This is a genomic window from Streptomyces sp. NPDC051105 (assembly GCF_040682795.1).
GTDB lineage: Bacteria > Actinomycetota > Actinomycetes > Streptomycetales > Streptomycetaceae > Streptomyces.
Map to the genome: position 1 here is coordinate 1 of NZ_JBFBBR010000021.1, position 57097 is coordinate 57097.

Consider the following 57097-nt stretch of genomic DNA (forward strand, 5'->3'; position numbering starts at 1 on the left):
GAGGCGTCGATGTCCTCGCCGTCCTCGCTGCTGCACTGGACGCGCCGGATGATCGAGATCCGCAAGCAGAATCCTGCCTTCGGACTGGGGTCCTATACCGAACTCCAGTCGTCGAACCCGGCGGTGATCGCGTTCCTGCGGGAGTACGAGGACGACCTGGTCCTGTGCGTGCACAACTTCTCCCGGTTCGCCCAGCCCACCGAGCTGGACCTGCGGCGGTTCAACGGCCGGCATCCGGTGGAGCTGTTCGGCGGGGTGCGGTTCCCGGCCGTCGGTGAGCTGCCGTACCTGCTGACTCTGGCAGGGCACGGCTTCTACTGGTTCCGATTGCGCGCGGACGGGTAACCGGAACCCGGCATAGTCCACCCCGGGCGGCGGCGGTTTCCTCCGGCCCGCCCGGGGCACGCATCACTAACGCCCCCGACGACCGGGGAAAGGACGTACCCGCCATGGCGGAAACGGTCACCCCCTCCACGCCCCCTCTCCTCGCCTCGCTCGACCCCCTCCTGCGCGCATGGCTGCCCCGGCAGCGCTGGTTCGCGGGCAAGGGCACCCCGGTCACCGGCTTCGCCACGGTGGCCGAGACCGAACTCCTGCCGTCGGACAGCAGGCTGGGCCTGCACCATCTGCTGGTCCGCGCCGAACAGCCGCCCGCCCCCGCCGAGGCCGGCGACTGCTACCAACTGCTCATAGGCACCCGCGAGGCGCTGCCGCCCCGGCTGGCGCCCGCGCTGATCGGCCACCTCACCGACGGCCCGCTGGCCGGACACACGGTGTACGACGCCCTGTACGATCCCCGGCCCGCCGAGGTCCTCCTGGAGGCCCTGCGCACCCGGGCCCGTATCGGCGGGCTGTTCTTCGAACGCGACCCCGGTCCGGAGATACGCGACGGGCTGGTGGCCCGGCTCCTGACCGCCGAGCAGTCCAACTCCTCGGTCGTCTACGGAGATACGTTCATCCTGAAGCTCCTGCGGCGCGTCGTGCCCGGCGTCAACCCCGACCTGGAGATACCCCTGGCGCTGGCCCGCGAGGGCTGCGCCCGGGTGCCCGCCCCGACGGCATGGCTGCGAGCGGAACTGGCCGGGGAGTCGTACGTCCTGGCCGTCCTCCAGCCCTTCGTCCGCGGCGCGACCGACGGCTGGGAGCTGGCCCTGCGCGAGCTGGCCAAGGGCGAGGACTTCGCGGCGGACGCACGGGCGCTGGGGCGGGCCACCGCCGAGGTGCACACCGCGCTGGCCCGGGCGCTGCCGACCGTCACCCTCGGGCACAGCCAGCTGGAGTCGATGGTCGCGGGCATGACCGAGCGGCTGGCGGCGGCCGTCCAGGCGGTGCCGGCGCTGCGCGCGTACGAGGACGGGCTGCGCTCGGCCTACGAGGCGCTGGCCGGCCTGGCCGCCGAGGGCCGCACCTGGACCGCCCAGCGGGTGCACGGCGATCTGCACCTGGGGCAGTGCCTGCGCTCGCCGTCCGGGGAGTGGTCCCTGATCGACTTCGAGGGCGAGCCGGCCCGCCCGCTGGCCGAGCGCCGGATGCCGCAGCCACCGGTGCGCGACATCGCCGGCATGCTGCGCTCCTTCGACTACGCGGCCCACTCGGTGACCCCGGCGGCCCGCGCCTGGGCACGGCTGTGCCGGGCCGCCTACTGCTCCGGGTACGCCGAGATCACCGGCGTCGACCCGCGCACCGACCCCGTGCTGCTGCGGGCCTACGAGACCGACAAGGCCGTCTACGAGGTCGTCTACGAGGCCCGGCACCGCCCCGACTGGCTGCCCGTGCCCCTGTCGGCCGTCCACCGCCTCGCCACCTCCGACTCGACCTGACATCCCCGGGAGACGCGTCCGTGACCTCCAAGAAGTCCGTATCCCTAGCCGCCGACGACCGTGCGCGGCTGCTGCACGGCACGCACCACGACCCGCACTCCGTCCTGGGCGCGCATCCGGTTCCGGACGGCGGGGTCGCCGTGCGGGTGTTCCGCCCGTACGCCCGCGCGGTGACGGTGGTCGCCGGCCAGGATCTGCGGGCCGGACTGCACGACGACGGCGACGGCTTCTTCTCCGTCCTGCTCCCCCTCTCCGAAGTGCCGGTCTACCGGCTGCTGGTGGAGTACGACGGGACGGTCCAGGAGACCGAGGACGCGTACCGCTTCCTGCCCACCCTGGGCGATCTGGACCTGCATCTGCTCGGCGAGGGCCGGCACGAGCGGCTGTGGGAGGCGCTCGGCGCGCACCCCATGACCCACCAGGGCGTGCCCGGCACCCGTTTCTCGGTGTGGGCGCCGAACGCGCGGGGCGTCCGGCTGGCCGGGGGTTTCAACTTCTGGGACGGCACCGGGCATCCGATGCGCTCGCTCGGCTCCACCGGGATCTGGGAGCTGTTCGTGCCGGGCATCGGCGCGGGCGAGCTGTACAAGTTCGACATCACCCGCCCGGACGGTTCGCACACCCTGCGCGCCGACCCGCTGGCCCGGCGTACCGAGGTCCCGCCCAGCACGTCGTCGATCGTCCACGCGTCCGGCCACGAGTGGGCCGACGAGGAGTGGATGGCCCACCGGGCCGACACACCCGTGCACGAAGCCCCCTTCTCGGTCTACGAGGTGCACCTGCCGTCCTGGCGCCCCGGCCTGACCTACCGCGATCTGGCCGAGCAACTGCCCCGCTACGTCAGCGACCTGGGCTTCACGCATGTCGAGCTGATGCCGGTCGCCGAGCACCCCTTCGGCGGCTCCTGGGGCTATCAGGTCACCGGCTTCTACGCGCCGACGGCCCGCCTCGGCACCCCCGACGACTTCAAGTACCTGGTCGACGCGCTGCACCGGGCCGGCATCGGGGTGCTGATGGACTGGGTGCCGGCGCACTTCCCGCGGGACGACTGGGCGCTGGCGGAGTTCGACGGGCGGCCGCTGTACGAGCACTCGGACCCGCTCCGGGCCGCCCACCCCGACTGGGGCACCTTGGAGTTCGACTTCGGGCGCCGGGAGGTGCGCAACTTCCTGGTGGCGAACGCGCTGTACTGGTGCGAGGAGTTCCACATAGACGGGCTCCGGGTGGACGCGGTCGCCTCGATGCTCTACCTCGACTACTCGCGCGAGCCGGGCCAGTGGACGCCGAACGAGCACGGCGGCCGGGAGAACCTGGACGCGGTGGCGTTCCTGCAGGAGATGAACGCGACGGTCTACCGGCGGGTGCCGGGCGTGGTGACGATCGCCGAGGAGTCGACGGCCTGGGAGGGCGTGACCCGCCCCACCGACACCGGGGGTCTCGGGTTCGGCCTGAAGTGGAACATGGGCTGGATGCACGACTCGCTGGAGTACATGTCCCACGAGCCGGTGCACCGCAAGTACCACCACCACGAGATGACCTTCTCGATGGTCTACGCGTACAGCGAGAACTACGTCCTGCCGATCTCCCACGACGAGGTCGTGCACGGCAAGCGCTCGCTGGTCTCCAAGATGCCCGGCGACTGGTGGCAGCAGCGCGCCAACCTGCGCGCCTACCTGGCCTTCATGTGGGCCCATCCAGGCAAGCAACTCCTGTTCATGGGGCAGGAGTTCGCCCAGGGCGCGGAGTGGTCGGAGGCGAACGGCCCGGACTGGTGGCTGCTGGATCCGGCCTACGGCGCCGAGGCCGACCACCGGGGCGTCCGCGACCTGGTCCGCGACCTCAACACCATCTACCGCGCCACCCCGGCCCTCTGGCAGCGGGACATCTCCCTCGCCGGCTTCCAGTGGATCGCGGGCGACGCGGCCGAGGACAACGTCTTCGCGTTCCTGAGGTACGACGCCGAGGGCACCCCGCTGCTCGCGGTCTGCCACCTCGCCCCCGTGGTCCGCACCGACTACCGCCTGGGCGTCCCGGACGAGATCCCCGCCTGGCACGAGACCCTCAACACGGACGCGGCCCCGTACGGCGGCAGCGGTGTCACCAACCCCGACCCGGTCAAGCCGGAGCCGCAGGGCAGCCATGGCCGCCCCACGAGCATCCGCCTGACCCTGCCGCCGCTGGCTACGGTGTGGCTGCGGCCTGCCTGAGCCCGTCCGGGAGCGGGCCGGTGTGCAGCACGCCCAGGCGCTGGGTGGCCCGGGTCAACGCCACGTACAGGTCGCTGGTGCCGTAGCGGCCCGGTTCGACCACCAGGACCGAGTCGAACTCCAGGCCCTTGGCCTGGCGCGGGTCCAGGAGTACGACCGTCCGGGTCAGGTCGGGTTCGGCGCCGGCCGTGACGCCGTCCAGGCGGCCGGCGAGGGCTCGGTGGAGGTCGCGTGGGGCGATCACCGCCAGGCGGCCCTCGGTGGGGGTGAGTTCGGCCACCGCCTTCTCCACGGCGCCGGGGAGGTCGTCGTGGGCCTGCCGGATCCACGGGCGTACGCCCGTCGAGCGGACCGAGCTCGGGGGCTCGAAGTCCGGGTCCTCGGCGCGGACCACGGCCGCGGCGAGGTCCATGATCTCGGACGGGGTGCGGTAGTTGACGCCGAGACGGGTGTGGTCCCAGCGGTCCTCGACATACGGCTCGAGGATCTTCGACCAGGAGCCCACGCCCGCCGCCTCCGCGGTCTGGGCCGGGTCGCCGACCAGGGTCATGGAGCGGGTCGGGCTGCGCCGCATCAGCAGCCGCCAGGCCATCGGCGACAGCTCCTGCGCCTCGTCGACGATGATGTGCCCGAAGGCCCAGGTGCGGTCGGCGGCGGCCCGCTCGGCCGCGCTGCGGAAGTCCTCCTCCTCGTGGCGCTCGGCGAAGCGTTCGGCGTCGATGATGTCGTGCGCGGACAGGACCTCCGAGGCTTCGGGATCACTGTCCTCCTTGTCGTCGAACTCGTAGGTCCGGGAGGCGTAGGAGACGTCGAGGACGCCCTGCGCATAAGCGATCTGGGTCTCGCGCTCGCGTTCGGCGCGGGCCCGGGCGACGCGCTCGTCGACGCCCAGCAGCTCGGCCGCCTCGTCGAGGAGGGGGACGTCCGAGACCGTCCAGGACCGGGTGACCGGGCGGCGGACCGCGGCCGCGTCCTCGGCTCCGAGATATCCCTCGGGGGCGGCCAGGAAGTCGGCGACCAGGCGCTGCGGGGTCAGCCGTGGCCACAGCTGGTCGACGGCGGACCAGACCTCGGGGTTCTCCGCGAGTTCGTCGCGGATCTGGGTGATGTCGGAGGCGTCCAGCAGGCTGCTGCCGTCGAAGGGGTCGGTGCCGACCCGTTCGGCGTACAGCTCGGTGAGGGTGTTGAGAAGGTGACCCTCGAAGTGCTCGCGGGCCACGTTGTGCGGGAGATCGGCGGCACGGGTGCGTTCGCGGGCCATGTTGACCAGGCCGTCGTCGAGCATCAGCACCTCGCGGTCGTGCTCGACGGTGATGACCGGGTCGGGCAGCGCCTGCCGGTCGCGTACGACGGCGGCCAGCACGTCGGCCATGTCGGCGCGGCCCTTCACGGCGGCCGCCTCCGGGGTGTCGGCCGCCGTGGCCTTCACCCCGGGGTACAGCTCGCCGACCGTCGCCAGCAGGACGCCGGTCTCGCCGAGCGAGGGCAGCACCTCGCCGATGTAACCGAGGAAGGCGGGGTTGGGGCCGACGATGAGCACGGCCCGCTTGGAGAGCAGTTCCCGGTATTCGTAGAGGAGATAGGCGGCCCGGTGCAGCGCGACCGCGGTCTTGCCCGTCCCGGGGCCGCCCTCGACGACCAGGACCCCCCGATGCGGGGCCCGGATGATCTCGTCCTGCTCGGCCTGGATGGTCTGCACGATGTCGCTCATCCGGCCGGTGCGGGCCGAGCTGAGGGCGGCGAGCAGCACCGCGTCGCCGGACGGGTCCTCGTGGCCGGTGCGCTCCTGGTCGCCGAGGTCGAGGATCTCGTCGTGCAGGGAGGCGACTCTGCGGCCGTCGGTGGCGATGTGCCGGCGGCGGCGCAGGCCCATCGGGGTGTGGCCGGTGGCCAGGTAGAAGGGGCGGGCGACCGCGGCGCGCCAGTCGATGAGGACCGGGGTGCGCTCGGCGTCGTTCAGGCGCAGTCCGATCCGGCCGATGTGGTGCTTCGTGCCGGAGACCAGGTCGATCCGGCCGAAGCAGAGGGAGCCGTCCACGGCGTTCAGGGCGGCGAGCAGCCCGGATCGCTCGGCGACCAGGATGTCCCGCTCCAGTCGGGCCTGCATCGGCTTGTCGCCGAGGGCGAGGGCGTCCGCGACCGAGTCCTCGGTGTCGCCGCGCAGCGCGTCCACCCGTGCGTACAGTCCGTCGATGAATTCCTGCTCATGCCGCAATTCATCGTCCGGAAATTCGGTGTTTGACAATTCCGCTCCCGCCCGGATATACTGTGCCCACTGAACTTCTTCGTGACCGAATCGATTTCGCAGTCGACCTGAAGTCACGAACTCTTGAATATACGCAAAAGAATCCCCCGAGCGCAATTGCTCGGGGGATTCTTCGTGTCGCCGGCCGGTTCAGAGCAGCACGTCGGACAGCTCCTCCAGGAGCCGCCGCTTGGGCCGGGCGCCCACCATCGACTTCACCGGCTCACCGTCCCGGAACACCATGAACGTCGGCATCGACAGCACCTTGTAGGCGTTCGTCGTCTCCGGATTGTGGTCCACGTCCAGCTGGACCACCTTCAGCCGCTCACCCTCCTCCGCCGCCAGTGCCGTGAGCACCGGCGCCATCTGCCGGCACGGCGGGCACCAGTCGGCGGTGAACTCCACCAGCACCGGCCCGTCCGCCCCGATCACCTCCGCCGCGAAGTCCGCGTCCGTCACCTCGGCCACACCCGGCGCCTTGGTCATCCGCCATCCCCTCCCAGCTCGCACACCGGTTCCGGACCACCCGGAACCTCCGCCTCGGCGGCCAACTCGTCCCGTGCCCGCACCGCCCGCTTCAGCTGCGCCCCGACCTCGGCCCGCACGGCCTGCAACTCGCCGATGAGCGAGTCCAGCTCCGCCAGCTTGCGCCGGTAGACCGCGAGCGACGCCGGGCAGGTGTCGCCCTCCGGGTGCCCGGCCCGCAGGCACTCCACGAACGGCCGGGTCTCCTCCAGCTCGAACCCGAAGTCCTGGAGCGTCCGGATCTGCGTGAGCAGCTTCAGATCGCTCTCGTCGTAGGTCCGGTGGCCGTTGTCGGAACGCCGCGCGGGCAGCAGCCCGCGCGCCTCGTAGTACCGCAGGGTGCGCGTGGTGGTACCGGCCCGTGCGGCCAGCTCGCCGATTCGCATGTCTACGACGGTAGGACTTGACGCCGACGTCAAGGCAAGCTCGGCTGCACCCCGGCGGACTCCTCGACCTCCAGCAGGGAGGCGCTGTGCCGCTCCTCCTCGAAGGCCCGGCGCCCGCCGCGCAGCCCGAACAGCCGCTTGGCAAGGGCGATGTAGAGCACCGCGAGAATGTTGAGGACCAGAGTGGCGATCTTCAGATAACTGACCTTCTCGGTGAGTTCGTAGATCTCCAGCGGCAGAAAGGCGGCGGTGGCGATGACCGTCAGGTACTCCGCCCACCGCTTGGCGTACCAGAGCCCGACGGCCTCGACGAGTTCGATCAGCGCGTACGCCAGCAGCAGCACGGCCACCAGCAGCAGCGTGGAGTGCTTGTAACCGAAGGCCTTCTGTATGGAGCCGACGACCGGTGAGTGGTCGAGGTCGTAGTGGAAGTGCTTGAAGACCGGCCGGAAGGTGTCCAGGTACTCGTTGAAGAGCCGGCGCACCGCGTCCTGGCTGTTGCTGAACTTCCACACCGCGACCGCGACCAGCACGATGAACACCCCGCGCACGGCCCGCTCGATCGCCAGGAACCGCAGGATGAACAGGTCCCGCAGCACCTTCCCGCGGGGCACCAGGGGGGCGTCCGACGCCGGGCCCGAGCCGTGCGGCTCCCCGAGCGCGAAGTCGCCGCACCGCAGACAGCGCCAGGCCTCCCCGACCGCGGTCTGGGCGTGCAGCCGTACCCGCAGCCGCGGGTCGTCGGGGGCATAGGTCACATGCCCCTTGCGCGCGCAGTGCCGACGGTCCCAGTCGATCTTCATCCCCCGTGCCTCCATGCCAGGAATGCCAACGTGCCGATCCGGTTGGCCCGGAGCGGCACGTTAGTGGATACGGCCGGCAAGTGGCGGTGAGGGGTCAGCGCACCCCGCTGTCCGCCGGCTCCCGCTCCTCGGCCGGATCCTCGGCCACGGCCTTCTTGTGCCCCGGCAGCAACACCGCGACCGCCACGGTTCCGATGCCCAGGATCACCGCGCCGACCAGGCTGGTGTGGGCCACCGCGGCCGCGAAGGAGGAGCTGACGGCGTCAGCCATCTGCCGGGCGCCCTCGGCGAGTTGCTGCGCCTGTGCCTTCAACTGGGCCGCCTGCTGCGGGTCGGTGGCCCGGGCCGCCTGGGCGGCCGTCTGCCTGGCCTTCTCGCCGATGCCCTGGGCGACCGCGTAACCGGCGCCGACCGAGTCCTGGGCGGTGGCGAGGGCGCTCGCGGGCAGCTTGCCGCCCCTGGTGGCGTCCGTGAGGTGGTTGCCGTAGGACGTGGCGAGCAGCGAGCCGAGGATGGCGATGCCGAGGGAGCCGCCCAGCTCCAGCGAGGTGTCGTTGACGGCGCCGCCGACGCCCAGCTCGGACTCCGGGAAGGCGCCCATGATGGCGTCCGTGCAGGGCGAGAGCGCCAGGCCGATGGCCAGGCCGAGGATGATCAGGGGGGCCACGAAGTCCCCGTACCCCGAGGAGGCGTCCACCCGGGTGAGCAGGGCGAGCGCGGTGGTGCCGCCGACCATCCCCGCGGTGACCGTCCACTTCATGCCGACGCGCGGGGTGAGCCAGCCGGTCAGGGCCGAGCCGGCGAAGACCGCACCGGCCAGCGGGAGCATGCGGACGCCGGTGCCGAGGGCGTCGTAGCCAAGGACGAACTGGAGGTGCTGGGTGAGGTAGTAGAAGGCGCCGAAGACGGCCAGGAAGAACAGGGCGACGGCGAGGTTGGAGCCGGCGAAGCGGCGGTGGGCGAAGCGGCGGACGTCCAGGACCGGGTGCGGGTGGCGCAGCTCCCACAGGACGAAGGCGACGAGGCCGGCGCCCGCGACCACGGCCGCCGTGACCGCCTTGACGCCCCAGCCGAAGTGCGGCCCCTCGATGATCATGTAGACCAGCGAGCCGATCCAGAGCACCGAGAGCAGTCCGCCGACGTAGTCGATGCGGTGGTGGTGACCGGCCCTGGACGGCGGTACGAGGACGAGGGCGCCGACGATCGCGGCGGCCGCGATCGGCACGTTGATGAGGAAGGTCGAGGACCAGCCGTGGTCGCGCAGCAGGGCGCCGGCGACCACCGGTCCGGCGGCGATGGCGAGCCCGGCCGTGGCGGTCCACAGGGTGATGGCCTTCGACCGCTCGTGGCGCGGGAAGGTGGCGGCGAGCAGCGAGAGGGTGGCCGGCATGATCAGCGCGGCGCCGGTGCCCATCACGGCACGGGCCGCGATCACGGTCGTGGCGCTGTCGGCGAGATACCCGAAGACGGCCCCGCCCCCGAACACGACCAGGCCCAGGATCAGCGCCCCGCGGCGGCTGTACTTGTCGCCGATCGCGCCGAGCAGCAGCATCAGGGCGGCGTACGGGACGGTGTAGCCGTCGATGACCCACTGCAGGTCGGCGCTGCTGAGCCCCAGGTCGGTGGTCATGTCGGGCGCGGCCACCGTGAGGGCGGTGTTGGCCATCACGATGATCAGCAGGCTCAGGCAGAGCACCAGCAGCGCCCACCAGCGGCGCGGATACGGCCGCTCCGTCGTCTCGACCGGTTCCTTCATGACGAGTCGCATGGCAGGGATCGCCTTCCTCACGCTTCGGATGCCGTCTGTACGACCGAACTTGCACGGTGGCGTGCAATTGCACAACAATGTGCAATGTAGAGGCTCTGCACACCACTGTGCAAATGAAGGAGGTGAAGCCCTTGCGGAGAGACGGTGCGCCCCGCCGCGGGGCAGGCAGAATGACAGTCATGACCACGGGTAGCCCCTCCCGCGCCGACGTGAACCGGCGCCGCATCCTCGACGTCGCCCTCGCCGAGCTGCTGCGCGACCCCGACGCCTCGATGGACCAGATCGCGCGCGCGGCAGGGGTCGTACGACGGACCGTGTACGGCCATTTCCCGAGCCGGGAGGCGCTGATCGGCACACTGGTCGACGGCGCGGTGGAGGCACTGATGGCAGCCGACGCGGGGGCCCGCCGGGAGACGGCGAACCCGGCGGAGGCGGTGGCCCGGTCGGTGCTCGCCCTCTGGGAGATCGCCGACCGCTACCGGCTGCTGGTCGGCCTCGCCCAGCGCACGGTCACCATGCGGGGCATCCGCGACCGTCTGGCCCCCCTGCGCGAGGAGAAGGTGGAGCTGCTGCAGCGCGGCCTCGACGAGGGCGACTTCAGCTCACCGCTGCCGGCGCCGGCCCTGGCGTACGTCCATGAGCAGCTGCTGTTCGCGGTGATGGAGGCGGTCAACGACGGCCTACTCGACGCGAAGGAGGCGGGCCGCTCCGCCGCGGTCAGCGCACTGACGGCAGCGGGCGTGCCCGCCTCCAGGGCCACCACGCTGGTGGCCGAGTTGAGCGAGTAGCCCGGGTACGGCTCCGGACGGCTGAGCGGGGGGGGGGGGGAGTTGTCAGCCGCCCGGAGGACGGTGGCCGGACGGCCGGCCCGGGTTCAGGCCGAGCCGGACGCCCGACGGTTCGGGAGCGCCCCGAAGGGGCGCGGGCCGTATCGATGTGCGGCTCCGCCGCGTGGGCGCGACCAGCCACACGCGACCGGCAGCCGAGCATGCACAGCGGCCAGGCAGACGCTCAGGCCTTCGCCAGCTCCTCCCGCTGCTCGGGAACCTCGGGCGTGCCCGGCTCCCCGTCATCCAGCAGCGTCTTCTCGTCGAACGGCAGCTCACCCGCGAGCACCTGCCGCACGCGGCCCTTGTCGATCTCCTTCGTCCACGTGCCGATCAGCACCGTGGCGACCGCGTTACCGGCGAAGTTCGTCAGCGCGCGGGCCTCGCTCATGAACCGGTCGATGCCGACGATCAGACCGACGCCGTCCACCAGCGCCGGCTTGTGCGACTGCAGACCACCGGCCAGCGTGGCCAGACCGGCGCCGCTGACGCCCGCCGCGCCCTTCGAGGCCAGCAGCAGGAAGAGCAGCAGCGGGATCTGCTCACCGATCGACATCGGTGTACCGAGGGCGTCGGCGATGTACAGCGACGCCATGGTCATGTAGATCATCGTGCCGTCGAGGTTGAAGGAGTACCCCGTCGGAACGGTGATACCGACGACCGGCTTGCTGATCCCCAGGTGCTCCATCTTCGCGATGAGCCGCGGCAGCGCGGACTCGGAGGAGGAGGTGGACAGGATCAGCAGGAACTCGCGGGCGAGGTATTTGAACAGGGTGAAGATGTTCAGCCCGGTGACGACCCGGAGCATCGTGCCCAGCACCACGAAGACGAACAGCACACAGGTGATGTAGAAGCCGAGCATCAGCACGGCGAGGCTCTTGAGCGCGTCGAGCCCGGCGGACCCGACGACGGCCGCGATGGCACCGAACGCACCGATCGGCGCGGCCCACATGATCATGCCCAGGATGCGGAAGACGAGCCGCTGGATGTGCTCGATTCCCCGCAGGACCGGCTGCCCGGCCGAACCCATGGCCTGCAACGCGAACCCGGCGAGCAGCGCGATGAGCAGCGTCTGCAGCACCTGGCCCTCGGTGAAGGCGGAGACGAAGGTGGTCGGAATGATCGACAGCACGAAGTCGACGCCGCCGAGCGCCTCGGAGTCCACCTGGGCGTGTCCGGAGGCCTTGAGGGCGTTGGTGATGTGCAGCCCGTCACCGGGGTGCAGGATGTTGCCGACGACCAGGCCGATGGTGAGCGCGACCAGCGACATCACCAGGAAGTAGCCGAGCGCGATACCGCCCACGGCGCCGACCTTGGCGGCCTTCCGCACGGACCCGATCCCCAGCACGATCGTGCAGAAGATGATCGGCGAGATCATCATCTTGATCAGGTTGACGAAGCCGGTACCGAGGGGCTTGAGTTCGACGCCGGCGTCGGGCCAGATCAGCCCCACGGCGATGCCCAGCGCGACCGCGACGATCACGGCGATGTACAGGTAATGGGTGCGGTCCCGCTTCACAGCGGGTGCGGCAGGTGCCGTACTGGGGGAGCTTGCGGCGGCCACGGCTGCCCTCCTTGACGTCTTCGTCGGTATCACCGGCGTGCGGCTCACGTCCGGGGGATATGGGGGTTGTCGTGACTATCTCCTGGTCTGTGAGCCCGGTCACCCTTCCGTTCATTTCGTTCACGCTTCCCCCGGGAGGCACACTGCTGCCATGCGCCTCCCGTCCCTCCCCCGACCTCGCAGCCTGGCCGGCCAGCTGTTCGCCATGCAGGCCGTGCTGATAGCGGTGCTGGTCGCCGGGTACGCGCTGTTCACCTACGTGAGCGACCGCCACCAGGCGCAGGAGGCGGCGACCCGGCAGACGACGGCGGTGGCACGGTCGGTGGCGAACGCGCCCTCGGTGCGGGCGGCGATCCATACGTCGAACCCTTCGGAGGAGCTGCAGCCGTACGCCCTCCAGGTCATGCGGGCCACCGGGGTCGACTTCATCACGATCATGACCCCGGACGGCATCCGCTGGACCCACCCCGACGAGAAGGAGATCGGCAAGCACTACCTGGGCCATATCGAGGCGGCCCAGCACCGCCGCACCTACAGCGAGACGTACAAGGGCACGCTCGGCGCGTCCGTGCGCACGGTGACGCCGGTTCTGGAGAACGGCCATGTGATCGGCCTGGTGAGCGCCGGCATCAAGGTGGAGGCGATCAGCAAGCGGGTCCAGGAGCAGGTCACGGCCCTGCTGGGGACCGCGGCCGGCGCGCTGCTGCTGGGCGCGCTCGGCACCTACGTCGTCAACGCGCGCCTACGACGTCACACGCACGGGATGAACGCGGCCGAGCTGAGCCGGATGCACGACTACCACCAGGCGGCGCTGCACGCGGTCCGCGAGGGCCTGCTGATGCTGGACGGCCAGTTCCGGGTGGCGTTGATCAACGACGGCGGGCGGGAGCTGCTGGGGGTGGGCCCGGAGGGGGAGGTCGTGGGCCGCTCGGTGGCGGAGCTGAGCCTGCCGGCCCCGCTGACCGGCGCGCTGCTGGCCTCGGAGCCCCGGGTGGACGAGGTGCATCTGACCGCGGACCGGGTGCTGGTGGTGAACACCTCGCCGGTGTCGGGCGGTGAGCGCCGCGGCACGGTGGTCACCCTCCGGGACGTCACCGAACTCCAGGCCCTGATGGGCGAGCTGGACTCGGAGCGGGGCTTCACGCAGGCGCTGCGCTCCCAGGCGCACGAGGCGGCGAACCGACTGCACACGGTCGTCTCGCTCATCGAGCTGGGGAGGGCCGCGGAGGCGGTGGACTTCGCGACGGCCGAGCTCGAGCTGGCGCAGGCGCTGACCGACCAGGTGGTGGCGGCGGTCAGCGAGCCGGTCCTGGCCGCGCTGCTGCTGGGCAAGACGGCCCAGGCGAACGAGCGGGGCGTGGAGCTGGTGGTCTCGGACGAGAGCCGGCTGGATGACGGTTTGCTACCGGAGAGCCTGTCGGCGCGCGATCTGGTCACCGTCCTCGGCAACCTGATCGACAACGCGGTGGACGCGGCCCAGGGGACGGTACGGGCGCGCGTGACGGTGACCGCCTTCGCGGAGGATGCCGAGCTGGTGATGAAGGTGGCGGACACGGGTGCGGGGGTGGACCCCGCGCATGCGGAACTGGTCTTCCAGCGCGGCTTCTCGACGAAGCCGGCGGGGCCGGGCGGTCGGGGGCTGGGGCTGGCACTGGTCCGGCAGGCGGTGACACGTCTGGAGGGCACCCTGACCGTGACGGAGGCGCCGAAGGGCGGGGCGGTGTTCGAGGTGCGGTTGCCGTTGCGGGCGTCGCTGGCGGGGGGCGAGGCCCGATGACCGGGGAGCCGATCAGAGTCCTGGTCGTCGAGGACGACCCGGTGGCCGCGGACGCGCACGTCCTGTACGTGGGCCGGGTGCCGGGGTTCGTGGCGGTGGGGAAGGCGCACAGCGGGGCGGAGGCACGGCGGATCCTGGACCGTACGGCCGTGGATCTGCTGCTCCTGGACCTGCATCTGCCGGACGTGCACGGGTTGCAGTTCGCGCGGTCGCTACGGGCGGCCGGCCATCAGGCCGACGTCATAGCGGTGACGTCGGCACGGGACCTGGCGGTGGTGCGGGAGGGGGTCTCGCTGGGGGTGGTCCAGTACGTCCTGAAGCCGTTCACCTTCGCGACGCTCCGGGACCGGCTGACCCGGTACGCGGAGTTCCGGGCGGCGGTGGGCGAGGCGAGCGGCCAGGACGAGGTGGACCGGGCGCTGGCCGCACTCCGGGCGCCGTCCTCGCCCGCGGCGCTGCCGAAGGGGCTCAGCGCACCGACGCTGGAGCGGGTGACCGTCGCACTGCGGGAGTCGGAGGAAGGGCTGACCGCGGCGGCGCTGGCGGAGAGCGTGGGGATTTCGAGGATCACGGCCCGGCGGTATCTGGAGCATTTGGTGGAGGCGGGGACGGCGGGGCGGAGTCCGCTGTATGGGCAGGTGGGGAGACCGGAGCTGGTTTATCGGTGGGGGCGGGGGCAAAGCCGATAAAGCCGCTCTCATGCGCCGTTCCGTCCCCCGTGCCCTGATACGTGGGCATCAACGGTACGGCGTCAGGCCGGGGTCCGTACCGCTCTCGCCGGCCTCATGTACAGCAGGACCTGCACCCCGAGCCCCACCACCGCGAGCGCCTCCACCACCGACAGCCCGACCAGCAACCCACCGCCGTCCCCGCCGGCCCAGAACACCACCAGCGCCGCCAGCGGCACCGCGCAGAACGCCGTCAGATCGATCACGGCCTGGATCGTCTTACGGGTCCGCCGACGGACGTCGGTCCGGTGATAGGCCTCCCAGCCGAAGGTGCTGAAATCTCCGTTGTCGGCGGCCAGTTGAGCGAGCCGGGGCCCCAACTCGTCCCGCACGTAGTACCCGATCGCCGAGATCTTCTCGTCGTTGACCAGGTACGTCCACCCGAGCACCACACACACCGGCGGCAACGCCAGCAGCATCGACGCCTGCTTGGCCTGCGCCGCCGCTGCGATGACGGCGGCCACCACCCCGAGCGTCACGTACAGCAGATTGTCCCGGAACCCGATCCGCGCCTTCTGCTCGTCCTTGATTGTCTGGTACTCGGCGAGCAGCAACTGCCCGACGGTGACCCCTTGCTCCGGCATACGGCTCTCCCCCGCCCGACGGGCCGACTCCCGCCGGACGACCCTACCCCGCCGATCTGATCTTCTTACGGCAGTCACCAACAGGCCCGTGGGCCAGGCGGCTTGGCGCTACCGTTGACAAATGCCCGCGAAGCGACCGCGTCCCACCGCCGCAGCCGTCATCCTCACCGCTCTGCCGGAGGAGTACGACGCCGTGCGCGCCCATCTCGTCGACGCCGAGGAGATCGTCCACCCCAAGAACGGAACCCGGGCCGAACTCGGCCGCCTCGCGGACACCGCCTGGACCGTGGCGCTCGCCGAACTGGGCGTGGGTGCCCTGGCCGCCGCCTCACTCACCACACAGATCGTCGACTGGCTCGACCCCGAGGCGGTGCTCTTCGTCGGCGTCGCGGGCGGCCTCAAGGACGACATCGAGATCGGTGACGTCGTGGTCGGCACGAAGGTGTACGCCATCCACGGCGGCAAGCAGACACCGGACGGCTTCCAGGCACGCCCCGAGGTCTGGCACGGCTCGCACCGACTGGTACAGGCGGCGCGCTCGGCGCTGCGGGACATGCCGGACGTACGAGGGCACCGCAAGCCGATCGCTGTCGGCGATGTCGTCCTGGCCGACGACAGATCGGCCTTCGCCGCCCACATCCGCCACCACTACAACGACGCCTGCGCGATCGAGATGGAGGGCTCCGGCGCCGCGCACGCGGCCCACCTGAACGGCCAGTTGGACACCCTGGTGATCCGGGGCATCAGCGACCTCGCCAACGCCGACAAGCACACGGCCGACGCCTCGGGCTCGCAGATCCTCGCCGCCGAACGGGCCGCGTCGGTGGCGGTGGAGGTCCTGCGCAAGCACCAGCCCCGGGAGTCCTCCGACTCCGAGGAGGATCCCCAAGAACGTTACCGGGGCGACCACATCGACTTCAGGGGCGGCATCTTTCACGGCCCCGTCATCGGCAAGCAGACCGGACGGTAGCGCCAAGGGCACGGCCCACGGCCCGGTCCCCCAGGCGACGGCCACCCTGCCGCCACGACCCATGGGCTTCACCGGCCGGTCTGCGGAACTGGACCGCCTTCTCCCGCACCTAACCCCGGACCATGCTGGCGGGGACGCCCTCCCCGTCCTCATCTTCGCCGTCACCGGCATGGGTGGCATCGGCAAGACCGCGCTGGCGGTGGAGACGGCACATCGGGCGCGCGAGAAGGGGTGGTTCCCTGGCGGCACGGTCTTCGTGGATCTGCGCGGGTACGACGACGCCCCGGTCACCGCGGACCAGGCGGTTCTCGCCCTCCTCGACGCGCTCGGCGTCCGGGGACAGGATCTGCCGCCGACCGCGGAACGCCAGTACGACGCCTACCGCGCGCTCCTCGCCGAACAACAGAAACGGATGCTGCTGATCCTGGACAACGCCTCGGATCCGTCCCAGTACCTGCCGCTGCTGCCGGGCACGGACCACCACAGGGTGCTGATCACCTCCCGGGACCGACCCGACGCCCTGTCCATACGCCTCATCGACCTGGAGACACTCGACCCGGACGACTCTGTCGCCCTGGTCAGCCGGGCACTGTACGACACCGACGAACGGGACGAACGCCCCGGGTGCGAGCCGGACGCCCTGCGCGAACTGACCGACCTCTGTGGCCACTTGCCCCTGGCTCTCCAGATCGCGGCCGCGATGCTGCGCCGACGCCGGTACCGGAGCATCGCCTCGCTGGTCGCCGAGATCAAGGAGACCGGGGACCCGACCAGCGCCCTCGACAAGGGCAGTCGCGGTACGGATCAGTACGGCCGTTCGCTGGTCCTCCGGCCTGTGCTCGAGGCGTCGTATCGCCGACTGCCGCCCGATCAAGCCCGGTTGTTGCGGCTGCTCGCCCTCGCACCGGGTGCGGAGATCGGCACGGAGGCGGTGGCCGCGCTGGCCGACCTCGACGAGGAGACCGTGCTGTCCCTGCTGGAGGACTTGGCCGCCACACATCTCGTCACGCCGGTCCGGGACGGCGAGGGGGCGGCTTCGGTGGTGCGGTGGCGGCTGCATGACCTGGTGCGGGCTTATGGGGTGGGTTTGGTGGCGGGGGATGCGCGGTTGCAGGAGGAGGGGGAGGCGGCGCGGGAGCGGGTATTGGGGTTTTACTGCCGGTGGGCGGGTGCGGCAGGTGCTCGGTTGCGGTGGTTGCCGGGGATGGTTGAGCCGGAGCGCTTCGGTGATCGGGGTGCGGCGTTGGCCTGGTTTGACGGGGAGCGGGCTGGGTTGGTGGCGGCGGTGGGGTGGGCGCGGGAGGAACGGTATGCGGAGGCGGCGGGAGGGCTGGCCGAGTGCCTGTCGGAGTATCTCAGCTGGCGTAGGCACTTCGACGACTGGATCACCGTGGCCGGCACGTCGCGGGAGGCCGCATACGGTGCTGGAGACCGCCGCCGCGAGGCCGTCGCGTGGAACAACCTCGGCCTTGCCCTGAAGGGGGCGGGCCGAGTAGAGGAAGCGATCCACGCCCACACCCACGCCCGCGACCTGCACCGGGATGCCGCCACTCCCCACCACGAGGCCATCGCGTGGAACAACCTCGGCCTTGCCCTGCGGGGGGCGGGCCGAGTGGAGGAAGCGATCCACGCCCACACCCGTGCCCGCGACCTGTTCCAAGACATCGGCGATGGCCCGCGCGAGGCCATCGCGTGGAACAACCTCGGCATCGCCCTGAAGGAGGCGGGCCGAGTAGAGGAAGCGATCGACACCCACACCCACGCCCGCGACCTGCACCGGGCCGTCGGCGCCCGCCATGGCGAGGCAATGGCGTGGGGCAACCTCGGTATCGCCCTGCGGACCGCGGGCCGGGTGGAGGAGTCGATCGAGGCCTATACCAAGGCGCTGAGCATCTATCGGGAGTTCGATGACTGGTACGGGGCCGGCCAGACCCTCCACAGCCTGGCCAACGCCCACCAAGACGCTCAACGCCCGGCCGACGCCCGCGCCTGCCTGCTCCAGGCCGCCGACGCCTACACCCGCGCCAACGCCCCCACCGAAGCAGCCCGAGCCCGTGCCCGGGCCGCCCGACTCGCCTGAACCCCCTCACCACCCCCGAGCCCCCCACCCCGGCAGCACCGCCCACATCCGCGTCCCACCCCCGGGCTCCCGCCCCTCCCCGAACCCCCACTCCCCCTCACACGCCCGCACCACGCACCCCAGCACCCGCAGCGCGGCCCGCCTCCGCACCTCGCAAGCCGCGGCGACCCGAGGGTGACGGTGCCGGGGGTGCCCGTCATAGAGGATCACCCGCAGCGCGTCCTCCCGGTACCGCAACGACAGATACACCTCCTCCCCCGGCGTGAACCGACCCGCACACGCGGCCAGTTCACTCACCACCTGCACGGCCGCGTCCGTCATGTCCTCCAGTCCATGCACCTTGAGTACGACCCGGGTGGCCGCCCGCGCGACCCGGCAACTGGCCGCGCCCGCAGGCAGCGTGAAGCTGTAGGCGAGCGTGTCCGGAGAGGGCGCCGCCACCCCCGGGACGTCCTCCGTGACGATCGGACACGCCGAGGCAGCAGCCGACATAGACATGAGTAACTCCTCTTCGACAGGCGGGACTCGAGACGCCCACACGGCACCACCGGTGGCCTGTCGCACGAACCCGGGCAGGCTCGTGCGATGCACTTCCGGTGACGTCGATCCGTAGACGACCCATCACCGACTGTAAAGCATTCGAGGAGTACGTGTACTACTCTCTGCGGAAACGACCGGTGGACCAACCCCTCGTCTCAAGGCAGACTGACCCCGTCAACAGCCAGCCGCGAGGGACCACATGCCGCCGAGAAGCACACCGACGGAACGCCAGCGCCGCCTCGGCGAGGAGTTGCGCAGGATGCGGATCGCGGCCGGGATGACCACGGAACACGCCGCCGGTCTGCTGGGCGTCCCGCGCACCAACGTGCCCAACATGGAGTCCGGCCGCTCCGGCATCAGTCCCGAACGCGTGCGCACCCTCGCCGACAACTACGGCTGCACGGACCAGGCCTTCGTCACCGCACTCGCCGCCATGGCGGGCAGCCGCGAGAAGGGCTGGTGGGAGACGTACCGGGGGCAACTACGCGACGGCTTCCTGGACATCGCCGAACTGGAGTGGCACGCCAGGCGGCTGCGCATAGCGGTCACTGTGCACATGCCCGGACTCCTCCAGACCGAGGAGCACGCACGTGCGGTCTTCGGCGCCGTCTTCCCGCCCCTCGCCCCGGCCGACGTCGACCTGCGCACCGCCCACCGCATGGACCGGCAGCAGGTTCTCGACCGCCCCGAGCCCCCGGCCCTCGACGTGATCCTCCACGAGGCGGCTCTGCGCATGGAGTTCGGCGGGCCGAAGGTGGCGCGGCGGCAGCTCGACCACCTGCTGCGCGTGTCCGAGCGCGACAGCGTCACCCTGCGGGTCATCCCGTTCAAGGCCGGTGGCTTCCCCGGCGCCGGGCAGTCAGTCGTCTACGCCGAGGCCGCCGTACCCCGCCTGGACACCGTCGAACTGGACAGCACCCACGGTCCCGAGTTCCTCGACACGGAGGCGCAGCTCGGCAAGTACCGGGCCCAACTCGACGCGGCAGCCGCCGTGGCCCTCGACGCCGACGGGTCCCGTGACTTCATCCGCACCCTTGCCGACGACCTCTAGGAGCACCCCGTGCCGGACATCACCTGGGAAGAACCCTTCTGCGGCGAGGGCGCCAACTGCTTCCGCCTGGGCACCGACCCCCACGGCAACGCCTACATAGCCGTCGCCGGTCAGGAGGACACGTACCTCACCGACACCCGCGAAGCCCTCCGTACCCTCATCCGCGACATCAAGGCCGGCAGAGCCGACCACCTCCTCTAACCGCTCTCCCCCTCCAACACCCCCGGCCGGAACGGCTCCACCCCGACCACCCGCCGTACCTTCACCGGCTCGATCAGCAGCATCACGCGCCGCTCCCCGGGCAGCAGCCACGGGTACCGGTCCTCCCCGATGTACTTGCGGGTCAGCCGGTCCATGGAACGCTCCGCTTCCTCGCCCTCCACGAACCGCGCCACGCGCCCCCGGATCTCCACCCGGTCGTAGGGGTTGTCCGGGTCGTGGTGCGAGAGCGAGACGGCGGGGTTGCGCCGGAGGTTCTCCTCCTTCACGCGGCCGATCGCCGTGTTGACCATGACGTGGTCGCCCTCCAGGTCCACCCACATGGGCGACACCTGGGGCGTACCGTCCGGCCCGACGGTCGCGAGGTGCCAGAAGTTCGGCGCCAGCAGTCGCTCACGAACGTGCTCGTCCAGCTTGCCCGTACGGTCCACGAAATACATGGGTGCATCCTCACCGCGTCCCTCCCGCAGCAAACCCCCGCAGACTCATTGACCTGACTAGACCACTCCACTTACCTTCACACGGCAAGAGACGAACCCCCAGGCCACAGCGCAGTGGCCGCCGAGGAGGTCGTGCCCGTGCGCCCCACCGCCGTCAGCATCCTTGCCCTCTCCCTCGTCACCGCCGCCGCTTCCCTCACCGCGTGCGGCAGCGGGTCCGGGAGCAGTCCCGACACCGTGAAGGTCTCCTTCAAGCAGTCCACGGACAACTCCATCAAGGTGATGGACACGTACCTCGCGGACATCAAGAAGCAGTTCGAGAAGGAGTACCCGGGGAAGAAGGTCGAACTCGTTCCGATCAAGGCCCCGGACTCCGAGTACTACACGAAGCTCCAGCAGATGCTCCGGTCCCCGCGGACCGCGCCCGACCTGGTCTACGAGGACACCTTCCTCATCAACTCCGACATCACCAGCGGGTACTTGAAGCCCCTCGACTCCTACCTCGACAAGTGGAGCGACTGGGGGCAGTTCATCGACACCGCCAAGGCGGCGGCCCAGGGTGAGGACGGCAAGACGTACGGCGTCCCGGACGGCACCGACACCCGCGGGCTGTGGTTCGACAAGCGGGTGTTCGAGAAGGCCGGGCTGCCCCTGAACTGGCAGCCGAAGAACTGGGACGACGTGCTCGCCGCCGCCCGGACCATCAAGAAGAAGGTCCCTGGCGTCACGCCTCTCAACGTCTACACCGGCAAGCCCGCCGGCGAGGCCGCCACCATGCAGGGCTTCGAGATGCTGCTGTACGGGACCAATGACGGGACCAGCGACCCGCTGTACGACAGGACCGGCAAGAAGTGGATCGCCGGGAGTCAGGGCTTCAAGGACGCGCTCTCCTTCGTCGAGACCGTGTACAAGGAGAAGCTCGGGCCGGACGTCTCCGACGCCCTCGACCCCAACTTCGGCACCGCCGTGCGCGGTGAGCTCCTCCCGCAGGGCAAGCTCGGCATCGACCTCGACGGGTCGTGGCTGCCGCAGGACTGGAACAAGGGCAGTGGGCACGAGTGGGCCGACTGGTCCAAGCAACTGGGCCTGGCGTACATGCCGACCCAGCACGGGCAGGCTCCCGGCAAGGTGAGCATGTCCGGCGGCTGGACCTGGTCCATCCCCGCCAAGGCCGGCAACCCCGACCTCGCCTTCGACTTCGTCAAGACCATGCAGACCAAGGCGAACGCCCAGAAGTGGTACATCGCCAACTCCGGGATCGCGGTACGGAAGGACGTCGCGGGCGATCCGTCGTACGCGTCCGCCCAGCCGGGCATCAAGTTCTTCACGGATCTGGTCGCGAGCACGCACTACCGGCCCGCCTACCCGGCCTACCCGAAGGTCTCCACCGCCGTCCAGGAGGCCATGGAGAGCGTGACCACCGGTGATTCGTCGGTCGACAAGGCGGCGAGTACCTACGACTCGACGCTCAAGGACGTCACCGACAACCAAGTGGTGACCCGGTGATCACCCGTCGCATCGCCCGCACGCTCCCCCTCACCCCCGCCCTGGTCCTGCTCCTCCTCTTCCTGGGCGGCCCCATCGTCTATTGCGCCTGGATCGCCTTCACCGACCTCCAGCTCACCGGCCAGGCGCACTCCTCCTTCGTCGGTTTCGCCAACTTCCGTACGGCGTTCCACGACGACGCCTTCCTGAACGCCGTCTGGCTGACCCTCGTCTTCACCGTGCTGTCCGCGCTCGTCGGGCAGAACACCCTGGGGCTGGCGCTCGCCGCGCTGATGCGGCGGGCGTCGAAGCCGGTGCGGACGCTCACCGGCGGGATCGTGATCACGGCGTGGGTGCTGCCGGAGGTCGTCGCCGGGTTTCTGCTGTACGCCTTCTTCCGGCGGGAGGGGACGCTCAACGCGATCCTGGACCTCCTCCATCTCCCGTCACAGAACTGGCTGTACACGCTGCCGATCCTGGCCGTGTCGTTCGCCAACGTGTGGCGGGGCACCGCCTTCTCGATGCTCGTCTACTCCGCCGCCCTCGACGAGATACCGAACGAGATCGAGGAGTCGGCGGAGGTCGACGGCGCCGGGGGCTGGCGGCGGATGTGGCACATCACACTGCCGATGATCCGCCGGTCCATCGGGACGAACCTGATGCTCAACACCCTCCAGACGCTCTCGGTCTTCGGGCTGATCTGGGTGATGACCAGGGGCGGGCCGGGGGACAAGAGCCAGACGCTGCCCCTCTTCATGTACGAACAGGCCTTCCAGAACAGCATGATCGGGTACGGGACGGCCGTCGCCCTGCTCCTTCTCCTGGTCGGCTCGCTCTTCTCCGTCGTCTACATGCGTCTGCTGCGCACGGAGGTGTGAGCCGGAAGATGCCTCGCAACCGCCGGCGCTCCCGCCGCCTCGCCGCCGACCTGGGACTCCTCGTCGTGGCCGCCGCCTTCGTGCTGCCGCTCGCCTGGGTGCTGCTCTCCGCCGTCGACCCGCACGCCGATCTCCGGGTGCGGATCCCGGACGGGTTCACCTTCGCCAACTTCGACGCGATCCTCACCCCCGACATCACCTACACGCCGCTCCTCAACAGCCTGATCCTCTGCGGCGGCGCCACCGCGCTCACCGTCGCCTGCGCCGCCCTCGCCGCCTACCCGCTCTCCCGCTACCGCTCCCGGCTCAACCGGCCGTTCCTGCTCTCCATCCTCTTCGCGACGAGCCTGCCGATCACCGCGATCATGGTGCCGGTGTACGCGCTGTTCGTACGGATCAACCTCATCGACACCCTGCAGGGCACCATCCTGTTCTTCGCCGCCTCCCAACTCCCCTTCGCCATCTGGCTGATGAAGAACTTCATGGACGGCGTGCCGAAGGAGCTGGAGGAGGCCGCCTGGACGGACGGCGCCAATCCCTTCCAGTCGCTGATGCGGATCGTGCTGCCGCTGATGGGACCGGGGCTCGCCGTCGTCACCGTCTTCGCCTTCGTGATGATGTGGGGCAACTTCTTCGTCCCGTTCATGCTGCTGCTCTCGCCGGACCAGATGCCCGCCTCGGTCAGCATCAACGACTTCTTCGGCAACCGTGGCATGGTCGCCTACGGCCAGCTCGCCGCGTTCTCCGTCATCTACTCGACGCCGGTGATCCTGCTGTACGTGCTGGTGGCGCGGCGGCTGGGCGGCGGGTTCGCGCTGGGCGGCGCCGTCAAGGGATGAACAGGTCGGCCGTGCGGTCGAGTCCGTACGTTCCCACAATCCGTGTTCCTGGCCGAACGGACCGTAGTCAGTGCCCTCGTGTGCCCCTACCTTGTGCGCTGTGCGCCGACCCCCAGCTCTGCCGAACCAGCCAGGTCCCCCCTTCAACGCCCCCGCCGCCCGCAGACTCCGTGCCGCTCTCGGGATGGGTCCCGAACATGTGGCCCACCATCTGCGGGTCTCGTACGGGCTGCCGTACGCCACCCCTGATCTCGTCCTCGCCTGGGAGCGCGGGGCATTGGTTCCCAGCAGTCCCGAACTCACCGCGCTCTCGGGCGTGTTGTGGTGCTCCCCGGGAGAACTGATCGGCCGGCCGCGGAGCTTGCGCGACCATCGCGTCGCCCGCGGGCTGGCACCGGAGGACGTGGCCCTGGCCGTGGGCCTGGAACTCCTCGTCTACCTGGCCATGGAGGAGGACGGGCAGTGGCAGGGCACGGAACGCCAGTCCGCCGCCCTCGCCGACCTGCTCAAGCTGTCCCTGCCCGACTACATCACCGTCACCGGCCGCGAGGAGAAACTGGCCGAACTGCTGCGCAGCGCGGTCACCACCCGCTGGCAGGCCTACGTCCGCCCGGTGAGCAAGGTGGTCCCCCTGGACAAACGGCTGATCGAGAACGTCCTGCGGGGGTTGCACGAGGACTACCAGGGCCAGATGACAGCCACCCTGGCCTGGGGCAACACCACCACGACGGCTGAGGACGCCAAGAAAACGGGCGAGGACTTCCTGACCGGGATAGTGCCCCGTTTCTGGAACCGGGTCGAAGACCCGACGCCGTGAGGACGAGCGCCCCGAAGGGGCGCGGGGCTGTGTGCGATATGCGGCTCCGCCGCGTGGGGGCGCTCAACCCCCACCGGCCCGCAGTTCACCTACGACCGGACCCGCGCCTTAAAAAACCGATTCCGCCTCGTCCATCCGATCCTTCGGCACCGTCTTCAACTCGGTCACCGCCTCCGCGAGCGGCACCATCACGATGTCCGTCCCCCGCAGCGCCGTCATCTTCCCGAACTCGCCCTGGTGCGCCGCCTCCACGGCGTGCCAGCCGAACCGGGTCGCGAGGACACGGTCGTAGGCCGTCGGCGTGCCGCCCCGCTGCACGTGCCCGAGGATGACCGGCTTGGCCTCCTTGCCGAGCCGCCGCTCCAGCTCGTACGCCAGTGCCGTACCGATGCCCTGGAAGCGCTCGTGGCCGTACAGGTCGATCTCGCCCTTGCCGTAGTCCATGGAACCCTCGGCGGGATGCGCGCCCTCGGCCACGCACACCACGGCGAACTTCTTGCCGCGGGCGAACCGCTCCTCGACCATCTTGACCAGGTCGGCGGGGTCGAAGGGCCGCTCGGGCAGGCAGATGCCGTGGGCGCCGGCCGCCATCCCGGACTCCAGGGCGATCCACCCCGCGTGCCGGCCCATCACCTCGACGACCATCACCCGCTGGTGGGACTCGGCGGTGGTCTTCAGCCGGTCCATCGCCTCCGTGGCGACGCCCACCGCCGTGTCGAAGCCGAACGTGCGGTCGGTCGAGGAGATGTCGTTGTCGATGGTCTTCGGGACGCCCACGACCGGCAGTCCGGCGTCGGACAGCATGCGCGCCGCCGTCAGCGTGCCCTCGCCGCCGATCGGGATCAGCACGTCGATGCCGAACTCCTCCGCCATGTCGGTGGCCCGCTCGCAGGCCTCGCGGAGGCGGTCCCGCTCCAGCCGCGACGAGCCCAGGATCGTGCCGCCGCGGGCCAGGATGCCGCCGACGGCGTCCAGGTCGAGGGGGCGGTAGTGACCCTCGAGCAGACCCCGGAAGCCGTCCTCGAAACCGATGACCTCGTCGTCGTACTGTGCGACTGCGCGGTGTACCACCGATCGGATGACGGCGTTCAGGCCGGGGCAGTCGCCGCCTGCGGTGAGAACTCCGATGCGCATGGTGGTGTGTCTCCTGCTCGCTGTCGTTACCGGTGAGCCGATCCGATTGTTTCATGCCGCACGGGCGGGTGAAATCCTGACGGGCGCCTTATCCGGCGCCAGGGGTATTGTCAAGAGGGTTCTGCTCACCTCGGTGGGCGATTTTTATGCCGAAGACTTTGTGCCGAAGACTTTCGCGCCGGAGACTTTCGCGCCGGAGACGAGACACAGGAAACGGAGTGCACACGTGACGCGCAGCGTGTACGTGACCGGGATCGACCGCGGTGACGGCCGCCAGGTCGTGGAGCTGGGCATGATGGAACTCCTGACCCGGCAGGTCGACCGGGTCGGTGTCTTCCGCCCTCTCGTCCACGACGGTCCCGACCGCCTGTTCGAGCTGCTGCGTGCGCGGTACCGGCTCTCCCAGGATCCGGCGACCGTCTACGGCATGGACTACCACGAGGCGTCCGCCCTCCAGGCGGAGCAGGGCGCCGACGAACTGGTCTCCCATCTCGTCGACCGCTTCCACCTGGTCGCCCGCGCCTACGACGTCGTCCTCGTCCTCGGCACCGACTTCGCCGACACCCAGTTCCCGGACGAGCTGTCCCTCAACGCCCGGCTCGCCAACGAGTTCGGCGCCTCCGTGATCCCGGTGGTCGGCGGCCGCGACCAGGGTGCCGAGTCGGTGCTCGCGGAGACCCGCAACGCGTTCCGGGCGTACGACGGTCTCGGCTGTGACGTGCTGGCGATGGTCGCCAACCGGGTCGCCCGCGAGGACCGCGACGAGATAGCCGAGCGGATCACCGACCGGCTGCCGGTGCCGACGTACGTGCTGCCGGACGAGCCCGCGCTGTCCGCGCCGACGGTCGCCCAGATCGCGCACGCCCTCGGCGCGAAGGTGCTGCTCGGTGACGACTCGGGCCTGGCCCGGGACACGCTGGACTTCGTCTTCGGCGGCGCGATGCTGCCGAGCTTCCTGCCCGCGCTGACTCCGGGCTGCCTGGTGGTGACCCCCGGCGACCGCGCCGACCTGGTCGTCGGCTCGCTCGCCGCGCACAGCGCCGGCACCCCGCCGATAGCCGGCGTGCTGCTCACCCTCGACGAGCGTCCCACCGACGAGATCCTCACCCTCGCCGCCCGGCTCGCCCCGGGCACCCCGGTCCTCTCGGTGCCGGGCAACAGCTTCCCGACCGCCGCCCGGCTGTTCTCCCTGGAGGGCAAGCTGAACGCTGCCACCCCGCGCAAGGCGGAGACCGCGCTCGGCCTGTTCGAGCGGTACGTCGACACCGCCGGCCTCAGCAAGGAGGTCTCGGCGCCGAGCAGCGGCCGGGTCACCCCGATGATGTTCGAGCACAAACTGCTCGAACAGGCGCGTACGGACAAGCGGCGGGTGGTGCTGCCTGAGGGCACCGAGACGCGGGTGCTGCACGCGGCCGAGGTGCTGCTGCGCCGGGGCGTCTGCGACCTGACCCTCCTCGGCCCCGTCGACCAGATCCGCAAGAAGGCCGCCGACCTCGGTATCGACCTCGCGGACGCCCAGCTGATCGACCCGGCCACCTCCGAACTGCGCGACGCCTTCGCCGAGCAGTACGCCCTGCTGCGGGCCCACCGGGGCGTGACGGTGGAGCTGGCGTACGACGTGGTCACCGACGTCAACTACTTCGGCACGCTGATGGTCCAGGAGGGGTTGGCGGACGGCATGGTCTCCGGGTCCGTGCACTCCACGGCGGCGACCATCCGCCCGGCCTTCGAGATCATCAAGACCAGGCCGGGCTCGTCGATCGTCTCGTCCGTGTTCTTCATGTGCCTCGCCGACAAGGTGCTGGTCTACGGCGACTGCGCGGTCAACCCGGACCCGAACGCCGAGCAGCTCGCCGACATCGCCATCCAGTCGGCCGCCACCGCCGCCCAGTTCGGGGTGGAGCCGCGGATCGCGATGCTGTCGTACTCCACGGGTACCTCCGGTTCGGGGGCCGACGTGGACAAGGTGCGGGAGGCGACCGAGCTGGCGCGCTCGCGCAGGCCCGACCTGAAGATCGAGGGTCCCATTCAGTACGACGCCGCCGTGGAGCCGAGTGTCGCGGCGACCAAGCTGCCGGGCTCGGAGGTCGCCGGTCAGGCCAGTGTGCTGATCTTCCCGGACCTCAACACCGGCAACAACACCTACAAGGCCGTGCAGCGGTCGGCCGGCGCGATCGCCGTCGGACCGGTGCTCCAGGGGCTGCGCAAGCCCGTCAACGACCTGTCCCGGGGCGCCCTCGTCCAGGACATCGTCAACACCGTCGCCATCACGGCGATCCAGGCCCAGAACCCGAGTCCGTCCCCCAGCGAGAAGGCAACCGACCAGTGAGTCCGACCCGTGTCCTCGTCCTCAACTCCGGCTCCTCGTCGGTGAAGTACCAGCTGCTCGACATGCGGGACAGCAGCCGGCTCGCGGTGGGCCTCGTCGAGCGCATCGGCGAGCAGACCTCGCGGCTCAAGCACACCTGTCTCAGCAGCGGGGACACCCGTGAGCACAGCGGGCCGATCGCCGACCACGACGCGGCCCTGAAGGCCGTGGCGGAGGAGCTGGCGAAGGACGGTCTCGGGCTCGACTCGCCCGAGCTGGCGGCGATCGGGCACCGGGTGGTGCACGGCGGGATGTTCTTCACCGAGCCGACCGTCGTCGACGACGAGGTGCTCACCGAGATCGAGCGGCTGATCCCGGTCGCCCCGCTGCACAACCCGGCCAACCTGACCGGCATCCGTACCGCGCGGGCACTGCGCCCGGATCTGCCGCAGGTCGCCGTCTTCGACACGGCGTTCCACACGGCCATGCCGGAGTCCGCGGCCCGCTACGCGATCGACCCGAAGATCGCCGACCGGCACCGCATCCGCCGCTACGGCTTCCACGGCACCTCGCACGCCTTTGTCTCCCGGGCGACCGCGCGACTGCTGGGCAGGACACCTGAAGAGGTGAACGTCATCGTGCTGCATCTCGGCAACGGGGCGTCCGCCTCGGCGGTCGAGGGCGGCCGGTGTGTGGACACCTCCATGGGCCTGACGCCCTTGGAGGGGCTGGTGATGGGTACGCGTTCCGGTGATCTGGATCCCGCCGTCATTTTCCATTTGGCGCGTGTTGGCGGAATGTCCATGGATGAGATCGACACTCTTCTCAACAAGGGGAGCGGTCTGTTCGGACTGTGCGGTGACAACGACATGCGGGAGATCCGGCGCCGGATCGACGAGGGCGACGAGCAGGCGAAGCTCGCCTTCGACATCTACATTCACCGTCTGAAGAAGTACATCGGCGCCTACTACGCGGTGCTCGGCCGGGTGGATGCCGTGGCGTTCACGGCGGGGGTCGGCGAGAACGCGGCACCCGTGCGGGAGGCGGCCGTGGCCGGGCTGGAGGGGCTGGGACTGGCCGTCGACCCGGCGCTGAACGCCGTACGCGCGGACGGGCCGCGGCTGATATCGCCGCCGGACGCGCGCGTCGCCGTCGCCGTGGTGCCGACGGACGAGGAACTGGAGATCGCCACCCAGACCTACGCACTGGTAGGCGGTGGCAGAAATAACAGCTGAGCATATCGGCGCCCATTTGTATCTTCCGCCAGACGGAATATTCCGTAGCGAAACAAACCGATAGGATCGCCCCATGCGCCGTTCGAAAATCGTCTGTACTCTCGGCCCCGCGGTCGACACCCACGAGATGCTCGTCGCCATGATCGAGGCCGGCATGAACGTGGCCCGCTTCAATTTCAGCCACGGCTCGCACGCCGAGCACCAGGGCCGCTACGACCGTGTCCGGGCCGCCTCCAAGGAGACCGGCCGGGCCATCGGGGTCCTCGCCGACCTGCAGGGCCCGAAGATCCGTCTGGAGACCTTCGCCGAGGGCCCGGTCGAGCTGGAGCGCGGTGACGAGTTCGTCATCACGACCGAGGACGTCCCGGGCGACAAGCACATCTGCGGTACGACCTACAAGGGCCTGCCGGGCGATGTCTCGCGCGGCGACCAGATCCTCATCAACGACGGCAACGTCGAGCTGAAGGTCCTGGACGTCGAGGGCGCGCGGGTGAAGACGATCGTCATCGAGGGCGGTGTCGTCTCCGACCACAAGGGCATCAACCTGCCCGGCACGGCCGTCAACGTGCCCGCGCTGAGCGAGAAGGACATCGAGGACCTGCGGTTCGCGCTGCGCATGGGCTGCGACCTGGTCGCCCTGTCCTTCGTCCGGGACGCCAAGGACGTCAACGACGTCCACCGGATCATGGACGAGGAGGGCCGCCGGGTCCCCGTCATCGCCAAGGTGGAGAAGCCGCAGGCGGTGCAGAACATGGAGGACGTCGTGATGGCGTTCGACGGTGTGATGGTCGCCCGTGGCGACCTCGCCGTCGAGTACCCGCTGGAGCGGGTCCCCATGGTGCAGAAGCGCCTGATCGAGCTGTGCCGGCGCAACGCCAAGCCGGTGATCGTGGCGACCCAGATGATGGAGTCGATGATCACCAACTCCCGGCCGACCCGCGCCGAGGCCTCGGACGTGGCCAACGCGATCCTGGACGGCGCCGACGCGGTCATGCTCTCCGCCGAGTCCAGCGTGGGCGCGTACCCGGTGGAGACCGTCAAGACGATGTCGAAGATCGTCTCGGCGGCCGAGCAGGAGCTGCTCAGCAAGGGCCTGCAGCCGCTCGTCCCGGGCAAGAAGCCGCGCACGCAGGGTGGTTCGGTGGCCCGTGCCGCCTGCGAGATCGCCGACTTCCTCGGCGGCCGGGGCCTGGTGGCCTTCACCCAGTCCGGTGACACGGCCCGCCGCCTCTCCCGCTACCGCGCCCAGCAGCCGATCATCGCCTTCACCACCGACGAGAACACCCGTAACCAGCTCACCCTCAGCTGGGGCGTGGAGTCGCACGTGGTGCCGTTCGTGAACACCACGGACGAGATGGTCGACATGGTCGACCAGGAGCTCGCCAAGATCAACCGCTTCAACGCGGGCGACACCGTCATCATCACGGCCGGCTCGCCCCCCGGCGTCTCCGGCACCACCAACATGCTCCGCGTCCACCACATCGGCGGCATCAACAAGTGACGCCCCCGTAAGGGGCCTTGCACGGCACTGAGGGCGCCTCCTGCGGGGGCGCCCTCAGTTCTATGTCGCCGGGCTACGGCAGGCTGTCGGCCATCCGGTCCCAGGCCTCGAACTCGCCTCGCCGCGGGTGCGTTCATCCGAAGTGCGCCCCAGCCGTCTCGAACGTCGCCTTCCGCGGTTGCCCGGCCCCGCCGTCGCTCTCGGGCTCGCCCGCGGCCCCGACCGGAGCGCCACCGCTCAGCACCGGGTGGCCGAGCTCCCGCCCGTGCGCCGTCTTCGGCATGATCACCAGCTCTCCGTCCCGCGACACCGCCCAGTCGATCGGCTCGCCGTCCCCTCGAACACGAACGGCTCGTCGGCGCCGTCCGGGGGCGCGCCCAGCACTGTGGCCCGGTCCCCGCGCGAGGCGGACGACCGGGCCACAGCTCTGTGCGCGGCTCCCGAACGGGTCTGTGGGCGGCGCTCAGCCGGTTCCGTCGGTGGTGTAGACGTGCATCCCGGGCACGTGCAGGGTGCCACCGAACTGGGCCGCCTGGACGACCTTCACGTTGGTGAAGTAGATCAGCGGGATGTTCAGCGGCGGCGGGCTGTCCGGGGTGAACGTGATCGGGATCAGGCCGAACAGGTTGCCCGAGATCGACTCCGTGTACATCGTGGTGTCGCCGCCGGTGATGGTGGACTTCGAACCGGCCGCGGCCTGCACGTGGTAGGTCTTGCCGATGTTCGTGTCCTTGACCGTCTGGTGCAGGTCGCCGATCTCGGTGCCGCCGGAGATGACGTACTTCAGCACCTTCTTCGTCTTGCCGCCGGCCGTCTTCACCTCCACGACACCCTGGTAGTCGGCGCTCTTCAGCAGCAGCGAGCTGGCGCTGAGGTACCAGGGGTCGTCCGCCACCGCCACCTTGTTGTCGACACCGCTCACGTCGTCGGTGGCGACCTCGCAGTCGTCGGCCGACGTGCTGGAGCTCGCGGACGGGCTCGGCGAGGCGCTGGAGGTGGCGTCGTCGGCCGCCTTGGTGGCGTCCTTGGTGACCTCGTCGGCCGCCTTGGTCGCCGTGTCGGCCGTGTCCTTCACGGTGTCCGTGACCTTCTTGACGGTCTTGGACACGGTGTCGGAGGCGCTGTCCTTGCTCGACGAGGACGACGAGTCCGAGGATGCCGAGGCCGACGGCGACGGGGTGGCGCTCGCGGTGGAGTCCGACGAAGACGAACCCGTCGTGCTGCCGCCGGTGAGGACGCCGGTGATGGCGTCCCCGATGGAGTCCAGCAGGCCGCCACCGCTGTCGCTGCTCGCGGAGGCGGACGGCGAAGGGGTGGCCGTGCCGTCGGAGCCGGACGAACCCGAGGAGCCCGAATCGTCCGAGGACGAGGACGACTTGGACGCGGACGGGGTCGGGGTCGGGGTCTTCGCGTCGTCGGAACCTGAATCCGACGACGAGGACGTGCCCGAGTCCTTGTCCGAGTCCGACGACGTCGAGCCCTTGGCGTCGGACGACGCCGAAGGGGACGGCGTGGCCGAGTCCTTGGAGTCGTCGCTCGCGCTCGCGGAGGGCGAGGCGGAGTCCAGGGCGGAGACGCAGTCCTTGTAGTCCTCGGCAAGGCTCTTCGACGACGACGACGTGTTGTTGGTGTCGGCGATCGCGAGCGTCGACGTGAATCCCATGCCCATGATCACGGCGGTCGGCATCGCCACGGAGGCTATCGCCTTGCCGGCCGGCATGTGGAACCTGGTGAACAGCGGCTTCTTGGGTGCCGCGTGGCGCGGCCCGGTTCTCACACGGGACTCGTCCACATCAGTCCCGTGGGTCACCTCGTCAGCCGGCACTGTGCCTCCCGTTCGCCCCGTTCAGCGGGCTCGTTCCTGACAGGTCATTCGCCTCGCCCACGCCGTCCGAGCCCTTGAAGTGGGTGTCCTCGCCGGGGGTGTGGTCCCCGGCCGGCGGAACGTCGCCCTCCGGCTGCGGAGCACCCGGTGCCCAGGCGACCTCCGGCTGCGGCGGGGCGCCCGGCGACCAGGCCACGGCCATCGCTCCGCCGATGAGGGCGAGGAGGAAGCCCATGACAAAGCCACCGAAGTTGGACACGGGAAGGGACACCAGCGCCAGCAGGATCGCGGCGACCCCCGCGAACGTGCGGATGTGCTTCTGGAACCAGACGCTGACGCCGAGGACGACGAGCAGCACGCCGATGATCAGGGACCCGGCACCCGCGGTGGTCGCCATCGCCACCGTGAGGTTGCCGATCTGGAGATGGGCGTACGGGAAGTACATGATCGGAAAGCCGGCGAGCAGGATGTACAGACCGGCCCAGAACGGCCGTGTGCCCCGCCAGGAGCGGAACTGCAGCCTCCGGCGGCTGAACTGGCCGGGGGCGGCAGGAGTCTCGGCGCTCATGGAAAACAGCTCCCTGGTGCGGCGTTGCTGTGGTGGTGATGCTGTGGTTGGGCGGTGCTGTTGTGGTGCACCGCATGTGAAGACCGCGGGAAGAAGGCGGAGGGCGGGGGTGCCGTCGGCGCCCCCGCCCGTCACGGGGTGCTTAGTAGCACTCCGCACCCTTCGTCGAGATCGACATGTGCAGCCCGCTCAGCTTGAAGGTTCCGGCAGTGGTGGCCCACGCCGTCTGCTTCACGTCGGTCAGCGAGGCGTGGTCCGCCTCCTGCGCGAACCCGTACGGGTTCGCCTGCTTGTTGGCGACCTCGCCCGACTTGATGCCCGGACCCTTGGTCGAGCTGCCCGCGGCGACACCGATGTTGATGTTGGTGAACGTCGCGTCGGCGTTGAGGTCGTCGAGGTCGATGTACAGCTTGGTGGCCTCGACCGGCTTGTCCGCGCCCGCCCGCAGGATGAGGCTGACGTTGCCGAAGACCGGGACGTTCGGGGTGACGACGGACTGGCACAGGTCGGTGATGGTCGCGGTGTTGAACGCCGAGACCGCCACCGGGTGGATCGTCTTGTCACCCGCGAGGGTGTAACCCGAGTCGACCGCTCCGTACTGTTCGAAACCGTCACCTTCGAGCGAGGCAGCCCTGACCTTGAACTGCTGGCCCGACACGCTGAACGACGCGGCGAGAGCGCCCTGCGCGAGGGCGACACCTATACACGCCGTGGCGGCGACGCTGGGCACCATGACCACAGCGAACCGCTTCCATCTGGTCCCGCCACGCACCTGGGACTCCATATTTCCTCCTTCTCGGACGTACATCTCCTGGCCCGGAATCGCCCCCAACGGCGGCTCGGCCGGGCAGGGATGGGAGAAGTGCTACGTCCTCGGAAGGGGAGCGCCCGCACTCGGAGGCGCGAACCGCACCTCGATCACCGGCGATCACCCCCGAGCGACAACCACTGGTCGCGCCTGACACGCATCACGCACAACCCTGCTGGACAGGCTTCACCTCGCGGCGAAGACCCCCCTGCCCAAGAGTCGGCGTCACTGCCGCCGACTCTGCTCGGTGGGGACCCAGATGAGCCCGCGGACCCGACCGGCTGTCGGGGTACGGCAATGGACCGAGCGTCGCCGATCGTGGTGCATTCTCGCCGCCCGCACAAGGGGCTTCGTTACTGGGTAGTAACGGCCGGATAACCGATGGACGACCCACCGGTCTCGGAGAGCGACGCAGGGTGGCATCCAGGGGCAGAACAAAGCCGTTGAACCCTGGACGGAACCAGACAGATCAACGGCCTAGATTTACTACGAGTAACAGCGACCGGGATTGCCAAGATTTGGTAAAGAGCGGCCGCTGCGACCCCGCGTCGGCAAATCTTTCACTGCGGCATCACATGACGTGACGTTTAGCGACTGGTCAGAACCGTATTCAGACCGTGATTCAGAACAGCGCCCGCGCCAGCGCCCGGCGCGCCCCCACAACCCGGGGGTCGTCGGTGCCGACGACCTCGAAGAGCTCGAGGAGCCGCCGTCGTACGGCGTCCCGGTCGTCCCCGGCCGTCCGCTGCACGGCCTCGATCAACCGCCCGAAGGCGTCCTCGACATGGCCGCCCACCAGATCCAGATCGGCGGCCGCGATCTGCGCCTCGGCGTCGCCCGGCTTCCCGGCCGCCTGCTCGCGCACCCGCTGCGGGTCCATCCCCTGCACGCGCTTGAGCAACTCGGCCTGCGCCAGTCCCAGTTTGGCCTCGCTGTTGGCCGGGTCGTCGCTCAGTACGTTCTGGTACGCCTGGATCGCACCGCCCAGGTCACCCGCGTCCAGCGCCTGGACGGCGGCTTCGAGGAGCGCGTCGTACGGACCGGCGGGCATCGCGGGCCCGGCCGCGGGGGCGGCGCCCGGCTGCGCGTCGGGGTCGACGGTCAGGCCGGTCAGCCCGAAGCGCTCCTCGGCGACCTGGATCAACTGGTCGAGGGTGCCCCGGATCTGGTCCTCGCCGGCGGCGCCCTGGAAGAGCGGCAGCGCCTGCCCGGCGACCACCGCGAACACCGCCGGGATCCCCTGGATCCCGAACTGCTGCATCAGCATCTGGTTGGCGTCGACGTCAATCTTGGCCAGCAGGAAGCGGCCGTTGTACTCGACGGCGAGCCGCTCCAGGACCGGGCTCAGCTGCTTGCAGGGCTGACACCACTCGGCCCAGAAGTCGATGACGACGGGGACTTCGGCGGACCGCTGGAGGACATCGCGCTCGAAGCCGGCTTCGTCGACGTCGATGACCAGATCGGCCGGGGCGACGGCACCGGCACCACCCTGCCGGGCCGCTTCGGCGCGCGTCTGCTCGGCCTTGGCCTTGGCCTCCTGGGCCGCCTTCACCGCGGCGAGGTCGACGACGCCGCTCATGGACATGTTCCGTGGCTGCATGCGTCTATCCTCCCCCGTTCCCGCGCGTGTGTGAAAAACGTTGTGAAAGCCAGGCCGAACAAACGTCTGGTGCGGGCGCCGGGTCCCCACCCCACGCCGTGGTTGTCGCCCGTGCGGTCAGTCACGAGCTTTCGCTACGAGTCGTAGCGTAATGCCATGGGGACCTCCAGGGACACCCCTTCCCGGTGATCTCCCTCACGACGTCACATGAACGGCCGGTTATGGTCGTGGGATGCAGAGCCGCACTCCCACCAGCCGCACCGGGCGCCCACGCAGCGCCCGAGCGGACGCCGCGATCCTGGAAGCGACGCGGCAGGCTCTGGTGGAGCTGGGCTGGTCCAAGCTCACCCTGGGAGACGTGGCAACACGGGCCGGGGTTGCGAAGACGACGTTGTACCGCCGCTGGGCCGGCAAGAACGAACTCGTCGTCGACGCGGTCGCGGAACTGTTCGACGAGCTCGAACTCCCCGACCGGGGCAGCCTCGCCGACGACATCAAGGGCGTGGTGCTGCAGTTCGCGGCGATCCTGGACCGCCCGGAGGCGAAGAGCGGGCTGATGGCGGCGGTGGCCGAGTCGACCCGCGACGAGGCGCTGCGGGAACGTATCCGCGCGTCGATCGTGGACCGTCAGAAGCGGCTGGTCCTGGAGGGCCGGGAGCGCGCCCAGCGGCGCGGGGAACTCCCCGCCCAGCCCGACCCGTGCGAGGCGGACCGCACCGCGGAGCTGATCTTCGACCTGGTGGCGGGTTCGGTGGTGCACCGCGCCCTGGTGAGCGGCAAACCGGCGGACGAGGAGTGGGTGCACGGCCTGACCCGGATCCTGCTGCTGGGCCTGGCGGGCGCGGCGGACGACGCCAGGACGTGACCACGCCCCACCGCGAAGTCGGCGTCGAGTCCGCTGGGCACCTTGAGGATCCGCGAGCCGAGCGCGTCGACACCGCCCATGAGAGCTGGCCGACGGCGAGCGCCGGTTCCCAGACGTCCTCGTCGGTCTCGGTGACCGTGAAGAGGTAGCTCATCACGGTCACCGTACGCGGATGTCGACACCACCCTCCAGAACTCCGCCGCCGGCGACCGGTCAGAACCCCGCCGGCTCCGTGTACACCCCCCACTCGTCCCGCAGCACCCCGCAGATCTCGCCCAGGGTCGCCTCGGCGCGTACGGCGTCGAGCATCGGCCCGATCATGTTGGCCCCGGAGCGGGCGGCGGCGAGCATCGCGTCCAGGGCCGTGCGCACCGCGCCCTCGTCGCGCGCAGTCCGCCGTTCGGCCAGCACGCGCACCTGCTCCCGCTCCACCTCGTGCGAGACCCGCAGGATCTCCAGGTCCCCGGTGACGGAACCCGTGTGCACGTTGACGCCGACGACCCGCTTGTCGCCCTTCTCCAGCGACCGCTGGTACTGGAAAGCGGACTCGGCGATCTCCCCGGTGAACCAGCCGTCCTCGATGCCCCGCAGGATCCCGGAGGTGACCGGCCCGATGGGGTGCCGCCCGTCCGGGTGGGCGCGCAGCCCGCGCTCCTTGATCTGGTCGAAGATCTTCTCGGCGTCGGCCTCGATCCGGTCGGTCAGCTGCTCGATGTACCAGGAACCGCCCAGCGGATCCGCCACGTTGGCGACCCCGGTCTCCTCCATCAGCACCTGCTGCGTGCGCAGGGCGATCTCGGCGGCCTGCTCGCTGGGCAGGGCGAGGGTCTCGTCGAGCGCGTTGGTGTGCAGCGAGTTGGTCCCGCCGAGCACGGCCGCGAGCGCCTCCACGGCCGTGCGCACCACGTTGTTGTACGGCTGCTGGGCGGTCAGCGAGACGCCCGCGGTCTGGGTGTGGAAGCGCAGCCACTGCGACTTCTCCGACCGGGACCCGTACACGTCCCGCATCCACCGGGCCCAGATCCGCCGGGCCGCGCGGAACTTGGCGATCTCCTCGAAGAAGTCGACGTGCGCGTCGAAGAAGAAGGAGAGTCCGGGCGCGAAGACGTCGACGTCGAGGCCGCGGCTGAGCCCCAGCTCGACGTATCCGAAGCCGTCCGCGAGGGTGTAGGCCAGCTCCTGGGCGGCCGTCGCCCCGGCCTCGCGGATGTGGTAGCCGGAGACGGACAGCGGCTTGTACGCGGGGATACCGGCCGCGCAGTACTCCATCAGGTCGCCGATGAGCCGCAGATGGGGTTCGGGCTGGAACAGCCACTCCTTCTGGGCGATGTACTCCTTGAAGATGTCGGTCTGGAGCGTGCCGTTGAGCACCGCCGGATCGACGCCCTGCCGCTCGGCGGCGACGAGGTACATGCAGAAGACCGGGACCGCCGGACCGCTGATCGTCATCGACGTCGTGACGTCGCCCAGCGGGATGTCCTTGAACAGGACCTCCATGTCGGCGGCGGAGTCGATGGCCACCCCGCAGTGCCCGACCTCGCCGAGCGAGCGCCGGTCGTCGGAGTCGCGGCCCATGAGGGTCGGCATGTCGAAGGCCACGGACAGACCCCCGCCGCCGTTGGCGAGGATCATCTTGTACCGCTCGTTGGTCTGCTCGGCGTTGCCGAACCCGGCGAACTGGCGGATGGTCCAGGTCCGCCCCCGGTAGCCGGTCGGGTACAGCCCGCGTGTGAAGGGGTACTCCCCCGGCCAGCCGATCCGCTCGAATCCCTCGTAGGTGTCCCCGGGGCGGGGCCCGTACACCGGCTCCACGGGGTCCCCGGAGAGCGTGGTGAAGTCGGCGTCCCGCTTGCGGGCCGCGTCGTAGCGGGCCTGCCAGCGTAGGCGGCCCTCCGTGATGGCGTCAGCGTCCATACCCTCGAATTTACTAGGACGTCCTAGTAAATGTCGATGGCGAACCGCCGTACGGGTGTCCGTACGGCGGGGGATCAGACCTTCGCCACCACCGGGGTGCCCTCGGTGATCCTCGCGTCGAGTTCGCGGGTGACCTTGCGCTCCACGAAGAACGCGGCGGTCGGGATGGTGCCGGCGAGCAGCACCCACAACTGCTTGCCGACCGGCCACTTCGCCTTGGAGCCCAGGTCGAAGGCGAAGACCAAGTAGACGACGTAGAGCCAGCCGTGCGCGATGGCGACGACCCGCGTGAAGTCGGCCGCACCGTCGATGTCCAGCCCGTACTTGGCGATCATGCTCAGGCACAGCAGCACCAGCAGCACACCGGTGACGTAGGCCAGGACGCGGTAGCGGGTCAGCACGCTCTTTTTCATGGGGACGAGCGTAACCACCCGTTCCGGGAGATCTTGTCCCGGGTCGGTGCTCGGTCAGTCCTCGTCGAAGTCGTGCGCCGAGACCCGCAGCGGACGCAGCATCGCGAAGATCTCCGCGCACTCCTCGGAGTCGTACACCCCGAGCCCGAAGTCCATCGCCATCAGGTCCCGGGTGGCCGCCTCGACGACCTCGCGGCCCTTCTCGGTGATCGTGGCGAGCGTGCCGCGCCCGTCGTTGGGGTTGGGCCGCTTGTCGACCAGACCGGACCGCACCAGCCGGTCGACGGTGTTCGTCACGGAGGTCGGGTGCACCATCAGACGCTCACCGATCTTCGACATCGGCAGCTCACCGGCCTTGGAGAAGGTGAGCAGCACCAGCGCCTCGTAGCGCGCGAACGTCAGCCCGTACGGCTTGACCACCGCGTCGACCTCGGCCAGCAGGATCTGCTGGGCCCGCATGATCGACGTGATCGCGGCCATCGACGGGACGTTTCCCCAGCGCTGCTTCCAGAGGTCGTCGGCACGGGCGATGGGGTCGAAGGGAAGACTGAGAGGCTTCGGCACGCCACCGACCCTACCGGCCGGTCATATACCGGTCAGCCGTGTCTCGGCTTTCGGTCACCTCACCCGCGCCGCCGACGGCACATTCCCGCAGGGAGTGCCGAGACGGCCGCACACCGGCCACTACGACACCGGCCGCGACGTCCGCCGGGCCGCCCGCCGCGGGGCCGCGCCCCCGCCCCCTCCGGCGCCCGCCGCCGCCGCCCGCACCCGACCCGGCCGAAGCCGCGACGGCCGCAGAGGCCGTCACCACGCCGGTCCGGCACACGACGCACGGGCGGGGCGGTCTCAACGGCGGCCGACCCGGCGCAGGTGGTGCCGGACCGCACGCTGGGCCACCGGGCCGAGGTCGTCCAGGGCGGCCACCAGTACGCCGAGCTGCTCCAGGGCGTCCAGGGCCGCGTGGGCGCCGGACGCGTCGACGCCCTCGTAGAGCTCGATGCCCACGAAGGACGCGGCGACCGCGCGGGCGAGGCCGGCCGGGTCGGCGAACTCGCCGAACGGCGTCGCCGCTAGGACCCGGACCAGCACCTTCTCGATCTCGGCGATCCACAGCTCGAGGCCGGCCGCGGTGGCGGGACGGAGCGCCTCCTGGGTCTGGGCGCCGGCCAGCAGCTGCCCGAGGAGGGTGACATGGCCGCCCGCGCGCTCCTCCTCGTGGATCTGCCGCCCCACGGCGAGGAGTTCGGAGAGCGAGCCGACCGCGGCCAGGCGGGGGCGGAACCGGTCGACGGCCTGCCCCGCGCCGTACCGGCAGGCTGCCGCGAGGAGCTCGTCCACGGAACCGAAGTGGTAGAAGACCAGCGCCTGGTTGACCCCCGCGGCCGCCGCCACCGTACGGGCCGACGTCCTGGCGATCCCCTGCTCGGTGAGCGTCCGCAGCGCACCCTCCAGCAGCTTGTTCTTCGTCTCCAGGGACTTGGCGGTCTCCGGGCTCACGCGCGCGACTCCTCACGGACCGGCCGCAGCCCCGGCCGGACCCCGCACCGGCGGACATCGGTGTACGACGCCTCGAAGGAGCCCCGATAACCGAAGAGCGGACCGAAGTAGCGGTTCACGACCCGCACCTGGATACGGAAGCGGCCGGCCCGGTCGTCGTAGGACTCGCGCACCTCGGCGGTGGCACCCGCCAGTTCCGGGACGCTGACGTCCACCGGGCCCTCCCTGAACCGGTGTTCGCCGGAGCGGATGAGCAGGGAGCCGTCGGGCTCGGCACGGAGGTGCAGCTCGCTGGCGAGGTGCTGGTGGGTGCCCAGGTAGTCGAGGATGCGGTCGCCCTTGGGGCTGAGCACCATCTGGGCGTCGAAGCGGCGGGCACGGCCGGGCAGGTCGAAGGTGCGCACGAAGGTCACCGTCTCACGACCGTAGGTGTCGACGTAGGGCACGTTCTCGATCACGAACGGAACGTTCCGGCCCGCCTTCGGCACCAGGATGTTACGGGTGGCGCCCAGTGCCAGGAACGGCCGCACGAACGCCGGGCCGTGCCAGATCCGTTCCATCACACCCCGGCCGGTGCAGGCCTCACCGCTCGCCAGACCGACCGAGAAGCGTCGTTGGAGCTGCGGGTGCAGCCGGTCGAAGCCGGCGCCCAGCACGGTACGGAACATGGAGGTCACGACTGCCTCCCCAGCGTGCGCAGGACGCTGGGCGCGGTCACCCGGGTCGGTGGGGTGCGCAGGCAGCGGCGGGCCGCCGGGGTGGTGGCGAGCGGGGGCGCGAAGAGAGCCAGCGAGAGGGCGACCACGAGGAGGAGCGGGACCAGGAAGGCGACGGCGGGCGAGAGGGCGTCGAGGACCGGCCCCTGGCTCAGGCCGGCGGCGCAGCCGACGGCCGTCAGCGCGCGGGCCGCCATCTCGGCCAGCCAGTTCCACCGCGCCCGCTCCGGGGTGATCCCGCGCTCCAGCCACAGCCGCAGCCGGTCGAAGGACCAGGCGGTCGCCCACCGCATCAGCGGGCGGAGGACGAACCGGTCGGCGAGCGCGCCGAGGCCGCCCCAGCGGGGCCGGTAGTCGTAGCCGGTGAGGAAGCGGACGCCGTCGGAGACCGGGACGTAGCGCCAGTAGCCGCTGCCCTCGGCGAGCAGCGAGAGCGGGTGCGGGGAGGCGAAGCGCAGGGCGGAGGTGCGGGTGCCGTCGGGGCGCTCCTTCTCCCCCGCCGAGATCCCGGTGCCGGCGACCGTGAGGAACGGCAGCACCCGGGTGGCGTAACGGAAGCGCTGCGGCTCGCCCGGCACGCGCGGGAGGTAGTCGATCTCGGTGAACCTGAGGTCCCAGCGCTGGTGCTGGGCCGGGTCCTGGGTCCGTGCCCACAGTTCGTCGAGGTCGGCGCGGATGTGCGCCTCTATATAGAGCCCCATTGGTGTCGTGCCCCCGTCACCTGGTCCTTCGAGTGCTTTTTGAGCGGTCGCTCAAACCCTCCGAGGGTGACGGTACCCAGTTTTGAGCGATCGCTCAATCGCACGGCGAAAGAAAACCCCGGCCCTCGCGGGACCGGGGTTCCGACGTCGGGGTGCTGTCGGCTACTGAGCGAGGTACCGCTCGACCGTCTCCACCTTGCTGGTGAGGCCGTCGGTGACACTGGGGCGGATGTCCGCCTTGAGGACCAGGGAGACGCGCGGGGCGCGTTCCTCGACGGCGGCGACGGCACGCCTGACGACGTCCATGACCTCGTCCCACTCGCCCTCGATCGAGGTGAACATGGCGTCGGTGCGGTGGGGCAGGCCGGACTCGCGGACCACCCGGACGGCTTCGGCGACGTACTCCCCGACCTCCTCGCCGACACCCAGCGGCGTCACGGAAAAGGCGACGATCATGCCTTCACGGCCCCTTCCTGGCGGGCGCGGGCCGCGATGACCGCGTCCTCGGCCTCGCGGCGCAGCTTGCGTTCGGCGAAGAAGCCGCCGGTCGGCAGGACGGAGAGGACGAAGTAGAAGGCGGCGGTCCCCAGCGGCCACTTGGCACGGTTCCAGGCGTCAGCCCAGAAGACCACGTACAGGATGAACAGGACACCGTGGATCGCACCCATCACGGGCACCGCGTTGAAGTCCGTGGTCCGCTTCAGCACCGAGCAGACGAGGAGGATCAGGAAGGAGACGGCCTCCGGGGCGGAGACCAGGCGGAGGCGGCGGATGGCGGTGGCGGTCTTGATGTCCACGAGTCACCTTCGGTGGGAGAGACGTCCACTCTTTGTGAACGCAAGCACAAACGTCCACCCATTGTGGCAAAGGAGTCTCGCGGGTCCCGCGCGGGGGTGGAGGCCGGGCCCGTCGACCGCGCCCGCCGTCCCGGCCGAGGAGGACGGGGGCGACCCGCCTCCTGGAGGGCCGGCCCCGCTTGCCGGCGGCCCGCCCGGTCTCCCCGGAGCCGGAGCCGTGACCGTGGCCGTGGCCGTTGCGTGAGCTGTGGCCGTTGCCTGAGCCGTTGCGTGAGCAGTGGCCGTTGCCTGAGCCGTGGCCGTTGCCTGAGCCGTTGCCTGAGCCGTGGCCGTTGCCTGAGCCGTGGCCGTTGCCGTGGCCCCCTAGGGGTCGGATCCGGGATGACGTCCACCCCTGGGACCTGTTGGTGGCGTCGGCCTGCGGCTACCTTCGCAGCGTGGCGATGTTCCGACTCCAAGGCAGCAAGGTGCTCGCCGTCGAGATGACCGGGGACGCCGTGAAGGCGAAGAACGGCTCGATGGTCGCGTACGACGGGCAGATGGCGTTCAAGAAACTGAGCGGCGGCGGTGAGGGGCTGCGGGGGATGGTGACCCGGCGGCTCACCGGCGAGCAGATGACGGTGATGGAGGTGAAGGGGCACGGGACGTGCTGGTTCGCGGACCGGGCGTCCGAGATCAACCTGGTCGGCCTGCAGGGCGACAAGCTGTACGTCGAGTCGAGCAACCTGCTCGCGACCGACGCCGGCCTGCGCACCGGCACGACCTTCACCGGCCTGCGCGGCGCCTCCCAGGGCAACGGCCTGTTCACCACCACGGTCGAGGGCCACGGCCAGGCGGCGATCACGTCGGACGGCCCGGCGGTGGTGCTCCGGGTGAGCGCGCAGTATCCGCTGACCGTCGACCCGGGCGCGTACATCGCCCACCAGGGCAACCTCCGCCAGTCCTTCCAGTCAGGTGTGACATTCCGCACGTTGCTCGGAGAGGGCGGCGGCGAGGCCTTCCAGATCGGGTTCGAGGGGGACGGCTTGGTGTACGTGCAGCCGAGCGAGCGGAACACGATCGCGGGGGACGTGTGAGATGGCCCTGCGCGAGGTGAACTCCAAGATGGTCGAGGCGACCGTCCTGCCCGGGCAGCGGCTCTACAGCCAGCGCGGGGCGATGCTCGCCTACAAGGGCGAGGTGTCCTTCACACCCAACATCCAGGGCGGCCAGGGCGGGCTGATGTCGATGCTCGGCCGCCGGGTCGCCGGCGAGGCCACCCCGCTGATGACCGTCGAGGGCAGCGGCACGGTGTTCTTCGGGCACGGCGGCCATCACGTCCAGGTCATCACCCTCACCGGTGACACCCTCTACGTCGAGGCGGACCGGCTGCTCGCCTTCGAGGGCACGCTCCAGCAGGGCACGATGTTCATGGGCTCCCAGGGCGGCGTGATGGGCATGGTGCGCGGCCAGGTCACCGGCCAGGGCCTGTTCACGACCACGCTCAAGGGCCAGGGCGCGGTCGCCGTGATGGCCCACGGCGGGGTGTTCGAGATCCCGATCACCCCGCAGCGCCCGGTCCATGTGGACCCGCAGGCCTATGTCGCCCACCACGGCGACGTCCGCAACAAGCTGTCGACCGCGCTCGGCTGGCGGGACATGGTGGGCCGCGGCTCCGGTGAGGCGTTCCAGCTGGAGCTCAGCGGAAACGGCACGGTGTACGTCCAGGCGTCGGAGGAGAAGCTGTGAGCGCGTACGGTGCCGCCGGACCGGTCGTCCACGACCCCATGACCCTCCCCGTCGACGACAACGTCAACAAGTACACCTTCTGCGTGGAGCTCAAGGGCGGCCAGTGGTTCCTGCAGAAGGGGAAGATGATCGCCTACTACGGCTCGATCGACTTCAACGGGGTCGGACACGGGCGTCTGGACCGTCTCGTCCGTAGTTCCTTCCATTCGCCTCTGCACGCGAGCGACTGGGTGGTGGCGGAGGGCTCGGGGAAGATGCTCCTCGCCGACCGGGCCTTCGACGTCAATTCGTACGATCTGGAGGAGGGCAACCTGACCATTCGCTCCGGCAACCTGCTCGCTTTTCAGCCAAGTCTCGCGCTCAAACAGTCCATCGTGCCGGGTTTTCTGACCCTTATCGGAACCGGAAAGTTTGTGGCCGCGTCCAACGGTCCGGTGGTGTTCATGGAACCCCCGATCCGGGTGGACCCGCAGGCACTCGTGGGGTGGGCCGACTGCCCCTCCCCCTGCCACCACTACGACCACGGTTACATGACAGGTGTCATGGGCGGTCTACGTGCGATGACAGGCCTCGGCGGGGCCTCCGGAGAGGAGCACCAGTTCGAGTTCGTAGGGGCCGGTACGGTGCTGCTCCAGTCCACCGAGACCCTGATGGCGGAGCAGGCCACGGGAGCGGTTCCACACGAGCCCGGAGTGCCCGGCGGAAGCGGGCCTTTCACAGGTCATTCACAGCAATCCGGCACACCGCGCCTTCCCGGACAGCTGGGGGACCTGCAACGTCGCTTCGGGCTGTGAGCGGTAGTCTGCGGAGTGTGACATCGAACGCGTGCGCGCAGTCACACCGCCCTCACTAGTTCGCCTTTCAACATTTTAGGTAGACTTCATACATGGAGACCGAGACGGCCACGCGCTGGCTGACCGATGCGGAGCAGTGCGCCTGGCGCACCCACCTGGAGGTCAACAGGCTGTTGACGTACCAGCTCGAAAAGGATCTGCAACCGTTCGGCCTGACAATGAACGACTACGAGATCCTGGTGAATCTGTCCGAGTCCGAGGACTACCGGCTGCGGATGAGCGACCTCGCGGCCGCGACGCTCCAGTCCAAGAGCCGGCTCTCGCACCAGATCACCCGTATGGAGAACGCGGACCTGGTCCGCCGGGAGAACTGCGAGTCCGACCGCCGCGGGCTGTTCGCCGTCCTCACCGAACACGGCATGGAGACGATGAAGAAGGTGGCGCCACATCATGTCGCCTCCGTGCGACGGCACTTCATCGACCTGCTGTCGCCGGAGGCGCTCATAGAGCTGGACAAGGGCCTCAAGCCGATCGCCGAACACCTGCGGGGACAGCGCGGGCGCCCATGACAACAGGCAGCACCTGACAGCGGCGGACGGGGGTTCAGGTCCTGTCCGCCGCTTGCTGCGTGTGGGGCGGGGGGATCGCCTTCCGACGCCGGCAGGGTGCAGCCGGGTGGCGCTGAAGTGGGGCGGCCGGGCAGCGCCCCGTCAGGGGCGCGGCGAACTGCGCGATCGGCCACGACGCTGCCGCGGGCGGGAAACGGCCCCCACCCCCACGACGTCGGCCGAACCGGCGTCAGCCCTCCGTCAGGCCCGCCACCAGTTCGTCCGCCGCGCGGTACGGGTCCAGTTCGCCGGCCACGATGCGGTCCGCGAGTGCGTCGACGTGGCGGTCCCCGTGCAGGTCTCCGATGCGTGCGCGCAGCGCCGTCACCGCGATGGTCTCGACCTCGCGGGCGGCGCGGGCCAGTCGGCGTTCCGCCAGCACGCCCCGCTCCTCCATCCACGCGCGGTGCTTCTCCAGGGCCTCGACCAGCTCGTCGATGCCCTCCGCGCGCGCGGCGACCGTCTTGACGATCGGGGGGCGCCAGTCTCCGGGGCCCCGGGACTCGCCCAGGCCCAGCATGTGGTTCAGCTCACGGGCGGTGGCGTCGGCGCCGTCCCGGTCCGCCTTGTTGACCACGTACACGTCGCCGATCTCCAGGATTCCGGCCTTCGCCGCCTGGATGCCGTCGCCCATCCCGGGGGCCAGCAGGACGACGGACGTGTCCGCCTGGGAGGCGATCTCCACCTCCGACTGCCCCACGCCGACCGTCTCGACGATGATCACGTCGCAGCCCGCCGCGTCCAGCACGCGGATGGCCTGGGGGGCCGCCCAGGCCAGGCCGCCGAGGTGGCCCCGCGTGGCCATCGAGCGGATGTAGACGCCGGGGTCCGAGGCATGGTCGGACATCCGGACGCGGTCGCCCAGCAGAGCGCCTCCGGAGAAGGGCGAGGACGGGTCGACGGCCAGCACACCGACACGTTTGCCCTGTTTGCGATAGGCGGTCACCAGGGCCGAGGTGGAGGTCGACTTGCCGACCCCCGGGGAGCCCGTAAGGCCGACCACATACGCGTTGCCCGTCAATGGCGCGAGTGCCGCCATGACCTCCCTGAGCTGCGGGGACGCCCCCTCCACCAGTGAGATCAGCCGGGCCACCGCACGCGGTCGGCCCTCCCTGGCCTGGGCCACCAGTGAGGAGACGTCCTGCATCACAGCTCCGTTCACTTCCGTTCGCTCAGAGAAACAGAGAAACGCACTCAGGCCTTCGGCACCCGCACGATCAGCGCGTCACCCTGGCCACCGCCACCGCACAGCGCCGCCGCCCCGACCCCGCCACCGCGCCGCTTGAGCTCCAGGGCGAGATGCAGGACGAGGCGGGCTCCGGACATGCCGATGGGGTGGCCCAGGGCGATGGCACCGCCGTTGACGTTCACCGTTTCGGTGGACACGCCGAGGTCCTTCATTGACTGCACGGCGACCGCGGCGAAGGCCTCGTTGATCTCGATGAGGTCCAGGTCGCCGACCTCCAGGCCCTCCTTCTTCAGGGCGTGGTTGATGGCGTTGGACGGCTGGGACTGGAGCGAGTTGTCCGGTCCGGCCACGTTGCCGTGCGCGCCGATCTCGGCGAGCCACTCCAGGCCCAGTTCCTCGGCCTTGGCCCTGCTCATCACGACCACGGCCGCCGCGCCGTCCGAGATCTGCGAGGAGGAGCCGGCCGTGATCGTGCCGTCCCGGGTGAACGCGGGCCGCAGCCTGCCCAGCGACTCGGCCGTGGTGTCGCCGCGGATACCCTCGTCCTTGCTGAAGACGACCGGCTCGCCCTTGCGCTGCGGGATCTCGACCGGGGTGATCTCGGCCTCGAAGACGCCGTTCTTCTGCGCGGCGGCGGCCCGCTGGTGGGACAGCGCGGCCACCGCGTCCTGCTCCTCGCGCCCGAGGCCGAGGCGGGTGTTGTGCTTCTCGGTCGACTCGCCCATGGGGATGTTCTCCCAGGCGTCGGTCAGACCGTCGTACGCCATCGCGTCGAGCATCTCGATCGCACCGTACTTGAAGCCCTCGCGGGACTTCGGGAGCAGGTGCGGGGCGTTGGTCATGGACTCCTGGCCGCCCGCGACCACGATGTCGAACTCGCCGGCCCGGATCAGCTGGTCGGCCAGGGCGATGGCGTCGAGGCCGGAGAGGCAGACCTTGTTGATGGTGAGCGCCGGGACGCTCATCGGGATGCCGGCCTTCACGGCGGCCTGGCGGGCCGGGATCTGCCCGGCGCCGGCCTGGAGCACCTGGCCCATGATCACGTACTGCACCTGGTCGCCGCCGATCCCCGCACGGTCGAGGGCGGCCTTGATCGCGAAGCCGCCGAGGTCGGCTCCGGAGAAGGACTTCAGCGAGCCCAGCAGTCGTCCCATGGGCGTCCGAGCGCCCGCGACGATCACTGAGGTGGTTCCAGCGGTTCCAGAAGTCATGAGCTGCGATCCCCTTACCGGCTGCACTGCCGAGGAGTGAACGAGTGGGGGGTCTGGGGGATCCCCCCAGTTGAGGGTGTACTTCGAATGTATTGCGTGGCACTCCGTGCCGTCATCGGGCCGTCAGTGTGATCGCTGGCACGTTGCGTAACCATCTCCGTGGCGCTGCACTGAATCCATGCTGACGCGAATCGACCACATCGGGATCGCCTGCCACGACCTCGACGCGACCGTCGAGTTCTACCGGGCGACATACGGCTTCGAGGTGTTCCACACGGAGGTCAACGAGGAGCAGGGCGTGCGGGAGGCCATGCTCAAGATCAACGAGACGTCCGACGGAGGCGCCTCCTACCTGCAGCTTCTGGAGCCGACCCGGGAGGACTCGGCGGTCGGCAAGTGGCTCGCGAAGAACGGCGAGGGGGTGCACCACATCGCCTTCGGTACGGCGGACGTGGACGGTGACGCCGCGGACATCCGTTCCAAGGGCGTACGCGTTCTGTACGAGGAGCCACGGATCGGCTCCATGGGGTCGCGGATTACCTTCCTGCACCCGAAGGATTGCCACGGTGTACTGACAGAACTGGTCACTTCGGCGGCTGTTGAGTCACCTGAGCACTGACCCTCGTACATATGGGCCGGTAGGGTTGGGGACGGTCGTCCCTTCGCATGTTCGCAGGGCCGGGGCGGCCGCATGCCGGGGTCCGGGTTTCGGGGGACGAGCGTCGGGGCAGCAGCCCGTGCTCCGCCGTTGATCTGACACCATTCCCCGGGGGCCCCGTTCGGCGGATGGACGGAGCTCGTTCGGAGAAGGTTGCGACCAGGGGACGGATGGGACCGCGCAGTGCGGGGCTACGAGAGCCAGGAGCGAGAGCCGGCGGCTGACGTCGACCACCTCTCTCGGTTCGAGGCCGAGATGAAGCGGCTGAAGACCGAGCGGGAAAAGGCGATCCAGCATGCCGAGGACCTCGGCTACCAGGTCGAGGTGCTGCGCGCCAAGTTGCACGAGGCGCGCCGCACCATCATGTCCCGGCCCGCGTTCGACGGCGGTGACATCGGCTACCACGCCGAGCAGCTGCTCCGTAACGCCCAGGTGCAGGCCGACCAGATCCGCCAGGAGGCGGAGCGGGTGGCCGCGGAGGCCCGGGCGCAGACCCAGCGGATCCTCCAGGAGCACGCCGAGCAGGCCGCGCGGCTCCAGGCCGAGCTGCACCAGGAGGCGGTGACCCGCCGCCAGCAGCTGGACCAGGAGCTGGCCGAGCGTCGGCAGACCGTCGAGTCGCACGTCAACGAGAACGTGGCGTGGGCCGAGCAGCTGCGGGCCCGGACCGAGTCCCAGGCGCGGCGGCTGCTCGACGAGTCGCGGGCCGAGGCCGAGCAGGCCATGGCCGCTGCCCGTGCCGAGGCCGAGCGGCTGGCCACCGAGGCCCGGCAGCGGGTCACCAGCGACGCCGAGGCGGCCCGCGCGGAGGCCGAGCAGCTACTGCTGCGCGCCCGCCGGGACGCCGAACGGCTGCTGAACGCCGCGTCCACGCAGGCCCAGGAGGCCACCGACCACGCGGAGCAGCTGCGCAACTCCACCGCGACGGAGGCGGACACGGCTCGCCGGCAGGCCGGTGAGCTGAGCCGGGCCGCCGAGCAGCGCATCGCGGAGGCCGACGAGGCGCTGCGCAAGGCGCAGTCCGAGGCCGAGAAACTGGTCACCGAGGCCGAGGCGACCGCCTCGAAGGCCCTGGCCAGCGCCGAGGCCACCAACGAGCAGCGCACCCGTACGGCGAAAGAGCAGGTCGCCCGGCTGGTCAGCGAGGCCACCAAGGACGCCGAGGCCACCAAGGCGAGCGCCGAGCAGGTGGTCGCGGACGCCAGGGCCGAGGCCGAGAAGATCATCGCGGAGGCCTCCGAGAAGGCCCGCACCCTGACCGCCGAGGAGAGCGCCTCCCAGCTGTCCAAGGCCGCCAAGACCGCCGAGGACGTCCTGAACAGGGCGGCCGAGGAGGCCAAGCGCACCACCAAGGCCGCCGCCGAGGAGGCCGAGCGGATCCGCACCGAGGCGGAGACCGAGGCGGACCGGCTGCGCGCCGAGGCACACGACATCGCCGAGCAGCTCAAGGGCACGGCGAAGGACGACACCAAGGAGTACCGCGCCAAGACGGTCGAGCTGCAGGAGGAGGCCCGCCGGCTGCGCGGCGAGGCCGAGCAGCTGCGTTCCGACGCGGTCGCCGAGGGCGAGTCGATCCGTGCCGAGGCCCGGCGCGAGGCCGTGCAGAAGATCGAGGAGGGGGCCAGGTCCGCCGAGGAGCTGCTCGCCAAGGCCAAGGCCGACGCGGACGAGCTGCGGCAGACCGCCACCGCGGACAGCGAGAAGGTCCGCACCGAGGCCATCGAGCGCGCGACGACGCTGCGCCGGCAGGCCGAGGAGACCCTGGAGCGCACCCGCCAGGAGGCCGACCGGCACCGCACCGAGGTCCTGGAGCAGACCGAGGCTCTCAAGGAGGACGCCGAGCGGGCCGCGCGCGAGCTGCGCGAGGAGACCGAGCGGGGCGTGGAGGCCCGGCGCGCGGAGGCCGCCGAGGAGCTGACCCGGCTGCACACCGAGGCCGAGGAGCGGTTCGCCAACGCCGAGCAGGCCCTCACCGAGGCCCGTGAGGAGGCCGGCCGGATCCGCCGGGAGGCCGGCGAGGAGACCGACCGGCTGCGCTCCGAGGCCGCCGAACGCATCCGCACGCTGCAGCAGCAGGCCGAGACCGAGGCCCAGCGGCTGCGCGACGAGGCCGCGGCCGACGCGTCCGCGTCCCGCGCGGAGGGCGAGTCCATCGCCGTACGGCTGCGCTCCGAGGCGGCGGCCGAGGCGGAGCGGCTCAAGCAGGAGGCCCAGGACACCGCCGACCGGGTCCGCGCCGAGGCGCAGGCGGCGGCCGAGCGGCTGTCCACCGAGGCGTCCGAGACGCTGGCCGCCGCGCAGGAGGAGGCCACCCGGCGGCGCCGGGAGGCCGAGGACCTGCTCGGCTCCGCCCGTCAGGAGGCCGACCAGGAGCGCGAGCGGGCCCGCGAGCAGAGCGAGGAACTGCTCGCCTCCGCGCGCAACCGCGTCGAGGAGGCGCAGGCCGAGGCGGTACGGCTGGTCGAGGAGGCCGACCGGCGGGCCACCGAGATGGTGTCCGCCGCCGAGCAGCACGCCCAGCAGGTGCGTGACTCGGTCTCGGGGCTGCACGAGCAGGCGCAGGAGGAGATCGCCGGGCTGCGTTCGGCCGCCGAGCATGTGGCGGACCGGACCCGCCGGGAGGCCGAGGAGGAGTCGGACCGGGTCCGCGCGGACGCCTATGCCGAGCGGGAGCGGGCCAGCGAGGACGCCGCCCGGATCCGCCGCGAGGCCGCGGAGGCGTCCGAGGCGGCGAAGGCGCTGGCCGAGCGGACCGTGGCCGACGCCATGACGGAGTCGGAGCGGCTGCGTTCGGAGGCGTCCGCGCACGCCCAGCGGGTGCGCACCGAGGCCTCGGACAGCATCGCGCAGGCCGAGCAGGACGCCGCGCGTGCGCGTGCCGAGGCCCGGGAGGACGCCAACCGCATCCGTTCGGACGCGGCGACCCAGGCGGACACCCTCATCACCGAGGCCCGCAACGAGGCCGAGCTGCTGCAGAACGAGACCATCGCCGAGGCCGACCGCGTCCGCGCGGACGCCATCGCCAAGGCGGAGAAGCTGATCGCGGACGCCTCCGGGGACGCGGAGCGGCTGCGGGCCGAGGCCGCCGAGACGGTCGGCTCCGCCCAGCTGCACGCCGAGCGGACCCGCAGCGACGCCGAGCGCCTCAAGGCGGACGCGGAGGCGGAGGCCGAGCGCATGGTCAACGCCGCCCGCGAGGAGGCCGACCGCACCCTCGACGACGCCCGCCGGGACGCCAACAAACGGCGTCAGGACGTGGCCGAGCAGGTCGACACGCTCATCAACGAGACGACCGCCGAGGCCGACAAGCTGCTCACCGAGGCCCAGCAGCAGGCCCACAAGACCACCGCGGACGCCGAGGCGCAGGCCGACAGCATGGTCGGCGCGGCCCGCAAGGAGGCCGACCGGCTGGTGTCCGAGGCCACGGTCGAGGGCAACTCGCTGGTGGAGAAGGCCCGTACGGACGCGGACGAGCTGCTCGTCGGCGCCCGCCGGGACGCCACCGCCATAAGGGAGCGGGCGGAGGAGCTGCGCGACCGCATCACCAACGAGATCGAGGAGCTGCACGAGCGGGCTCGCCGCGAGGCAGCCGAGACCATGAAGTCCACCGGCGACCGCTGCGACGCGCTCATCAAGGCCGCCGAGGAACAGCTCGCCAAGGCCCAGGCCAAGGCGAAGGACCTGGTCTCGGAGGCCAGTTCCGAGGCGGGCAAGGTCCGTATCGCCGCCGTCAAGAAGGCGGAGGGGCTGCTCAAGGAGGCCGAGCAGAAGAAGGCCACGCTCGTCCGGGAGGCCGAGGAACTCAAGGCCGAGGCGATCCGCGAGGCCCGGGCCACGGTCGACGCCGGCAAGCGCGAACTGGAGATCCTGGAGCGCCGCCGCGAGAACATCAACGGCGAGATCTCCCGTGTCCAGGACGTCCTGGAGGCGTTGGAATCCTTCGAGACCCCGGCGTCCAACAAGGACGGCGGAGTCAAGGCGGGCAGCACGGTGGGCGCCCCTCGATCGGGTGGCAAGTCGTCAGAAGGTTAAGGAACAGTGCCGGTTCTGTAGTCTTCTGGGGTATTTGACCGAACCTTTGACAGAGTCTCTGGCAAGCGATCTCACAGCTAGCCACCCAAAAGGGGTGTCATTCTCCAGATCAAACACGTATCCGCTCGATGACACACCGCTTCGGCCCCTAGGATTCCACCTATCACCTCACCGGTCTCACTCGACAGGAACCCCATGAGCGACACTTCCCCCTACGGCTTCGAGCTTGTGCGGCGTGGGTACGACCGCGCTCAGGTGGACGAACGCATCTCCAAGCTCGTCTCCGACCGTGACAGCGCTCTCGCCCGCATCACCGCTCTGGAAAAGCGCATCGAGGAGCTCCACCTCGAGACGCAGAACGCCCAGGCTCAGGTAAGCGACGCGGAGCCGTCGTACGCCGGCCTCGGCGCGCGTGTCGAGAAGATCCTTCGCCTCGCCGAGGAGGAGGCGAAGGACCTGCGCGAGGAGGCCCGCCGGGCGGCCGAGCAGCACCGTGAGCTCGCCGAGTCGGCGGCCCAGCAGGTGCGCAACGACGCAGAATCGTTCGCTGCGGAGCGCAAGGCGAAGGCCGAGGACGAGGGCGTCCGGATCGTCGAGAAGGCCAAGAGCGACGCGTCGCAGCTGCGTTCCGAGGCCCAGAAGGACGCGCAGTCCAAGCGTGAGGAAGCGGACGCGCTCTTCGAGGAGACCCGCGCGAAGGCCGCGCAGGCCGCCGCCGACTTCGAGACGAACCTCGCCAAGCGGCGTGAGCAGTCCGAGCGTGACCTGGCCTCGCGTCAGCAGAAGGCCGAGAAGCGGCTCGCCGAGATCGAGCACCGCGCGGAGCAGCTGCGTCTCGAGGCGGAGAAGCTGCGCACCGACGCGGAGCGCCGGGCGCGTCAGACCGTCGAGACGGCTCAGCGTCAGGCCGAGGACATCGTCGCGGACGCGAACGCCAAGGCCGACCGGATCCGCTCGGAATCCGAGCGCGAGCTGGCCGCGCTGACCAACCGCCGCGACAGCATCAACGCTCAGCTGACCAACGTCCGCGAGATGCTGGCCACGCTGACCGGTGCGGCGGTCGCCGCCGCGAGCTCTCCGGCGGAGGACGAGCCGATCTCCCGTGGGGTTCCGGCTCAGCAGTCCCGGTAAGCGCTGACTGGTAACGACCGACATTCAAAGACCCGCATGCCCTTCGGGGGGTGCGGGCCTTTGTCGTGCGGGTGCGGGTGGGATGTGGTCGCTCGCGCGGTTCCCGCGCCCCTGAAGGGGCGCCAGGTGCACGCCCCTGAAAGGGGCGCGGGGAACTGCGCGACCAGCCCCCACGGCGCCGCACCCATCAACCGAGGCCCGCTCAGGTGGCAGCCCCCGTAAGCCGGTCTTAGCGTGGCCGCATGATCGAGCTGGAGGGCCTGACCAAGCGCTACGGCGACACGACCGCGGTCGACGACCTCACCTTCGCCGTGCGGCCCGGCATCGTGACCGGGTTCCTCGGACCCAACGGCGCCGGGAAGTCCACCACGATGCGGATGATCCTCGGGCTCGACCACCCCACGGCCGGTCACGTGCGGATCGACGGCAAGCGGTACGCGCAGCTCAAGGACCCACTGACGTACATGGGGGCGCTGCTCGACGCCAAGGCCGTGCACGGTGGGCGCAGTGCCTTCAACCATCTGCTGTGCCTGGCGCAGAGCAACGGGATCCCGAAGGCCAAAGTGGCCGAGGTCCTTGACACCGTCGGACTCACGGCGGTGGCGCGGAAGAAGGCCAAGGGGTTCTCGCTGGGCATGGGACAGCGGCTCGGGATCGCCGGGGCCCTGCTGGGGGATCCGCGGATCCTGATGTTCGACGAGCCGGTGAACGGGCTCGACCCGGAAGGGATCCACTGGATCCGGAATCTGATGAAGTCGCTGGCCGCCCAGGGCCGGACCGTGTTCGTCTCCTCCCACCTGATGAGCGAGATGGCACTGACCGCCGATCACCTCGTCGTCATCGGGCAGGGACGGCTGCTCGCCGACACCTCCATGGCGGACTTCATCCGGACGAACTCGCGGTCGTACGTCCGGATCTGCTCCCCCCAGCGCGAGCGGCTGCTCGATGTGCTGCACGGGGCCGGGATCACCGTCGTCGAGACGGGGGCCGGGGCGCTGGAGGTGGAGGGCGCGAAGGCCGAGCCGATCGGGGAGCTGGCCGCGCAGCACGGGATCGTGCTGCACGAGCTGAGCATCCAGCAGGCCTCGCTGGAGGAGGCTTTCATGCAGTTGACGGCGGAGTCCGTGGAGTACCACGCGCACGCCGACTCGGCCCCGGTGCCGCAGGCCTGGGGTTCCGGCTGGGACAAGGGGGCGTGATGGCGGTCGTCGCTCAGGTCGTACGGTCCGAGTGGACCAAGATCCGGTCGGTCTCCTCGACGGTGTGGACGCTGTCCCTCGCCGTGGTCGTCAGCGTGGCGCTCGGGATGCTGCTCTCCGCATTGGCGAACAGTCAGTTCGGCAACATGCCCGCGCGGGAACGGCTCTCCTTCGACCCGACGAACATCAGTTTCGCCGGGCTGACCCTCGGACAGCTCGCGATGATCGTGTTCGGGGTGCTGGTGGTGTCGAACGAGTACAGCACCGGCATGATCCGCACCTCGCTGGCCGCCGTACCGCAGCGCGCCACCTTCCTCTTCAGCAAGATCGCGGTGGCGACCGGCCTGGCGCTGGTCGTCGGCATGGTGACCGGCTTCGCCGCGTTCTTCCTCGGGCAGGCCATGCTCGGCTCCCACCGGGCCCACCTCGGCGATACCGGGGTGCTGCGCGCGGTCATCGGCGGCGGCCTCTACATGACGCTCATCGCGACGTTCTCCATGGGCGTGGCCGCGATGCTGCGCTCGCCGATGCTGTCGCTAGGCATCCTGATGCCGTTCTTCTTCCTGATCTCCAACATCCTCGGCAACGTCGACGCGACCAAGAAGATCGGCCGGTTCCTGCCGGACCAGGCGGGCGGCCACATCATGCAGGTGGTGCCGAGAGTGGGCGACGACGTCCCGTACGGGCCCTGGGGCGGGCTCGGGATCATGGGGCTGTGGGTGGTCGCCGCGCTCGCCGGCGGGTATGTCCTGCTGAGGAAACGGGATGCCCAGTGACCGGACCGATACGGACCGGCTTTGCCAGCTCTTGATGGGAACCGTCAGCGCCCGGATATCCTCCTAACCCTTACGGGGGCGTCTGCCCTGCTGTCCTGATCCTTTCGATGGGTGCGGAGCATGATCGAGGCTGTCGGCCTGACCAAGCGCTACGGCGACAAGACCGCCGTGTACAACCTTTCCTTCCAGGTGCGGCCCGGCGCCGTCACCGGCTTCCTCGGACCCAACGGCTCGGGCAAGTCGACGACCATGCGGATGATCCTGGGTCTGGACAACCCGACCGCCGGCCAGGTGACGATCGGCGGCTACCCCTACCGCAGGCTGCCCAACGCCGCCCGCAAGGTCGGCGCGCTGCTCGACGCCAAGGCGGTGCACGGCGGCCGGTCCGCCCGCAACCACCTGCTCTCCCTGGCCCAGCTCTCCGCCATCCCGGCCCGCCGGGTCGACGAGGTGCTCGGTGTGGTCGGCCTCCAGGACGTGGCCGGAAAGCGCTCCAAGGGCTTCTCGCTCGGTATGGGCCAGCGCCTCGGCATCGCCGCCGCCCTGCTCGGCGACCCCCAGGTGCTGCTCTTCGACGAGCCGGTCAACGGCCTAGACCCCGAAGGCATCCTCTGGGTGCGCAACCTGATGAAGTCCCTCGCCGCCGAGGGCCGTACGGTCTTCGTCTCCTCCCATCTGATGAGTGAGATGGCGCTCACCGCCGACCACCTCATCGTCATCGGGCGCGGCCAGCTGCTCGCCGACATGAGCGTGACGGACTTCATCTCGGCCAACTCCGCCGACTTCGCGCGGGTGCGCACCCCGGACACCGAGCCGCAGGTGCGCGAGAAGCTCAGCTCGGCGCTGACCGAGGCCGGCGGCCATGTCCTGCCCGAGCAGGACGGGGCGCTCCGGGTGACCGGCCTGCCGCTGCCGCGGATCAGCGACCTCGCGCACGAGGCGGACGTACGGCTGTGGGAGCTCTCGCCGCACCAGGCCTCGCTCGAAGAGGCGTACATGCGGATGACGCAGGGCGCCGTGGACTACCGCTCCACCGTCGACCAGAAGGCCGGCTTCCAGCAGCCGCTGCCGCCCGGCGCGCAGCCGCCCATGCCGGTGCCCGGGCAGGGCCAGCCGGGCTGGTACGCCCCGCCGCCGCCCCAGCGGGGCGGCCAGCCGTTCGCGGGACCGTACGGCGCGCAGGGGGCACCCGCAGGCGCGTACGGCGCCCCGCAGGCCCCCTACGGGGCGCCCCAGGCCGCTCCCAACCCCTACGCCGCGCCGGCCCCGGCACCCGCTCCGGCGCCCGCTGAATCGTCACAGCCGGCTCCCGCGCCCGCTCCCGCCTCCGCCC

The 57097-nt window shown here is 70.3% G+C and carries 52 protein-coding genes and 1 pseudogene (1 of these 53 cut by a window edge); 28 read left to right on the top strand and 25 right to left on the bottom strand.

From position 1 onward, the window contains the following. The 3 genes and pseudogenes from AB0N16_RS36470 to glgB form a co-directional block, all read left to right on the top strand. Positions 1–345: alpha-glucosidase C-terminal domain-containing protein (locus tag AB0N16_RS36470; protein WP_365804428.1), on the top strand; the 345-nt coding region annotated here is incomplete at its 5' end. Positions 346–449: 104 nt separating this feature from the next. Next, a pseudogene (locus AB0N16_RS36475) lies at positions 450–734 on the top strand (maltokinase); the annotation flags it as partial. A gap of 326 nt (positions 735–1060) precedes the next feature. Next, positions 1061–4027, top strand: a complete 2967-nt coding sequence (glgB, locus tag AB0N16_RS36480) for a 1,4-alpha-glucan branching enzyme (RefSeq protein ID WP_365804430.1) — start codon at positions 1061–1063, stop codon at positions 4025–4027. Here the strand turns inward: glgB and AB0N16_RS36485 are convergent. From AB0N16_RS36485 to AB0N16_RS36505, 5 genes are all read right to left on the bottom strand, one after another. After that, complete coding sequence (locus tag AB0N16_RS36485; protein ID WP_365804641.1) at positions 4002–6290, bottom strand: ATP-dependent DNA helicase; 2289 nt, start codon at positions 6288–6290, stop codon at positions 4002–4004. The two genes, glgB and AB0N16_RS36485, sit on opposite strands and share 26 nt — an antisense overlap. 132 nt (positions 6291–6422) lie before the next feature. Further along, positions 6423–6740: a thioredoxin gene (trxA, locus tag AB0N16_RS36490; RefSeq protein WP_351710643.1), complete on the bottom strand. Its 318-nt coding sequence runs from the start codon at positions 6738–6740 to the stop codon at positions 6423–6425. 14 nt (positions 6741–6754) lie between these two features. Continuing rightward, positions 6755–7183, bottom strand: a complete 429-nt coding sequence (locus tag AB0N16_RS36495) for a MerR family transcriptional regulator (protein ID WP_365804432.1) — start codon at positions 7181–7183, stop codon at positions 6755–6757. 29 nt (positions 7184–7212) lie between these two features. Next, a complete protein-coding gene (locus AB0N16_RS36500) occupies positions 7213–7986 on the bottom strand; it encodes a DUF2127 domain-containing protein (protein ID WP_365804643.1) in 774 nt (257 codons plus the stop codon). Between the two features lie 94 nt (positions 7987–8080). Next, positions 8081–9754 carry an MFS transporter gene (locus AB0N16_RS36505; RefSeq protein WP_365804434.1) on the bottom strand — a complete coding sequence of 558 codons (1674 nt, stop codon included), beginning with the start codon at positions 9752–9754 and terminating at the stop codon, positions 8081–8083. A 170-nt stretch (positions 9755–9924) separates the two neighbouring features. Between AB0N16_RS36505 and AB0N16_RS36510 the strand changes: the two genes are divergently transcribed. Continuing rightward, positions 9925–10542: a TetR/AcrR family transcriptional regulator gene (locus AB0N16_RS36510; RefSeq protein ID WP_365804436.1), complete on the top strand. Its 618-nt coding sequence runs from the start codon at positions 9925–9927 to the stop codon at positions 10540–10542. 223 nt (positions 10543–10765) lie between these two features. Here the strand turns inward: AB0N16_RS36510 and AB0N16_RS36515 are convergent, their stop codons facing one another. Next, on the bottom strand, positions 10766–12145 hold the full coding sequence (locus AB0N16_RS36515; protein WP_365804438.1) for a cation:dicarboxylase symporter family transporter: 1380 nt from the start codon (positions 12143–12145) through the stop codon (positions 10766–10768). Between the two features lie 151 nt (positions 12146–12296). Here AB0N16_RS36515 and AB0N16_RS36520 point away from each other — a divergent pair, with 151 nt between their 5' ends. Continuing rightward, complete coding sequence (locus AB0N16_RS36520; RefSeq protein ID WP_365804440.1) at positions 12297–13922, top strand: sensor histidine kinase; 1626 nt, start codon at positions 12297–12299, stop codon at positions 13920–13922. After that, positions 13919–14611 (top strand): response regulator, encoded by a 693-nt coding sequence (locus tag AB0N16_RS36525; RefSeq protein ID WP_365804442.1) that lies wholly within the window; start codon positions 13919–13921, stop codon positions 14609–14611. Before AB0N16_RS36520 ends, AB0N16_RS36525 begins: the two co-directional genes overlap by 4 nt. A 62-nt stretch (positions 14612–14673) precedes the next feature. Here AB0N16_RS36525 and AB0N16_RS36530 read toward each other — a convergent pair whose 3' ends face one another. Then, positions 14674–15234: a hypothetical protein gene (locus AB0N16_RS36530; protein WP_365804444.1), complete on the bottom strand. Its 561-nt coding sequence runs from the start codon at positions 15232–15234 to the stop codon at positions 14674–14676. A 121-nt stretch (positions 15235–15355) separates the two neighbouring features. Between AB0N16_RS36530 and AB0N16_RS36535 the strand changes: the two genes are divergently transcribed. Continuing rightward, on the top strand, positions 15356–16204 hold the full coding sequence (locus tag AB0N16_RS36535; protein ID WP_365804446.1) for a 5'-methylthioadenosine/S-adenosylhomocysteine nucleosidase: 849 nt from the start codon (positions 15356–15358) through the stop codon (positions 16202–16204). Positions 16205–16373: 169 nt separating this feature from the next. Then, a complete protein-coding gene (locus AB0N16_RS36540; RefSeq protein ID WP_365804645.1) occupies positions 16374–18284 on the top strand; it encodes a tetratricopeptide repeat protein in 1911 nt (636 codons plus the stop codon). A 6-nt stretch (positions 18285–18290) separates the two neighbouring features. On the opposite strand, the gene AB0N16_RS36545 is transcribed toward AB0N16_RS36540, so the two are convergent. Then, a complete protein-coding gene (locus tag AB0N16_RS36545) occupies positions 18291–18776 on the bottom strand; it encodes an ATP-binding protein (RefSeq protein WP_365804647.1) in 486 nt (161 codons plus the stop codon). A gap of 247 nt (positions 18777–19023) precedes the next feature. Here AB0N16_RS36545 and AB0N16_RS36550 point away from each other — a divergent pair, with 247 nt between their 5' ends. Both AB0N16_RS36550 and AB0N16_RS36555 read left to right on the top strand, forming a co-directional pair. Further along, positions 19024–19875 (top strand): helix-turn-helix transcriptional regulator, encoded by an 852-nt coding sequence (locus AB0N16_RS36550; RefSeq protein WP_365804448.1) that lies wholly within the window; start codon positions 19024–19026, stop codon positions 19873–19875. Positions 19876–19884: 9 nt separating this feature from the next. Beyond that, a complete protein-coding gene (locus tag AB0N16_RS36555; RefSeq protein ID WP_365804450.1) occupies positions 19885–20076 on the top strand; it encodes a hypothetical protein in 192 nt (63 codons plus the stop codon). Here AB0N16_RS36555 and AB0N16_RS36560 read toward each other — a convergent pair. Then, the gene (locus tag AB0N16_RS36560; RefSeq protein ID WP_365804452.1) at positions 20073–20534 is read right to left on the bottom strand and encodes a PPOX class F420-dependent oxidoreductase; all 462 of its coding nucleotides are present in this window, start codon (positions 20532–20534) and stop codon (positions 20073–20075) included. The genes AB0N16_RS36555 and AB0N16_RS36560 overlap by 4 nt on opposite strands. A 138-nt stretch (positions 20535–20672) precedes the next feature. Here AB0N16_RS36560 and AB0N16_RS36565 point away from each other — a divergent pair, with 138 nt between their 5' ends. From AB0N16_RS36565 to AB0N16_RS36580, 4 genes are all read left to right on the top strand, one after another. Further along, on the top strand, positions 20673–22040 hold the full coding sequence (locus AB0N16_RS36565) for an extracellular solute-binding protein (RefSeq protein WP_365804454.1): 1368 nt from the start codon (positions 20673–20675) through the stop codon (positions 22038–22040). Next, a complete protein-coding gene (locus AB0N16_RS36570; protein ID WP_365804456.1) occupies positions 22037–22897 on the top strand; it encodes a sugar ABC transporter permease in 861 nt (286 codons plus the stop codon). The genes AB0N16_RS36565 and AB0N16_RS36570 overlap by 4 nt, the downstream gene beginning before the upstream one ends. Before the next feature lie 8 nt (positions 22898–22905). Further along, the gene (locus AB0N16_RS36575; RefSeq protein ID WP_365804458.1) at positions 22906–23736 is read left to right on the top strand and encodes a carbohydrate ABC transporter permease; all 831 of its coding nucleotides are present in this window, start codon (positions 22906–22908) and stop codon (positions 23734–23736) included. A 100-nt stretch (positions 23737–23836) separates the two neighbouring features. Further along, complete coding sequence (locus AB0N16_RS36580) at positions 23837–24553, top strand: XRE family transcriptional regulator (RefSeq protein WP_365804460.1); 717 nt, start codon at positions 23837–23839, stop codon at positions 24551–24553. 108 nt (positions 24554–24661) lie between these two features. On the opposite strand, the gene AB0N16_RS36585 is transcribed toward AB0N16_RS36580, so the two are convergent. Continuing rightward, entirely contained in the window at positions 24662–25687 is a 1026-nt protein-coding gene (locus AB0N16_RS36585) for an ATP-dependent 6-phosphofructokinase (RefSeq protein WP_365804462.1), read from the bottom strand. A 226-nt stretch (positions 25688–25913) separates the two neighbouring features. On the opposite strand from AB0N16_RS36585, the gene pta reads away from it, so the two are divergent. From pta to pyk, 3 genes are all read left to right on the top strand, one after another. Next, complete coding sequence (gene pta / locus AB0N16_RS36590; RefSeq protein WP_365804464.1) at positions 25914–28016, top strand: phosphate acetyltransferase; 2103 nt, start codon at positions 25914–25916, stop codon at positions 28014–28016. Further along, positions 28013–29230, top strand: coding sequence for an acetate kinase (locus tag AB0N16_RS36595; protein ID WP_365804466.1), 1218 nt, complete (start codon positions 28013–28015; stop codon positions 29228–29230). Before pta ends, AB0N16_RS36595 begins: the two co-directional genes overlap by 4 nt. A gap of 73 nt (positions 29231–29303) precedes the next feature. Further along, positions 29304–30731, top strand: a complete 1428-nt coding sequence (gene pyk / locus AB0N16_RS36600; protein WP_365804468.1) for a pyruvate kinase — start codon at positions 29304–29306, stop codon at positions 30729–30731. A gap of 133 nt (positions 30732–30864) precedes the next feature. On the opposite strand, the gene AB0N16_RS36605 is transcribed toward pyk, so the two are convergent. From AB0N16_RS36605 to AB0N16_RS36625, 5 genes are all read right to left on the bottom strand, one after another. Then, positions 30865–31014 carry a hypothetical protein gene (locus AB0N16_RS36605; RefSeq protein WP_365804470.1) on the bottom strand — a complete coding sequence of 50 codons (150 nt, stop codon included), beginning with the start codon at positions 31012–31014 and terminating at the stop codon, positions 30865–30867. A 180-nt stretch (positions 31015–31194) separates the two neighbouring features. Then, positions 31195–32556, bottom strand: a complete 1362-nt coding sequence (locus AB0N16_RS36610) for a hypothetical protein (RefSeq protein ID WP_365804472.1) — start codon at positions 32554–32556, stop codon at positions 31195–31197. After that, entirely contained in the window at positions 32546–33124 is a 579-nt protein-coding gene (locus AB0N16_RS36615; RefSeq protein WP_365804474.1) for a DUF6114 domain-containing protein, read from the bottom strand. Before AB0N16_RS36615 ends, AB0N16_RS36610 begins: the two co-directional genes overlap by 11 nt. A 142-nt stretch (positions 33125–33266) precedes the next feature. Then, positions 33267–33908, bottom strand: coding sequence for a DUF6230 family protein (locus AB0N16_RS36620; protein ID WP_365804476.1), 642 nt, complete (start codon positions 33906–33908; stop codon positions 33267–33269). 646 nt (positions 33909–34554) lie between these two features. Continuing rightward, a complete protein-coding gene (locus tag AB0N16_RS36625) occupies positions 34555–35532 on the bottom strand; it encodes a tetratricopeptide repeat protein (protein ID WP_365804478.1) in 978 nt (325 codons plus the stop codon). A 232-nt stretch (positions 35533–35764) separates the two neighbouring features. On the opposite strand from AB0N16_RS36625, the gene AB0N16_RS36630 reads away from it, so the two are divergent. Further along, entirely contained in the window at positions 35765–36397 is a 633-nt protein-coding gene (locus AB0N16_RS36630) for a TetR/AcrR family transcriptional regulator (protein WP_365804480.1), read from the top strand. A 213-nt stretch (positions 36398–36610) separates the two neighbouring features. Here the strand turns inward: AB0N16_RS36630 and AB0N16_RS36635 are convergent, their stop codons facing one another. The 8 genes from AB0N16_RS36635 to AB0N16_RS36670 all read right to left on the bottom strand — a co-directional run bounded on the left by AB0N16_RS36635 (position 36611) and on the right by AB0N16_RS36670 (position 42438). Beyond that, on the bottom strand, positions 36611–38311 hold the full coding sequence (locus AB0N16_RS36635) for a methylmalonyl-CoA mutase family protein (RefSeq protein WP_365804483.1): 1701 nt from the start codon (positions 38309–38311) through the stop codon (positions 36611–36613). 74 nt (positions 38312–38385) lie between these two features. Continuing rightward, entirely contained in the window at positions 38386–38724 is a 339-nt protein-coding gene (locus AB0N16_RS36640; RefSeq protein WP_365804485.1) for a DUF3817 domain-containing protein, read from the bottom strand. A 54-nt stretch (positions 38725–38778) separates the two neighbouring features. Continuing rightward, the gene (locus AB0N16_RS36645; RefSeq protein ID WP_365804487.1) at positions 38779–39288 is read right to left on the bottom strand and encodes a MarR family transcriptional regulator; all 510 of its coding nucleotides are present in this window, start codon (positions 39286–39288) and stop codon (positions 38779–38781) included. A 285-nt stretch (positions 39289–39573) separates the two neighbouring features. After that, positions 39574–40224, bottom strand: coding sequence for a TetR/AcrR family transcriptional regulator (locus AB0N16_RS36650; protein ID WP_365804489.1), 651 nt, complete (start codon positions 40222–40224; stop codon positions 39574–39576). Then, entirely contained in the window at positions 40221–40901 is a 681-nt protein-coding gene (locus AB0N16_RS36655; protein ID WP_365804491.1) for a DUF4166 domain-containing protein, read from the bottom strand. The genes AB0N16_RS36650 and AB0N16_RS36655 overlap by 4 nt, the downstream gene beginning before the upstream one ends. Continuing rightward, a complete protein-coding gene (locus tag AB0N16_RS36660) occupies positions 40898–41641 on the bottom strand; it encodes a hypothetical protein (RefSeq protein ID WP_365804493.1) in 744 nt (247 codons plus the stop codon). The genes AB0N16_RS36655 and AB0N16_RS36660 overlap by 4 nt, the downstream gene beginning before the upstream one ends. Positions 41642–41803: 162 nt before the next feature. After that, a complete protein-coding gene (locus tag AB0N16_RS36665) occupies positions 41804–42097 on the bottom strand; it encodes an MTH1187 family thiamine-binding protein (protein ID WP_365804495.1) in 294 nt (97 codons plus the stop codon). After that, on the bottom strand, positions 42094–42438 hold the full coding sequence (locus tag AB0N16_RS36670; protein WP_365804498.1) for a DUF3817 domain-containing protein: 345 nt from the start codon (positions 42436–42438) through the stop codon (positions 42094–42096). The genes AB0N16_RS36665 and AB0N16_RS36670 overlap by 4 nt, the downstream gene beginning before the upstream one ends. A 443-nt stretch (positions 42439–42881) precedes the next feature. Here AB0N16_RS36670 and AB0N16_RS36675 point away from each other — a divergent pair, with 443 nt between their 5' ends. From AB0N16_RS36675 to AB0N16_RS36690, 4 genes are all read left to right on the top strand, one after another. After that, positions 42882–43514, top strand: a complete 633-nt coding sequence (locus tag AB0N16_RS36675; RefSeq protein WP_365804649.1) for an AIM24 family protein — start codon at positions 42882–42884, stop codon at positions 43512–43514. Between the two features lies 1 nt (position 43515). After that, positions 43516–44166, top strand: coding sequence for an AIM24 family protein (locus AB0N16_RS36680; RefSeq protein WP_365804500.1), 651 nt, complete (start codon positions 43516–43518; stop codon positions 44164–44166). Next, positions 44163–44960, top strand: a complete 798-nt coding sequence (locus tag AB0N16_RS36685; protein ID WP_365804502.1) for an AIM24 family protein — start codon at positions 44163–44165, stop codon at positions 44958–44960. The genes AB0N16_RS36680 and AB0N16_RS36685 overlap by 4 nt, the downstream gene beginning before the upstream one ends. Before the next feature lie 92 nt (positions 44961–45052). Further along, complete coding sequence (locus tag AB0N16_RS36690) at positions 45053–45529, top strand: MarR family transcriptional regulator (RefSeq protein ID WP_365804504.1); 477 nt, start codon at positions 45053–45055, stop codon at positions 45527–45529. A gap of 229 nt (positions 45530–45758) precedes the next feature. Here the strand turns inward: AB0N16_RS36690 and meaB are convergent, their stop codons facing one another. Beyond that, the gene (gene meaB, locus AB0N16_RS36695) at positions 45759–46715 is read right to left on the bottom strand and encodes a methylmalonyl Co-A mutase-associated GTPase MeaB (protein ID WP_351748493.1); all 957 of its coding nucleotides are present in this window, start codon (positions 46713–46715) and stop codon (positions 45759–45761) included. A 47-nt stretch (positions 46716–46762) separates the two neighbouring features. Next, positions 46763–47968, bottom strand: a complete 1206-nt coding sequence (locus AB0N16_RS36700) for an acetyl-CoA C-acetyltransferase (RefSeq protein WP_365804506.1) — start codon at positions 47966–47968, stop codon at positions 46763–46765. A gap of 178 nt (positions 47969–48146) precedes the next feature. Between AB0N16_RS36700 and mce the strand changes: the two genes are divergently transcribed. The 6 genes from mce to AB0N16_RS36730 form a co-directional block, all read left to right on the top strand. Beyond that, positions 48147–48587 (top strand): methylmalonyl-CoA epimerase, encoded by a 441-nt coding sequence (mce, locus tag AB0N16_RS36705; RefSeq protein WP_093499037.1) that lies wholly within the window; start codon positions 48147–48149, stop codon positions 48585–48587. Positions 48588–48809: 222 nt separating this feature from the next. Further along, a complete protein-coding gene (gene scy, locus AB0N16_RS36710) occupies positions 48810–52658 on the top strand; it encodes a polarized growth protein Scy (RefSeq protein ID WP_365804508.1) in 3849 nt (1282 codons plus the stop codon). 195 nt (positions 52659–52853) lie between these two features. Next, on the top strand, positions 52854–53789 hold the full coding sequence (locus tag AB0N16_RS36715; protein ID WP_360477452.1) for a cellulose-binding protein: 936 nt from the start codon (positions 52854–52856) through the stop codon (positions 53787–53789). A 242-nt stretch (positions 53790–54031) separates the two neighbouring features. Continuing rightward, a complete protein-coding gene (locus AB0N16_RS36720; RefSeq protein ID WP_365804510.1) occupies positions 54032–54988 on the top strand; it encodes an ATP-binding cassette domain-containing protein in 957 nt (318 codons plus the stop codon). After that, positions 54988–55764 carry an ABC transporter permease gene (locus AB0N16_RS36725; protein ID WP_365804512.1) on the top strand — a complete coding sequence of 259 codons (777 nt, stop codon included), beginning with the start codon at positions 54988–54990 and terminating at the stop codon, positions 55762–55764. Before AB0N16_RS36720 ends, AB0N16_RS36725 begins: the two co-directional genes overlap by 1 nt. 120 nt (positions 55765–55884) lie before the next feature. Continuing rightward, positions 55885–57097, top strand: partial view of an ABC transporter ATP-binding protein gene (locus tag AB0N16_RS36730; protein WP_365804514.1) — the 5' portion only. Its footprint extends 35 nt past the window's final position; 1213 of the gene's 1248 nt are visible here — the first part of the coding sequence; the start codon lies at positions 55885–55887; its stop codon lies off the right edge, out of view.

Bases quoted from the DNA above. Each gene is read 5' to 3' on its own strand.
- glgB (WP_365804430.1), top strand. From the start codon at position 1,061: ATGGCTGCGAGCGGAACTGGCCGGGGAGTCGTACGTCCTGGCCGTCCT.
- AB0N16_RS36495 (WP_365804432.1), bottom strand. From the start codon at position 7,183: ATGCGAATCGGCGAGCTGGCCGCACGGGCCGGTACCACCACGCGCACC.
- AB0N16_RS36500 (WP_365804643.1), bottom strand. From the start codon at position 7,986: ATGAAGATCGACTGGGACCGTCGGCACTGCGCGCGCAAGGGGCATGTG.
- AB0N16_RS36505 (WP_365804434.1), bottom strand. From the start codon at position 9,754: ATGCGACTCGTCATGAAGGAACCGGTCGAGACGACGGAGCGGCCGTAT.
- AB0N16_RS36510 (WP_365804436.1), top strand. From the start codon at position 9,925: ATGACAGTCATGACCACGGGTAGCCCCTCCCGCGCCGACGTGAACCGG.
- AB0N16_RS36520 (WP_365804440.1), top strand. From the start codon at position 12,297: ATGCGCCTCCCGTCCCTCCCCCGACCTCGCAGCCTGGCCGGCCAGCTG.
- AB0N16_RS36525 (WP_365804442.1), top strand. From the start codon at position 13,919: ATGACCGGGGAGCCGATCAGAGTCCTGGTCGTCGAGGACGACCCGGTG.
- AB0N16_RS36530 (WP_365804444.1), bottom strand. From the start codon at position 15,234: ATGCCGGAGCAAGGGGTCACCGTCGGGCAGTTGCTGCTCGCCGAGTAC.
- AB0N16_RS36535 (WP_365804446.1), top strand. From the start codon at position 15,356: ATGCCCGCGAAGCGACCGCGTCCCACCGCCGCAGCCGTCATCCTCACC.
- AB0N16_RS36540 (WP_365804645.1), top strand. From the start codon at position 16,374: ATGGGTGGCATCGGCAAGACCGCGCTGGCGGTGGAGACGGCACATCGG.
- AB0N16_RS36545 (WP_365804647.1), bottom strand. From the start codon at position 18,776: ATGTCGGCTGCTGCCTCGGCGTGTCCGATCGTCACGGAGGACGTCCCG.
- AB0N16_RS36550 (WP_365804448.1), top strand. From the start codon at position 19,024: ATGCCGCCGAGAAGCACACCGACGGAACGCCAGCGCCGCCTCGGCGAG.
- AB0N16_RS36560 (WP_365804452.1), bottom strand. From the start codon at position 20,534: ATGTATTTCGTGGACCGTACGGGCAAGCTGGACGAGCACGTTCGTGAG.
- AB0N16_RS36575 (WP_365804458.1), top strand. From the start codon at position 22,906: ATGCCTCGCAACCGCCGGCGCTCCCGCCGCCTCGCCGCCGACCTGGGA.
- AB0N16_RS36585 (WP_365804462.1), bottom strand. From the start codon at position 25,687: ATGCGCATCGGAGTTCTCACCGCAGGCGGCGACTGCCCCGGCCTGAAC.
- pyk (WP_365804468.1), top strand. From the start codon at position 29,304: ATGCGCCGTTCGAAAATCGTCTGTACTCTCGGCCCCGCGGTCGACACC.
- AB0N16_RS36605 (WP_365804470.1), bottom strand. From the start codon at position 31,014: ATGCCGAAGACGGCGCACGGGCGGGAGCTCGGCCACCCGGTGCTGAGC.
- AB0N16_RS36615 (WP_365804474.1), bottom strand. From the start codon at position 33,124: ATGAGCGCCGAGACTCCTGCCGCCCCCGGCCAGTTCAGCCGCCGGAGG.
- AB0N16_RS36620 (WP_365804476.1), bottom strand. From the start codon at position 33,908: ATGGAGTCCCAGGTGCGTGGCGGGACCAGATGGAAGCGGTTCGCTGTG.
- AB0N16_RS36625 (WP_365804478.1), bottom strand. From the start codon at position 35,532: ATGCAGCCACGGAACATGTCCATGAGCGGCGTCGTCGACCTCGCCGCG.
- AB0N16_RS36630 (WP_365804480.1), top strand. From the start codon at position 35,765: ATGCAGAGCCGCACTCCCACCAGCCGCACCGGGCGCCCACGCAGCGCC.
- AB0N16_RS36635 (WP_365804483.1), bottom strand. From the start codon at position 38,311: ATGGACGCTGACGCCATCACGGAGGGCCGCCTACGCTGGCAGGCCCGC.
- AB0N16_RS36640 (WP_365804485.1), bottom strand. From the start codon at position 38,724: ATGAAAAAGAGCGTGCTGACCCGCTACCGCGTCCTGGCCTACGTCACC.
- AB0N16_RS36660 (WP_365804493.1), bottom strand. From the start codon at position 41,641: ATGGGGCTCTATATAGAGGCGCACATCCGCGCCGACCTCGACGAACTG.
- AB0N16_RS36665 (WP_365804495.1), bottom strand. From the start codon at position 42,097: ATGATCGTCGCCTTTTCCGTGACGCCGCTGGGTGTCGGCGAGGAGGTC.
- AB0N16_RS36675 (WP_365804649.1), top strand. From the start codon at position 42,882: ATGTTCCGACTCCAAGGCAGCAAGGTGCTCGCCGTCGAGATGACCGGG.
- AB0N16_RS36680 (WP_365804500.1), top strand. From the start codon at position 43,516: ATGGCCCTGCGCGAGGTGAACTCCAAGATGGTCGAGGCGACCGTCCTG.
- AB0N16_RS36690 (WP_365804504.1), top strand. From the start codon at position 45,053: ATGGAGACCGAGACGGCCACGCGCTGGCTGACCGATGCGGAGCAGTGC.
- meaB (WP_351748493.1), bottom strand. From the start codon at position 46,715: ATGCAGGACGTCTCCTCACTGGTGGCCCAGGCCAGGGAGGGCCGACCG.
- AB0N16_RS36700 (WP_365804506.1), bottom strand. From the start codon at position 47,968: ATGACTTCTGGAACCGCTGGAACCACCTCAGTGATCGTCGCGGGCGCT.
- mce (WP_093499037.1), top strand. From the start codon at position 48,147: ATGCTGACGCGAATCGACCACATCGGGATCGCCTGCCACGACCTCGAC.
- AB0N16_RS36715 (WP_360477452.1), top strand. From the start codon at position 52,854: ATGAGCGACACTTCCCCCTACGGCTTCGAGCTTGTGCGGCGTGGGTAC.
- AB0N16_RS36720 (WP_365804510.1), top strand. From the start codon at position 54,032: ATGATCGAGCTGGAGGGCCTGACCAAGCGCTACGGCGACACGACCGCG.
- AB0N16_RS36725 (WP_365804512.1), top strand. From the start codon at position 54,988: ATGGCGGTCGTCGCTCAGGTCGTACGGTCCGAGTGGACCAAGATCCGG.